Annotated in this window: 51 protein-coding genes and 1 other RNA gene (1 of these 52 running past the window's edge); 33 read left to right on the top strand and 19 right to left on the bottom strand. The window is 53.4% G+C overall.

All coding sequences use genetic code 11. The features are described 5' to 3' along the window. The first annotated feature begins 233 nt into the window (after positions 1-233). Entirely contained in the window at positions 234-1322 is a 1089-nt protein-coding gene (locus ABNV41_RS13690; protein ID WP_050818957.1) for a HigA family addiction module antitoxin, read from the top strand. Positions 1323-1850: 528 nt separating this feature from the next. Here the strand turns inward: ABNV41_RS13690 and ABNV41_RS13685 are convergent. From ABNV41_RS13685 to ABNV41_RS13665, 5 genes are all read right to left on the bottom strand, one after another. Continuing rightward, positions 1851-3242: an NAD-dependent succinate-semialdehyde dehydrogenase gene (locus ABNV41_RS13685; RefSeq protein WP_087651660.1), complete on the bottom strand. Its 1392-nt coding sequence runs from the start codon at positions 3240-3242 to the stop codon at positions 1851-1853. A 39-nt stretch (positions 3243-3281) separates the two neighbouring features. Beyond that, the gene (gene adhP / locus ABNV41_RS13680) at positions 3282-4310 is read right to left on the bottom strand and encodes an alcohol dehydrogenase AdhP (protein WP_050818959.1); all 1029 of its coding nucleotides are present in this window, start codon (positions 4308-4310) and stop codon (positions 3282-3284) included. A gap of 76 nt (positions 4311-4386) precedes the next feature. After that, the gene (locus tag ABNV41_RS13675; protein WP_050818960.1) at positions 4387-5802 is read right to left on the bottom strand and encodes an NAD(P)(+) transhydrogenase (Re/Si-specific) subunit beta; all 1416 of its coding nucleotides are present in this window, start codon (positions 5800-5802) and stop codon (positions 4387-4389) included. Continuing rightward, positions 5803-6129, bottom strand: coding sequence for an NAD(P) transhydrogenase subunit alpha (locus tag ABNV41_RS13670; protein WP_050818961.1), 327 nt, complete (start codon positions 6127-6129; stop codon positions 5803-5805). Continuing rightward, positions 6126-7277, bottom strand: coding sequence for an NAD(P) transhydrogenase subunit alpha (locus tag ABNV41_RS13665; RefSeq protein WP_050820297.1), 1152 nt, complete (start codon positions 7275-7277; stop codon positions 6126-6128). Before ABNV41_RS13665 ends, ABNV41_RS13670 begins: the two co-directional genes overlap by 4 nt. A gap of 403 nt (positions 7278-7680) precedes the next feature. Between ABNV41_RS13665 and ABNV41_RS13660 the strand changes: the two genes are divergently transcribed. The 7 genes from ABNV41_RS13660 (at position 7681) to ABNV41_RS13630 (ending at position 14254) form a co-directional block, all read left to right on the top strand. After that, on the top strand, positions 7681-8703 hold the full coding sequence (locus ABNV41_RS13660) for an aspartate-semialdehyde dehydrogenase (RefSeq protein WP_050818962.1): 1023 nt from the start codon (positions 7681-7683) through the stop codon (positions 8701-8703). Between the two features lie 136 nt (positions 8704-8839). Beyond that, on the top strand, positions 8840-9313 hold the full coding sequence (sdhC, locus tag ABNV41_RS13655; protein WP_050818963.1) for a succinate dehydrogenase, cytochrome b556 subunit: 474 nt from the start codon (positions 8840-8842) through the stop codon (positions 9311-9313). Between the two features lies 1 nt (position 9314). Then, positions 9315-9728: a succinate dehydrogenase, hydrophobic membrane anchor protein gene (sdhD, locus tag ABNV41_RS13650; protein ID WP_050818964.1), complete on the top strand. Its 414-nt coding sequence runs from the start codon at positions 9315-9317 to the stop codon at positions 9726-9728. Positions 9729-9845: 117 nt separating this feature from the next. Continuing rightward, the gene (gene sdhA / locus ABNV41_RS13645; RefSeq protein WP_050818965.1) at positions 9846-11657 is read left to right on the top strand and encodes a succinate dehydrogenase flavoprotein subunit; all 1812 of its coding nucleotides are present in this window, start codon (positions 9846-9848) and stop codon (positions 11655-11657) included. Between the two features lie 36 nt (positions 11658-11693). After that, positions 11694-12476, top strand: coding sequence for a succinate dehydrogenase iron-sulfur subunit (locus tag ABNV41_RS13640; protein WP_003624930.1), 783 nt, complete (start codon positions 11694-11696; stop codon positions 12474-12476). A gap of 176 nt (positions 12477-12652) precedes the next feature. Next, positions 12653-13315 (top strand): tyrosine-protein phosphatase, encoded by a 663-nt coding sequence (locus ABNV41_RS13635; RefSeq protein WP_003624925.1) that lies wholly within the window; start codon positions 12653-12655, stop codon positions 13313-13315. A 45-nt stretch (positions 13316-13360) separates the two neighbouring features. Continuing rightward, positions 13361-14254: a DMT family transporter gene (locus ABNV41_RS13630; protein WP_050818966.1), complete on the top strand. Its 894-nt coding sequence runs from the start codon at positions 13361-13363 to the stop codon at positions 14252-14254. 91 nt (positions 14255-14345) lie between these two features. Here ABNV41_RS13630 and ABNV41_RS13625 read toward each other — a convergent pair whose 3' ends face one another. The 3 genes from ABNV41_RS13625 to ABNV41_RS13615 form a co-directional block, all read right to left on the bottom strand. Further along, positions 14346-15569, bottom strand: coding sequence for a phosphoglycerate kinase (locus ABNV41_RS13625; protein WP_050818967.1), 1224 nt, complete (start codon positions 15567-15569; stop codon positions 14346-14348). Beyond that, positions 15569-16591: a type I glyceraldehyde-3-phosphate dehydrogenase gene (gene gap, locus ABNV41_RS13620; RefSeq protein ID WP_003624920.1), complete on the bottom strand. Its 1023-nt coding sequence runs from the start codon at positions 16589-16591 to the stop codon at positions 15569-15571. Before gap ends, ABNV41_RS13625 begins: the two co-directional genes overlap by 1 nt. Before the next feature lie 73 nt (positions 16592-16664). Next, positions 16665-18575 carry a transketolase-like TK C-terminal-containing protein gene (locus tag ABNV41_RS13615; RefSeq protein ID WP_050818968.1) on the bottom strand — a complete coding sequence of 637 codons (1911 nt, stop codon included), beginning with the start codon at positions 18573-18575 and terminating at the stop codon, positions 16665-16667. A gap of 157 nt (positions 18576-18732) precedes the next feature. Here ABNV41_RS13615 and ABNV41_RS13610 point away from each other — a divergent pair, with 157 nt between their 5' ends. Beyond that, on the top strand, positions 18733-19209 hold the full coding sequence (locus ABNV41_RS13610; protein ID WP_050818969.1) for a hypothetical protein: 477 nt from the start codon (positions 18733-18735) through the stop codon (positions 19207-19209). Between the two features lie 60 nt (positions 19210-19269). Next, positions 19270-20577 (top strand): 5-aminolevulinate synthase, encoded by a 1308-nt coding sequence (gene hemA, locus ABNV41_RS13605; RefSeq protein ID WP_050818970.1) that lies wholly within the window; start codon positions 19270-19272, stop codon positions 20575-20577. A 51-nt stretch (positions 20578-20628) separates the two neighbouring features. Here the strand turns inward: hemA and ABNV41_RS13600 are convergent, their stop codons facing one another. Beyond that, a complete protein-coding gene (locus ABNV41_RS13600) occupies positions 20629-21507 on the bottom strand; it encodes a DsbA family protein (protein WP_050818971.1) in 879 nt (292 codons plus the stop codon). 47 nt (positions 21508-21554) lie between these two features. Here ABNV41_RS13600 and ABNV41_RS13595 point away from each other — a divergent pair, with 47 nt between their 5' ends. Both ABNV41_RS13595 and recA read left to right on the top strand, forming a co-directional pair. Continuing rightward, positions 21555-23009, top strand: a complete 1455-nt coding sequence (locus tag ABNV41_RS13595) for a gamma-glutamyltransferase (RefSeq protein ID WP_050818972.1) — start codon at positions 21555-21557, stop codon at positions 23007-23009. A 259-nt stretch (positions 23010-23268) separates the two neighbouring features. After that, complete coding sequence (gene recA / locus ABNV41_RS13590) at positions 23269-24294, top strand: recombinase RecA (protein ID WP_280114343.1); 1026 nt, start codon at positions 23269-23271, stop codon at positions 24292-24294. An 8-nt stretch (positions 24295-24302) separates the two neighbouring features. On the opposite strand, the gene ABNV41_RS13585 is transcribed toward recA, so the two are convergent. After that, the gene (locus ABNV41_RS13585; protein WP_050818974.1) at positions 24303-24815 is read right to left on the bottom strand and encodes a GNAT family N-acetyltransferase; all 513 of its coding nucleotides are present in this window, start codon (positions 24813-24815) and stop codon (positions 24303-24305) included. A gap of 69 nt (positions 24816-24884) precedes the next feature. Here ABNV41_RS13585 and ABNV41_RS13580 point away from each other — a divergent pair, with 69 nt between their 5' ends. The 3 genes from ABNV41_RS13580 (at position 24885) to mdoH (ending at position 28996) form a co-directional block, all read left to right on the top strand. Next, on the top strand, positions 24885-25250 hold the full coding sequence (locus ABNV41_RS13580; RefSeq protein ID WP_349934796.1) for a winged helix-turn-helix domain-containing protein: 366 nt from the start codon (positions 24885-24887) through the stop codon (positions 25248-25250). Between the two features lie 66 nt (positions 25251-25316). Further along, positions 25317-26861, top strand: coding sequence for a glucan biosynthesis protein G (locus ABNV41_RS13575; RefSeq protein WP_349934795.1), 1545 nt, complete (start codon positions 25317-25319; stop codon positions 26859-26861). A gap of 2 nt (positions 26862-26863) precedes the next feature. Then, positions 26864-28996, top strand: a complete 2133-nt coding sequence (gene mdoH / locus ABNV41_RS13570) for a glucans biosynthesis glucosyltransferase MdoH (RefSeq protein ID WP_196332602.1) — start codon at positions 26864-26866, stop codon at positions 28994-28996. A gap of 47 nt (positions 28997-29043) precedes the next feature. Here the strand turns inward: mdoH and nagA are convergent, their stop codons facing one another. From nagA to ABNV41_RS13555, 3 genes are read right to left on the bottom strand one after another with little or no spacing between them, the layout of a single operon-like run. Continuing rightward, the gene (nagA, locus tag ABNV41_RS13565; RefSeq protein ID WP_087651666.1) at positions 29044-30147 is read right to left on the bottom strand and encodes an N-acetylglucosamine-6-phosphate deacetylase; all 1104 of its coding nucleotides are present in this window, start codon (positions 30145-30147) and stop codon (positions 29044-29046) included. Positions 30148-30159: 12 nt separating this feature from the next. After that, positions 30160-31425: a glucose/galactose MFS transporter gene (gene gluP / locus ABNV41_RS13560; RefSeq protein WP_087651667.1), complete on the bottom strand. Its 1266-nt coding sequence runs from the start codon at positions 31423-31425 to the stop codon at positions 30160-30162. 33 nt (positions 31426-31458) lie between these two features. After that, positions 31459-32001: a hypothetical protein gene (locus ABNV41_RS13555; RefSeq protein WP_050818980.1), complete on the bottom strand. Its 543-nt coding sequence runs from the start codon at positions 31999-32001 to the stop codon at positions 31459-31461. Positions 32002-32030: 29 nt separating this feature from the next. On the opposite strand from ABNV41_RS13555, the gene ffs reads away from it, so the two are divergent. The 6 genes from ffs (at position 32031) to folB (ending at position 36475) form a co-directional block, all read left to right on the top strand. Beyond that, positions 32031-32128, top strand: an RNA gene (ffs, locus tag ABNV41_RS13550) — signal recognition particle sRNA small type. 71 nt (positions 32129-32199) lie between these two features. Further along, complete coding sequence (locus tag ABNV41_RS13545; protein WP_050818981.1) at positions 32200-34197, top strand: DNA polymerase III subunit gamma/tau; 1998 nt, start codon at positions 32200-32202, stop codon at positions 34195-34197. A gap of 100 nt (positions 34198-34297) precedes the next feature. Beyond that, on the top strand, positions 34298-34621 hold the full coding sequence (locus ABNV41_RS13540; protein ID WP_003624890.1) for a YbaB/EbfC family nucleoid-associated protein: 324 nt from the start codon (positions 34298-34300) through the stop codon (positions 34619-34621). Between the two features lie 31 nt (positions 34622-34652). After that, complete coding sequence (gene recR / locus ABNV41_RS13535; RefSeq protein ID WP_003624888.1) at positions 34653-35249, top strand: recombination mediator RecR; 597 nt, start codon at positions 34653-34655, stop codon at positions 35247-35249. A 20-nt stretch (positions 35250-35269) separates the two neighbouring features. Further along, positions 35270-36070 (top strand): SDR family oxidoreductase, encoded by an 801-nt coding sequence (locus tag ABNV41_RS13530; protein WP_080986731.1) that lies wholly within the window; start codon positions 35270-35272, stop codon positions 36068-36070. A gap of 3 nt (positions 36071-36073) precedes the next feature. Beyond that, positions 36074-36475, top strand: a complete 402-nt coding sequence (gene folB, locus ABNV41_RS13525; RefSeq protein WP_003624885.1) for a dihydroneopterin aldolase — start codon at positions 36074-36076, stop codon at positions 36473-36475. Between the two features lie 75 nt (positions 36476-36550). Here the strand turns inward: folB and ABNV41_RS13520 are convergent, their stop codons facing one another. Then, positions 36551-36886 carry a TIGR02300 family protein gene (locus ABNV41_RS13520; protein ID WP_050818983.1) on the bottom strand — a complete coding sequence of 112 codons (336 nt, stop codon included), beginning with the start codon at positions 36884-36886 and terminating at the stop codon, positions 36551-36553. A 192-nt stretch (positions 36887-37078) separates the two neighbouring features. On the opposite strand from ABNV41_RS13520, the gene aroA reads away from it, so the two are divergent. The 4 genes from aroA (at position 37079) to ABNV41_RS13500 (ending at position 42598) form a co-directional block, all read left to right on the top strand. Beyond that, positions 37079-38479, top strand: a complete 1401-nt coding sequence (gene aroA, locus ABNV41_RS13515) for a 3-phosphoshikimate 1-carboxyvinyltransferase (protein ID WP_196332603.1) — start codon at positions 37079-37081, stop codon at positions 38477-38479. Next, positions 38476-39129, top strand: a complete 654-nt coding sequence (gene cmk / locus ABNV41_RS13510) for a (d)CMP kinase (protein ID WP_050818984.1) — start codon at positions 38476-38478, stop codon at positions 39127-39129. Before aroA ends, cmk begins: the two co-directional genes overlap by 4 nt. Before the next feature lie 284 nt (positions 39130-39413). Further along, positions 39414-41132, top strand: coding sequence for a 30S ribosomal protein S1 (rpsA, locus tag ABNV41_RS13505; protein WP_042786349.1), 1719 nt, complete (start codon positions 39414-39416; stop codon positions 41130-41132). A 113-nt stretch (positions 41133-41245) separates the two neighbouring features. Continuing rightward, positions 41246-42598, top strand: a complete 1353-nt coding sequence (locus tag ABNV41_RS13500; RefSeq protein ID WP_349935114.1) for an L-dopachrome tautomerase-related protein — start codon at positions 41246-41248, stop codon at positions 42596-42598. Between the two features lie 20 nt (positions 42599-42618). Here the strand turns inward: ABNV41_RS13500 and rdgB are convergent, their stop codons facing one another. Next, positions 42619-43218, bottom strand: coding sequence for an RdgB/HAM1 family non-canonical purine NTP pyrophosphatase (gene rdgB, locus ABNV41_RS13495; RefSeq protein ID WP_050818986.1), 600 nt, complete (start codon positions 43216-43218; stop codon positions 42619-42621). Next, the gene (rph, locus tag ABNV41_RS13490; protein ID WP_050818987.1) at positions 43215-43949 is read right to left on the bottom strand and encodes a ribonuclease PH; all 735 of its coding nucleotides are present in this window, start codon (positions 43947-43949) and stop codon (positions 43215-43217) included. The genes rdgB and rph overlap by 4 nt, the downstream gene beginning before the upstream one ends. 99 nt (positions 43950-44048) lie before the next feature. Here rph and hrcA point away from each other — a divergent pair, with 99 nt between their 5' ends. The 8 genes from hrcA to ABNV41_RS13450 all read left to right on the top strand — a co-directional run bounded on the left by hrcA (position 44049) and on the right by ABNV41_RS13450 (position 53582). Then, the gene (gene hrcA / locus ABNV41_RS13485; protein ID WP_012812285.1) at positions 44049-45149 is read left to right on the top strand and encodes a heat-inducible transcriptional repressor HrcA; all 1101 of its coding nucleotides are present in this window, start codon (positions 44049-44051) and stop codon (positions 45147-45149) included. A gap of 95 nt (positions 45150-45244) precedes the next feature. Continuing rightward, the gene (locus ABNV41_RS13480; protein ID WP_050818988.1) at positions 45245-48007 is read left to right on the top strand and encodes a penicillin-binding protein 1A; all 2763 of its coding nucleotides are present in this window, start codon (positions 45245-45247) and stop codon (positions 48005-48007) included. 57 nt (positions 48008-48064) lie between these two features. Beyond that, positions 48065-49196 (top strand): peptide chain release factor 2 gene (gene prfB, locus ABNV41_RS13475; protein ID WP_124296306.1). Its coding sequence is split into 2 segments (ribosomal slippage): positions 48065-48133 and positions 48135-49196, totalling 1131 coding nucleotides; the frame shifts between segments, so codons are not numbered across the junction. 341 nt (positions 49197-49537) lie between these two features. Beyond that, positions 49538-50287, top strand: coding sequence for an energy transducer TonB (locus ABNV41_RS13470; RefSeq protein WP_012812286.1), 750 nt, complete (start codon positions 49538-49540; stop codon positions 50285-50287). Between the two features lie 106 nt (positions 50288-50393). After that, on the top strand, positions 50394-51392 hold the full coding sequence (locus ABNV41_RS13465; RefSeq protein ID WP_087651670.1) for a MotA/TolQ/ExbB proton channel family protein: 999 nt from the start codon (positions 50394-50396) through the stop codon (positions 51390-51392). A gap of 33 nt (positions 51393-51425) precedes the next feature. Then, positions 51426-51845: a biopolymer transporter ExbD gene (locus ABNV41_RS13460; protein WP_003627566.1), complete on the top strand. Its 420-nt coding sequence runs from the start codon at positions 51426-51428 to the stop codon at positions 51843-51845. A gap of 54 nt (positions 51846-51899) precedes the next feature. After that, entirely contained in the window at positions 51900-52340 is a 441-nt protein-coding gene (locus ABNV41_RS13455; protein ID WP_012812288.1) for a biopolymer transporter ExbD, read from the top strand. A 12-nt stretch (positions 52341-52352) separates the two neighbouring features. Continuing rightward, positions 52353-53582 (top strand): tetratricopeptide repeat protein, encoded by a 1230-nt coding sequence (locus ABNV41_RS13450; protein ID WP_050818989.1) that lies wholly within the window; start codon positions 52353-52355, stop codon positions 53580-53582. Between the two features lie 87 nt (positions 53583-53669). Here the strand turns inward: ABNV41_RS13450 and rodA are convergent, their stop codons facing one another. The 3 genes in view from rodA to ABNV41_RS13435 are tightly spaced (at most 19 nt apart) and all read right to left on the bottom strand, a layout consistent with a single transcriptional unit that may run on beyond the window. Beyond that, positions 53670-54836 carry a rod shape-determining protein RodA gene (gene rodA, locus ABNV41_RS13445; RefSeq protein WP_050818990.1) on the bottom strand — a complete coding sequence of 389 codons (1167 nt, stop codon included), beginning with the start codon at positions 54834-54836 and terminating at the stop codon, positions 53670-53672. After that, a complete protein-coding gene (mrdA, locus tag ABNV41_RS13440) occupies positions 54833-56761 on the bottom strand; it encodes a penicillin-binding protein 2 (RefSeq protein ID WP_003629851.1) in 1929 nt (642 codons plus the stop codon). Before mrdA ends, rodA begins: the two co-directional genes overlap by 4 nt. A 19-nt stretch (positions 56762-56780) precedes the next feature. Further along, on the bottom strand, positions 56781-57208 hold the 3' portion of the coding sequence (locus ABNV41_RS13435) for a hypothetical protein (protein ID WP_003629849.1). The gene runs 136 nt beyond the window's last position; the window shows 428 of its 564 coding nt (coding positions 137-564); the start codon falls outside the window, past its right edge; the stop codon is at positions 56781-56783.

Here is a 57208-nt window from a genome sequence, read left to right as displayed (position 1 = left end):
GTATTAGCTAATGCTCCAACTTTGCAGCAGGTACCTGCGCAAAAGCCAGAACGATGTCACAAGCTTACGAATAACCGTAAACATCAATATGCGGTTGATGCTCTGCATCCCTTCCGCATTGTGTTTAAGGTAAATCACAACCCGATACCTCTTTTAGAAGATGGAGGCATAGATCTTTCACTAGTCACGAACATAACCATTTGTGAAGTTGTGAATTACCACGGAGGATAATCATGCTGCATACTAACACGAACAATACTTGGGCACCTGATTATTCTGTTCATCCGGGGGAAGTCCTAGAAGAACATTTGGAGGCTCGTGACTTAAGTCAAGCTGCATTTGCTCGGCTATGTGGAATTACACCTAAGCAGGTGAGTGAGATTATCAATGGGAAAAATCCCATTACCTCCGATACAGCATTAATCTTTGAAAAGGTATTAGGGGTTAGTGCGTCCATTTGGTCTGGAATTGATGCTGACTGGCAACTCTTTCAGGCAAAAGAAAAAGAGAAACATGCTGCACAACATTGCGCTGATTGGATAAAAATTTTCCCGTCAGATTTCCTTAAAACATTGAAGAGATCCGTGGGAAAGGACGCTATTGCGGTTCGCAATGCTATCCTGTCATTTTTTGGTGTTGGATCAGAAGCTGCTTACGAAAGCCGATGGACAGGTCGCTGTGCTGCTTATCGGCACTCTCCTACATTTACCAGCCAAGATGCTGCTCTTAGCGTCTGGTTGCGCTTAGGAGAAATCGAAGCAGAAAAGCTGGAAATGCCTCCTTTCTCAAAAGCAAAACTTAAGGCTGCCATTTCTGAAATCCGGCCTCTAACTCTTCTTTCTCAAGCTGAATATATGCCTCGTATAAAAAGCATTCTTCATGAATGTGGTGTGGCATTCATCGTTATTCCCGGCATCAAAGGTGCTCCGGTTAGTGGCGCTACGCATAAAGCTGCAAACGGTCGCTTCATAATCCAAGCGTCACTCCGTCACAAAACAAATGACCATTTTTGGTTCACATTGTTTCACGAAATTGGTCATTTAATGCTTCATGGAGACAAAATCTTTATTGAAGGGAATTCCGCTTCCCCCTCTGATGCCAATCAGCAATATGAGCGCCAAGCAGATGAATTTTCTACGAAAATTTTATTAAATGACAAGCCATTAGATGTATTCCCGCAAACAAGAGAAAACATTTTAGCCTTCTCTAGCCGTTTAGGAATACATCCGGGTATTATTGTCGGTATGTTACAGCATAGAAAATCACTGGCATGGCACAAATTTTCAGATCTTAGACTGAAAATGGCTGAAGATAGCCTTTAAATTTACTTGTCTATCAATCACCCCAAAACGCCTACTGCTGTCCGTAAGTAATCTGGGCAGTGGTGGGCGTATGTTTCTTCCACCATCATCTTTAGCTATTAGGTTAGCGGTTTTTGTAGTGCAATTAGATTCCTAGTGGAAGTAAGCGATGGTAGGAACTGCACTTAATACATTGTTAAAAGCGATTGTTCTTATTATTGCGGCACTTCGCGACATAACGCTACCTTATACGTGCAGTTTGGTTTGCTCTTTTTTGTTCTCCTTATAGCTTCAATACGGGCATCTTCCTCGCTCATGCCTGAAATTCGGTATGGCACGTCAGTAGATGGCTGCCCAGGCTTGGAGGCTTTAATGATAATGCTAAAAGTTGGCATCAATAAACTCTTGTAGTTTCGGTGAGCGGTAAAAACCTGCCCAGCCTATGCCCAATTCCAACAGAATGTTCTTAACTTGTTCTGTCCAAATTTGGCCTAAGTGGGCAGGTTTATTTTTCTAAAAACCTAAGAAAACTGTCGTTTTCTCCGATTCTTAGAACGGTGCGTCAATGTCCACGATGTCGATCAACTTGGTGTTGACGAATTCTTTCAGACCAAGGTCAATCAGTTCACGGCCAAAGCCAGAACGCTTTACACCACCAAACGGCAGGTCAGCTTTCACCATTGTTGGGTGGTTGATGTACACCATGCCGGTGTCCATCTTGCGGGCCAGTTCAGCTGCTTTTTCTTCGTTCTGAGAGAAGATAGAACCGCCCAGGCCATATGGGGAATCATTGGCGATTTCCACAGCATGGCCTGCGTCTTTTGCGCGGAACAGCATGGTAACCGGGCCAAAGAATTCCCAACGGCGTGCCGGGTTGCTTTCATCCAGATCTGTCAGAATAACAGGGCGGAAGAAACAGCCTTTGTTGGGCATTTCCAGCGGAACTTCTTCTGCTTTTGCACCGTGTGCCACAGCTTCAGAAACCTGCTTTTTCAGGTCTTCCACAGCACCGCGGGAAGAAAGCGGCGGCATGGTGGTGTTGGGGTCCATCGGATCACCCATACGCAGGGCGCTCACGCCTTTGCGGTACAGTTCTACAAACTTGTCGTAAACACCGTCTTCCACAATCATGCGCTTGGCGTTAACGCACACCTGCCCGCCGTTCCAGTGGCGGCCAAAAACAGCCCATTTGGCGGCTTTTTCAATGTCTGCATCGTTCAGCACGATCAGCGCATCAGAGCCACCCAGTTCCATGATGCACTTTTTAAGTGCGCCACCGGCTGTAGCAGCAATTTTGGCACCTGCACCTTCAGAACCTGTAAGGGCAACGCCGCGTACGCGTGGGTCCTGAATAACCGTGGCAAGCTGTGCGTGGGACGGATACAGGTTGATAAAGCCACCTTCTGGCAGCCCGGCATCCAGCATCAGTTTTTCCATGGCAGCAGCACACTGCGGCACGTTGGAAGCGTGCTTCAGGATAACGGTGTTACCGGCGGAAAGCTGAGGGGAGATAATGCGGGCAACCTGATAGAACGGGAAGTTCCAAGGTTCGATTGCAACAATGATTCCCTGCGGTTCGTACACCAGTTTGGCACGGCCTTCCTGCGGGTCTGCTACGGGCAGGTCCTGCGGCTGCAGCAGCTTTTCAGCGTTCTTGGCGTAGTATTCGAAAATGGCAGCGGACAGTTCTGTTTCTGCCTGAGCTTCAGCAAAGCGCTTGCCCATTTCAAGGGTCAGCAGCTTGGAATACTCATCCAGATTTTCGCGCAGCAGGTCAGCTGCTTTCTGCAGAATGCGTGCACGATCTGCGTGGGAGAAGTTTTTCCATTTCTGGAAAGCGGCATCAGCCTTGCCAACCGCTGTTTCAATTTCCGCATCTGTGGCGGAGGGGAATGTCTTCACCTGCTCTTCGGTGAAGGGATTGATTGTTGCATAAGCCATCAGAATAACCCTTCTTTTGTTTCTGAGATTAGGAGTTGCTCAGTTGCGGAAGTCCAGAACCACGCGGCCTTCCACCCGACCGTTCTTGAGCGCATCAAAAATTGCGTTGATGTTATCAATCCGATCCGTTGTGGTGACAGATGTTACCTTCCCTTCCGCAAAGAAGGAAAGAGCTTCAATCATGTCCAGCCGTGTGCCTACTATGGAACCGCGAATGGTAATGGCATTCATGACCATGTCAAAGATAGAAATTGGGAAATCACCCGGCGGCAGGCCATTTAGCACCAAAGTGCCCCCTGCCCGCACATAACCCATAGCCTGAGAAAATGCTTTGGTGGAAACAGCGGTGATCAATCCACCGTGTACGCCCCCAACTTTTTCCTGCATAAATGCTGCCGGGTCTGTATTTCTGGCATTAACGGTGTACGTTGCACCAAGCTTTTTGGCGGTTGCCAGTTTTTCATCATCAATATCTACCGCCACAACATTCAGCCCCATTGCTACGGCGTACTGCACGGCCATTTGGCCTAACCCCCCAACGCCAGAAATGGCAACCCAGTTCCCTGCGCGCGTATCTGTCATTTTCAGGCCTTTATAAACGGTCAGGCCGGCGCACAGTACGGGGGCAACTTTTACGGGATCTACGCCTTTTGGGAGATGAGCAATGTAGTTAGGGTCTGCCACCACATATTCGGCAAAGCAGCCGTTTACGGAATAGCCAGTTTCTTCCTGCTTCGGGCAAAGGGTTTCCCACCCTGCCAGGCAATGTTCGCAATGGCCGCAGGCAGAATACAGCCAGGGCACACCCACAACATCACCTTCCTTTACCCAATCTACCTCGCTGCCAACCTGCACAACCGTGCCAACACCTTCATGGCCAGGAATGAAAGGCAGATGTGGTTTTTTGGGCCAGTCTCCACTGGCGGCATGCAAATCTGTATGACACACGCCGCAGGCAATCATTTTAACCAAAATCTGGGTAGGTTTAATGGTGGGAATGTCCAGTTCTTCAATGGTCAGTGGTTTGCCAAATTCATGAACCACAGCGGCTTTCATTTTTCCGGACATGATATGCTTCCTTTATTTTACAAACAGATATGAGAAATAAAAAAGGGCGAGGAATTAAGCCTCGCCCTTGTCATGCTCAGGAGCCGCCAAGACTTTTGACAGCTTCAACCATTTTGGAAAGCACGGCCTGTGCATCTCCAAATACCATTGTGCAGTTCTTCTGGAAGAAGAGAGGGTTCTGCACGCCGGAATACCCCACGCCCGTACCACGTTTAATGACAAATACCTGATGTGCTTTGTAAGCATTTAAAATAGGCATGCCATAGATGGGGGAGGATTTATCGGTCAGGGCTTCCGGGTTCACCACATCGTTGGCGCCAATAACCAGCGCAACATCCGTTGTGGCGAAACTATCATTTATGTCATCCATGTCATAAATCATGTCATATGGTACACCAGCCTCGGCCAGTAGAACGTTCATATGCCCCGGCATACGGCCAGCAACGGGGTGGATGGCAAACTTAACATCCACACCATCGGCAACAAGAATTTTGACAAACTCGTAAAGTTTCTGCTGTGCCTGTGCCACGGCCAGCCCGTAACCGGGAATAATGATCACGCTGGATGCATAACGCATGGTAGTGGCCGCATCTGCTGGATCAACAGATTTCATTTCACCCTGCGGGCCTTTGGCGCTGCTGGTGCTATCACCAAAGTTGCTGAACAACACGTTGGTGAGTGAGCGGTTCATGGCCTTGGCCATCAGCACAGTCAGCAATGTGCCGGCAGAGCCTACAACCATACCTGCAATCATCAGGGCGGGGTTGTTCATCACATACCCTTCAAGCCCAACAGCCAACCCGGTAAATGCGTTGTAGAGCGAAATAACAACCGGCATATCGGCACCACCGATAGGCAGTGTCATGCACACACCAAACAGCAGGGCCGTCAGGAAGAACAGATCCCGTGGGAGTTCTCCCATTGGGGTGGCATACTGCATGACCGTAAGTGCGCCCAACACCAGAGCAACAAGAAACACCCCAGCATTGAAAATACGCTGACCACCAAAGCGCACCGGCTTTTTCATTCGGCCGTCCAGCTTGGCCCATGCGATAATGGAACCAGTAAGCGAAATACACCCGATAAGCGCACCCAAAACGGTAATGGTAAGGTGCAGCGGAGATGTTGGGTCATCGCTTAAAAGTTCTACAGCTGCCAAGCATGCTGCAGAACCACCGCCCATACCGTTAAAAATTGCAACCATCTGTGGCATGGCTGTCATTTGCACGGTACGGCCACGCCAGCCAGCCCATGCGCAACCCAAAACCAGAGCCAATACAGCCAGTACCACATTTACCAGAAGATGCGGTTTGGCGGCCTCAGTTACGTTAAATAAATTTAGAAAAGTTGCTGCAATAACAAAGATCATACCGTAACCGGCTGTTACAATGCCAGATACAGCCGTAACAGGGGATGACATGGCTTTCAGCCCGTAAATAAACAGGCCGGCAGCAATAAGGCCGCTTAGGCCCACAATGTATTCAATAAACATTTATTGCTGTTCCTTTTTGGCAGGTGCCGGTTTTTGGCTGGGCCGGAACATGGCAAGCATGCGGTCTGTTACCACGTAGCCCCCCATCACGTTGCCTGATCCTAGAAAAACCCCAATAAAACCAATAATCTGTCCGTAAATGCTGGTTGCGTTAAACAACGCATCCAGCGCACCAACAACCACAATACCGTGGATGAAGTTGGAGCCAGACATCAGGGGTGTATGCAGGATGGATGGTACGCGGCTGATCACCACATAGCCGGTAAAGGCTGCCAGCATGAAAATGTATAAAGCGATAATAAAGGTCATGGATGTTGCGGTAATCATGATACTTTCTCCGCAGGAGCGCTTTCGATAAATTGTTTGATGGCATCATTGGTTATTGCACCATCATGCGTCAGGGTGGTGCCTTTGATGACATCATCCGTAAAATCAGGTTTCAGTACGCCGTCATGCACGACCTGTTCTAAAAGGTTATAGATATTCTTGGCATAAAGCTCACTTGCCTGAGCTGCCAGGCAGGATGGCAGGTTAGTGGGACCTACCAATGTGACTGGCCCAACTTTAATAATTTCTCCGGCTTTTGTGCCTTCGCAGTTTCCGCCATTGGGTGCACCCATATCCACCACAACAGCCCCTTCTTTCATGGCAGCCAACTGGTCTGCATCAATCAGGCGTGGTGCGTGTTTGCCGGGGACAGCTGCCGTGGTGATAATCAGATCAGCCTGCGCAATATGTTGGCTGAGTGCAGCACGCACTTTTGTTTTTTCTTCTGGTGTCAGTTCACGTGCGTACCCGCCTGCGCCCCGAGCATCTACACCCGTATCTACAAAGCGCGCACCAACGGATTCTGCTTCTTCCTTGGTTTCGGGGCGCACATCATAACCTTCGCAAACAGCGCCAAGCCGATGCGCTGTTGCCAAAGCCTGCAACCCGGCAACACCCAAACCCATTACCAACACACGCGCGGCCCGAAGTGAGCCAACGGCTGTTGTCATCATGGGCAGGATTTTCTGCATGTGCACGCAGCCCAGCAGAGGTGCGTAATACCCGGCCAAAGCCGCTTGGCTGGAAAGTGCATCCATAGCCTGTGCCCGGCTGATGCGCGGAATAAGCTCCATGGCAAATGTAGTGATCTTGCCATCCCGCAAAGCCTTTACCAGATCAGGCTCCGTTTTGGCGTAAATGAAAGACACCAGCAGGCTGCCGGGCTTCATTTTTTTTACCGTTTCCACACTGGGCGGCTGCACAGCCAGCACAATATCAGCATCCCCCAGAAGTTTCTGCTGATCTGCTTCTGTGGTGACACCAGCCTGTGTGTATGCTGCATCCGTATAAGTGGCAGCAGCTCCCCCACCCTGTTCCAGAACCAAGGAGGCTCCAAGTTTGGCAATGCGCTGGGCCACTGATGGAATCATGGCAACCCGTCTTTCATCGGCTGCCGTTTCCTTCAGAATTGCAATTTTAAGTGTCACGGTCTGTTCCAAACTCTGTTGTAAAAGTTGGGCAAAGGTCAGAACAGGGTTTTGCATCCTGCCTGAGGCACAAAAGTTATGACACTACGGTGCGTAGGGGTGCTGCAATGATGTGCATCAAAAAATATAGTCATAGTGTTCAAGTAATTTATTGTAATTTTGTTTAAGTGGGCACACCCCTTGCTCTGCGTGTCATGGGTATGAACGGTTGATCATGGCAGCGGGTTTCGATTTTGGGTGGATAGCAAGGCTTGAGGAAAGCAGGAAAAGTGGCGGGGCGTGTGCCCACCGGGGCAGCTGCCCGTGGCGGGCAATTCCATTTGGTTGCGTAATGGTCTAGGGTCTGCCGCCATCAGGCCATATATATGGCCTACATATATATACGATCAAAAGCAGGTGGATTATGGGATATCGGGTTGCTGTTGTAGGCGCGACTGGAGCCGTGGGGCGTGAAATCCTCAAAACACTGGCGGAGCGTGAATTTCCGGTTGATGAAATTGTGGCTCTGGCCTCGCCGCGTTCTGCCGGGCGGGAAGTTTCGTTCGGAGATCAGGTTCTGAAAGTAAAGAACCTTGAAACATTTGATTTCACGGGATGGGACGTTGGGCTGTTTTCCCCCGGTGGCTCCGTATCTGCAAAATATGCACCCATTGCTGCTAAAGCAGATTGTGTGGTGATTGACAACACCTCGCACTTCCGTATGGACCCGGATGTGCCGTTGGTGGTGCCAGAAGTAAACCCGAACGCCCTTAAGCAGATCAAGCGCAACATTATTGCCAACCCCAACTGCTCTACCATTCAGATGGTGGTGGCACTTAAGCCACTGCATGATCTGTTCACCCTCAAGCGGGTTGTAGTGTCCACCTATCAGGCTGTTTCTGGTGCAGGTAAGGATGGGATGGATGAACTGTTCGCCCAGACACGCGGCACCTTTGTGAATGACCCACCGAAGATTGAGCAGTTCCAGAAGCAGATCGCCTTTAACTGCATTCCGCAGATTGATGTGTTTATGGATGACGGCGCGACCAAAGAAGAATGGAAGATGCGAGTCGAGACAAAGAAAATTCTCGACCCGGATGTAGACGTGATTGCCACCTGCGTGCGTGTGCCCGTGTTTATTGGTCACTCTGAATCTGTTGTGGCTGAGTTTGAGGAACCTGTTGACATCAAGCGTGCCTACGAAGCCCTGCGTGAAGCAGAAGGCGTTGTGGTGCTGGATAAGCGTGAAGATGGCGGCTACGTGACTCCGATTGACTCGGTGGGGGAAGACGCAACCTACGTTTCACGCCTTCGTGTCGATCCAACAGTTCCCAATGGTCTCGCGTTTTGGTGTGTGTCCGATAATCTGCGGAAAGGTGCGGCTTTGAACGCGGTGCAGATTGCCGAAACCATGATTGCTCTCGATCTCCTGCCCAGACACGGTTGAGTGAGAATCCCGCCCCTCTCGGCCTCGTGTTGGTCTGTTGAATTGACCGGCCAGAGGGGTGGGGCGTAGGACAAAAACGATGCAAACGCCGGATCCAGCCGGCGCTACGGGATAGAGACGGGGTACGAGGCAGACAATGCAGGATATCCGCAAGGCCCTCTATGTAGGGAGCCGAAGTGACGGCAGACTTATTCAGCGGCCCATGTCGCCGCATTTACAGGTCTACCGTTATCGCCTTTCCATGGTTCTTTCCATCATGAACCGTATTACGGGCGTTATCGCAACAGCAGGTGCAGCACTGGGTGTGTTCTGGCTTGGGGCTGCGGCCAAGGGGCCAAAGGCCTTTGCCACGGCGCGCAAGGTAACAGGCAACCCGCTTGGGCAGCTTGTGCTGCTGGGGTGGCTGGCATCCGTTGTGTACCACACGGTTGGCGGCATCCGCCATCTGATCTGGGATAGCGGTTACCGGTACGACAAAAAGGAAGTTAACAAGGATGGCCCGGTAGCCGTGGGTGTTACCGCTGGTGTCAGCACTGTTCTGGCAGCTGGCCTTCTGGCTGTTTCCATTTGTCGCAAACGCAGCCGCGCCAAAGCAGGAAAGGTATCCTGACATGAATGCTTCTGCTCCTCATATTGAAGTCATGCGCTCCCAGCTTGGGCGGGCACGCGGGCTTGGGGCCGGGCATTCCGGTGTAGGCCACTGGTGGGCCGAACGTGTAACGGCAGCTTCCCTGCTTCCACTTTCAACGTGGTTTGTGGTGCAGATGTTCCGCCTCGGCGGTGCAGATCATGCAGAAGTGGTGAAGTGGGGCAGCAAGCCCGTAAACGCAACCATGCTGATCGCCCTGATCATTTCCACTTTCTACCATGCTCAGCTTGGGCTGCAGGTCATTGTGGATGATTACGTGCACGGCAAGGCACATCTGCCTACCCGCCTGCTTGTTAAAATCGGCACCTCCCTGTTGGGGCTGCTGGGCGTAATTGCCGTTATCAAGCTGTTTGTGCGCGGCAGCACCGCCAAATAAGCCGGGCCACCGCCTTATAGAATCAAGAGCCTGTGCCGCCAGCGCCCCAAAGCCTGAAGCGCTGTGGCACGAACCTGAAAAGACTGACAGGCCGAACGCAATGGGAGCGCCGTCACGATGAACGCCAATACCTCTCCGTCACGGGGAGCTTACCGAATTGTTGATCACGCTTATGATGTTGTGGTTGTGGGAGCAGGTGGTTCGGGCCTGCGTGCAACGTTGGGAATGGGCGCCGCAGGGCTAAGCACCGCATGCGTTACCAAGGTTTTTCCAACACGTAGCCACACCGTGGCCGCACAGGGGGGCATCGGGGCTTCTCTGGGTAATATGGCCGAAGATAACTGGCGCTGGCATATGTATGACACCGTAAAGGGGTCTGACTGGCTGGGCGATCAGGACGCCATTGAATTTATGTGCCGTGAGGCCGTGCCTGCTGTGCGCGAATTGGAACACTTTGGTGTGCCGTTCTCCCGCACGGAAGATGGCAAGATCTATCAGCGCCCCTTCGGTGGGCATATGAGCGATTACGGCAAGGCACCTGTGCCACGTGCCTGCGCTGCGGCTGACCGTACCGGGCATGCCATTCTGCACACGCTGTATCAGCAGTGCCTGAAGCACAATGTTGAATTTTTTGTCGAATATTTTGCCATTGACCTCATCATGGATGAGGAAGGTGAATGCCGTGGCGTGATGGCTTGGTGCCAGGATGATGGCACAATCCATCGTTTCAACGCCAAGATGGTTGTGCTGGCTACCGGCGGTTATGGCCGTGCGTATCAGTCTTGCACCTCTGCCCATACCTGTACGGGTGATGGTAACGGTATGGCCATGCGTGCGGGTATTCCTACGCAGGATATGGAGTTTGTGCAGTTCCACCCCACTGGCATCTATCCGGCAGGCTGCCTGCTGACAGAAGGCTGCCGTGGTGAAGGTGGTTATCTGACCAACTCCGAAGGCGAACGCTTTATGGAGCGTTATGCGCCAACAGCCAAAGATCTGGCCTCGCGTGACGTGGTTTCCCGTGCCATGACAATCGAGATCAAGGAAGGCCGTGGCTGTGGTCCGAAAAAAGATCATATCATGATGCACCTTGAGCATCTTGGGTCTGATCTTCTGCACCAGCGCCTGCCGGGTATTATTGAAACGGCACGTATCTTTGCCGGTGTGGACGTGACCAAGGAACCCGTTCCGGTTCTGCCAACCGTGCATTATAATATGGGTGGTATTCCCACCAATATTCATGGCGAAGTGGTGCGCCCAACCCCGGATAATCCGGATGCAGTTGTGCCGGGTCTGATGGCTGTGGGTGAAGCGGCTTGTGTGTCTGTGCATGGTGCTAACCGTCTGGGCACAAACTCTCTGCTGGATCTGATTGTGTTTGGTCGTGCTGCGGCCCGCCGTGCTGCGGAAGTGGTGAAGCCAACGGACTTTACCCGTCCGTTGCCTGCTGGTGCGGGTGAAGCTGCTCTGGATCGGCTGGACCGGCTGCGTTACGCCAAAGGTGGCACCAAGGTTTCTGCCCTGCGTGAGCGTTTGCAGCGCGATATGCAAACACATGCTGCTGTGTTCCGTACGCAGGAAAGCCTGCAGGAAGGCGTGGACAAAATTCGCGATATCTGGACCGGCGTGAGCGATATCTCTGTGGCAGATTCCTCCCTGATCTGGAACAGCGATCTGATGGAAGCGCTGGAGTTTGAAAACCTGCTGGCAAACGCCACTGTCACGCTGGAAAGCGGCCTTGCGCGGCATGAAAGTCGTGGGGCACACGCGCGGGATGATTATCCTAACCGTGATGACAAGGAATGGCTCAAGCATTCCGTATCGTGGCTGGATGACAAAGGCGGCGTGAAGCTGACCTACCGTCCGGTGCATATGAAGACCCTGACCGATGATGTGCAGGTCTTCCCACCCAAGAAGCGCGTTTACTGAGTTATCGGAACGAACGGGCGATAAAGGGAGGCGAACATGGTTGAACTCAGACTGCCGCGCAACAGCACGATCGGGAAAGGTAAAACCTTTCCCGCTCCAGCCGGGGCAAAAAATGTTAGAACATTCCGGATTTATCGTTGGACCCCGGATGATGACAAAAACCCGGTTATTGATAGCTACGAACTTGATCTGGATACCATCGGGCCAATGGTGCTGGATGCCATCATCCATATCAAGAACGAAATAGACCCTACACTGACATTCCGGCGCTCTTGCCGTGAAGGGATTTGTGGGTCCTGCGCCATGAACATTGATGGGGAAAACACGCTTGCGTGCCTGAAACCCATCAAGGACATCAAGGGCGATGTGCGCATCTATCCGCTGCCGCATATGCCAATTGTAAAAGATCTGGTGTCTAATCTGGATGGTGCTTATGCGCAGTTGCGTTCCATCCAGCCTTGGATGCAGGCAGATAGTGCACCTCCGCCAGATTCTGAACGGAAGCAGAGCATTGAAGAACGTGCCAAGCTGGACGGGATGTGGGAATGCATTCTGTGCTTCTGCTGCACAACGTCCTGCCCATCCTATTGGTGGAATGGTGACAAGTATCTAGGCCCAGCCGTTCTTCTGGCTGCTTATCGCTGGATTGCCGATAGCCGCGATGAACATACGGGTGACCGTCTGGATGGGTTGGAAGATACCTTTAAGCTGTATGCGTGCCGTACGATCATGAACTGCACCCAGACATGCCCGAAGGGTCTGAACCCGGCCAAGGCCATTGGGCGTATCAAGGAACTGCAACTGGAACGGAAAGTCTGATTTTTCGTTTTTCTAGTCAGTGGATTTACAAAAACCCGGTATGGCTTTGCCCTGCCGGGTTTTTTGTTGCCTGAGCGAAGATACTTCATCTTCCCTTCCTCCTGCATTGACTGCAACTGAGGAAGGTGGAACATGAAACCTGCTAGAAGACGATCTGTTTGGTAGTGAGGTTTTTCGTGTTTGACGGCCATCTTTCTTCATCATCTGGCCGTGCGCGGGCCTGGACTGACAGCCTGTTTGTAGATCATGCCATTTTCCGCCTGATGTGGACCAACTTCCATGCGGTTATTCCGGGCAAAGTATATCGGTGTAACCACCCCACCCCAGCGCGCTTGAAAAGAGCCATGGAACGGTTGGGTTTGCGTACGCTGGTGAACTTACGCGGGCATAGAAAATGTGGGTCTGATGCGCTTTCTCGCAATGCGGCGCGCGGCCTTGGTTTGCACCATGTAGATATGGCGTTTGAAAGCCGTGGTGCGCCCCATAAGGACAGAATTCTGCGTTTTGCGGATATGTACCAAAAGCTGGATTTTCCAATGTTGATGCATTGTAAATCTGGCGCAGACCGTGCTGGTTTGGCATCTGGCTTAGTTGTGCTGTTTGAAGGTGGATCTGCCCAACAGGCGCTTAAGGAACTGTCTTGGAAATACGGGCATTTCCGGAGCTCTCGCACAGGTATTCTGGATGCGTTTTTTCTGCATTATCAGGCGGAGGGAGAAGGCCGCATGCCTTTTCTTGAATGGGTGCGGAATGAATATGATGAGCACGCTTTAAAAGAAGAGTTTGTGGCCAATAAGCTGTCTTCTTTTCTGACAGATCAGGTTTTGCGGCGCGAATAAATCATGGTTCCCATGATCCTTTTTAATTGCAAGGCCTGATGCCGCATGGTGCCTCATAAACCTGTGCCTGTTCTGGCCGTTGTGGCTGCACTGCTTTCTTGGGCATGTGCGTATCCTGTTGTGCGGTTGGCACTTCCTTTTTTTGCGCCTGTTCCGTTAGCTGCTGCTCGTTATATGGTGGCTGCATGCCTTGTTGTGTGCTGGTTGTGTGTAAAGCGCCCAACATTACCGCGGTTAAAAGATATCCCGCGTTTTTTGGCATGTGGCGGCATTGGCATTGCGCTTTACAATATTCTTTTCAATACGGGTGAACAGACAGTTTCTGCTGGTGCAGCCAGCCTGTTGTTGAATACAGCCCCTTTTTTAGCTGCCATTGCCGCCGTTCTGTTTTTGAACGAACGACTGACTGTGTGGGGATGGCTAGGTTCTCTCATCAGCTTTACCGGTGTGGTGATTATTGGGAGCGGCCAACCCGGCGGCCTTGGTTTCGGCTCTGGCACCACGGTTATGCTGGCAGCCGCTTTATGCTCGGCAACGTACTATCTGCTTCAACGGCCTTTGGTAACGCGCTACGGAGCGTTGGTGACCACCGCCTATATTTTGCTAATTGGCGCGGGTTTGCTTTTGCCGTGGCTTCCCAGTGCCATACATACGCATAATGGTTGGCAAGCTTGGGCATTGGTTGGGGTGCTGGGGGTGTTCCCGTCCATTTTAGGGTATGGCGCTTGGGCGCATGTGGTCGGGCAGGTGGGTGTCGCCCGTTCTTCTGGCTTGCTGTATTTGCTTTCTCCCACAACACTTCTGCTGGCATTTGTGTTGGTGAGAGAAGTGCCAAATGTGCGCACCCTTATTGGTGGGTGTATTGTTATGGCTGGTGTTGGGTTGATGCAAATGTATGGGCATCCACGCCCACAGTTGAAAGCTGAAGGCGCAGCATAAAAAAAAACCACTTCAGACACAAAATCTGAAGTGGTTTTGCAAGGCTTGATTTTAGAACAAATGGGTATTCTAAAATCCTATAAACTCTCGCTTAGATCGGCAGAGTTTTTTCCAGTGTCGTGCTGATAGCTGTCAAGCCGGGAAGTACCTTCCCTTCCAGCCATTCCAGAAAAGCCCCACCTGCGGTGGATACATAAGACATCTTATGCAGCACACCGGCATGACGGAGGGCGGAAACAGTATCCCCGCCGCCTGCTACGGTTTTCAGTTTGCCTTCCTGCGTGAGCTGGGCAGCAGCCTGAGCAACGGCATTGGTGCCTTCATCAAACGGTGGCAGTTCAAACACGCCCAAAGGCCCGTTCCAGACCAGCGTTTTCAAACCAGCAAGTTTGCTTTGCAGCAGCTTTACGGTTTCTGGGCCAACGTCCAGCGCCATCCAGCCATCAGGAATAGCCGTTACAGGCACAACCTGCGTGGGTGCTCCTGCAATAAAATCTTCCGAAATTACAACATCTACCGGAAGGATCAGATCGCAGTTTTTGGCTTTGGCCTGTTCCATAATCGTGCGTGCTGTATCCAGCATGTCTTTTTCGATCAGGGATTTGCCAACCTGCAGGCCCTTGGCTGCCAGAAACGTGTTGGCCATGGCGCCACCAATAGCCAGCATGTCCACCTTTGCCAGCATGTTTTCAAGCAGCTGAAGTTTGGTGGAAATTTTTGCGCCGCCCACAATAGCCCCAACAGGCCGCTCCGGATTTTCCAGCGCAGCATAAAGGGCTTCCAGCTCTGCCTGCATCAATCGGCCACCATAAGATGGCAGATGGGCTGCAACGCCAGCGGTAGAAGCATGGGCACGATGCGCGGCAGAAAAGGCATCATTCACATACACATCGCCAAGGCTGGCGAGGGCTGCGGACAAGCCTGCATCGTTCTTTTCTTCACCCGGCTGAAAGCGTGTGTTTTCCAGCAGCAGGATGTCCCCATCCTGCATGGAACGCGCAGCGGCTTCGGCATCTGGGCCAATGCAATCATGCGCAAAGCTGACAGGCCGCCCCAAAGCTGAGGCCAAAGCCGTAGCAATGGGCTGGAGCGACATATCCGGCACCACTTTGCCTTTTGGCCGGTCAAAATGGCTGAGCAGGATAACCCGGCCACCTTTTTCCGCCAGTTCGCGAATGGTGGGCACAACACGTTCAATACGTGTTTCGTCTGTAACCTTCCCGTCCTTCATGGGTACGTTCAGGTCTACACGCAGCAGAATACGTTTGCCCTTGGGGTCAAGCGTATCCAGCGTGCTGAAAGGAAGTTCTGCCATTACAGGCTTCCGAACAGAGCTGCTGTATCAGACATGCGGTTGGAGAAGCCCCATTCGTTATCGTACCAAGAGCAGACACGAACAAGTTTGCCGCCATCTACCAATGCTGTCTGTGTGGCATCGAATGTTGAAGATGCCAGTGCATGGTTGAAATCAGAACTGACGAGCGGTGCATCAGAATACGCCAGAGCGTTTTTCATCTTGCCGGAGTCGACAACGGCTTTGATGGCGTTGTTAACGTCTTCAACTGAGGCCGGTGCGTTTTTGGGCACAAAGTCCAGAGAAACAATGGAAACATTGGCGGTAGGAACACGAATGGCTGTGCCATCCAGCTTACCTTTAAGCTGCGGCAGAACCAGACCAACAGCGCGGGCTGCGCCAGTGGAGGTCGGGATCATGTTCAGGCCAGCAGCGCGGGCGCGGCGCAGATCCTTGTGCAGTGTGTCTACCGTGCGCTGATCACCTGTGTAGGAATGAATGGTGACCATGTAGCCACGTTCAATCCCAAACGCATCTTCCAGCACCTTGGCCATTGGGGCCAAGCAGTTGGTGGTGCAGGATGCGTTGGAAATCACGGTCATGTCCGGTGTCAGCACATCCTGGTTCACACCGTAAACAATGGTGGCATCCACATCTGTAGCTGGTGCGGAAATAATCACCTTACGTGCGCCGGCTGTAAGCAGCGGCTGCGCTTTTTCCTTGGAGGTAAACAGGCCTGTGCATTCCATGGCCACATCAACGCCCTGAAAGGGAACCTTGGAGGGATCACGTTCCGCAGAAACGGTAATCGGGTCCCATGTGCGGCCATTGGCAGTGACAATAATTTTGTTGCCATCTACTCGGATATCGGCAGGCAGGCGACCATGTACGCTGTCATAGCTTAACAGATGGGCATTGGCTTCTACGCTGCCCAGATCATTGATAGCTACCGGCACAACATCGGTGCGGCCGCTTTCAATAATGCCGCGCAGCACAAGGCGGCCGATGCGTCCGAAGCCATTGATAGCGATTTTGACTGCCATGGTTTTCTTTCTCCGTTCTGTCGTTCTGTGATCTTGTACGATCTTCTTATTGTTACAACGGCTCCCGCTCTAGCTAACGGGAGGTAGGTGATGGCGCCTGAAGAAACCTTTCTTCTATGGCGCCGGATGCACGCAAGTGTTTTAGAACCCGCGCACAAATCGCTCCGGCAGTAATGCCAAAACGTTCATACACCGCGTTGGCAGGTGCGGATACGCCAAAATCATCCATACCAACGAAAAATCCTTGGCTACCCAGCCAGCGTTCCCACCCAAAGCCCGAAGCTGCCTCAATACCCACACGCAGTGTGCCTGTGCCCAGAATGGCAGTTTTGTAAGCTTCCGGCTGGTTAGAAAACACTTCCCAACAGGGAATGGAAACAACAGCGGCCTGTATGCCGTGTTGCCGCAAAAGCTGTTCTGTTTCCAAAGCAATACTCACCTCTGGGCCAGATGCCATAAGGGTAACCTGCCGTGTGACGCTGCCATGCAGCATATAGCCCCCACGGGCAGCAGAACCTTGCATGGGCACAGCATGGGAATGTTCGGGCGGGTTGGGGCAGAGCATGATAACTGCCGGGCCAGATTGCCAGCGGATGGCGGCTTTCCAACAGGCAAAAGCTTCCTGTGCATTTGCTGGGCGGAAAACAGCCAGATGGGGCATGGCGCGCAGGCTGGCAAGTTGTTCTACAGGTTGCCAGCTTGCACCATCGTGGCTGAGGGCCAGTCCATCATCTGTTAAAAGATAGATAATTTTCTGGCGCATCAGGGCGGCCATACGTAGCGCTGCGCGCATACGGTCCACTGTAATCATGCTGGCAATACCACAGGGCAGGATGCCACCATGCAAGGCCATACCATTTAACATTCCGGCCATGCCATGTTCCTGAATATTGCACGGCCAGTCTGGTTGGATATGCGCTGCAGCAGTGGTTCGTGGCAATGCAGATGTTGCGGTTAGAACCGTCAGTTCAGGCAAAAGGGCAGAAAGCGTATGCAGGCTGGTAATGGCGGCTTGCTGGGTAGAAGCCTGATGTGTGGGCTGCATGGCGCGGCGGTACAGTCGGCTCCAGTCCTCCATGAGCAAGCTGGGCAAGGTATTGGTTGTTTCACGCTCAAAAGCCGTACGTTGGCGATGTCTGGCCAGCCGCTTTAGCCATGAGCGGTATGCAGTGGCGCCGCGTCGGGCCGTTGGGCTCCACGGGCCTGTCAGTTCCTCTTCTGGGGAGAGGTATGGTTGAGGGCGAAAAGTTTGTGGGCTTTCAGGCGGCATGCAGGCAATAAGCGTTGGTTTTTTAGCCCGTAAGGTGGCCGCCAGAGCGCCGTTAATGGCGCTTAATTGTGATGCATCTACTTTGCGGATGCTCCACCCGGATGCGCTGAAGCGTGCCAGAGAGTTTGAGAACTCGGTTCTATCTGCTCCGGGCGTGGGGCTGACGAGAACAGCAAGTTGAGTCAGACCAAAACGCCCGGCAAGCTGTGCGGCTTCCATGGCAACACCAGTGGCCAAATCTCCATCACGCGCCAGCACCCATGTGCGATGGTTTACTAATGAACGCCCATAGCGCTTTGCCAGCAGGTGTTCTGCAAGTGCCATACCAGCTGCAGCCGCAATGCCTTGGCCAGCAGGGCCGGGGGCAGTTTCTACGCCCGGATGCATGCCATATTCTAAAGGGGACTCGGAAAACCCATAAGTGCCGCTGAGGTGCAGCATGGCCTGTAATAAGGGGTGCAGGGTGGCGGAAGGGACAACAAACCTGTCCCGATCAGGCCAATCTGGGTGTGCAGGATCAAAGCGCAATACGCGGCACCATAGCGCTGTAACAGGCAGGCAAAGTGTTTGCAGCAACGCCAGATGCGCAGAATTTCTGGCTTTACCAAGCATTAAACGGGCTGCAGCATATAGGCGCAGCACAACGCTATCCTGCGCAGGTAAGGTTGCAGCAGAAGGGGCGAATGGATGCTCTGTGAGTGTGGCCTGTGCCATTGAAAAGAGAGTGTGGAACGAATTTTTGCTGCTGAAAAGGGTACGAAAAGGCCCAAAGGGCTTGCACCGGGTGCAGGAGAGCGCGAAAGAAACAGAAATGGCTTTGTGAAGCCATGTTGAATTGCCATTACACGTTCTGGTGGAGAACTGTCCTGTTATGCTGCCCGTTTCCCGAGTGATAGAAAAAGGGTCTTTTCTCCGTGTTGTTGTTGCGGGGTGCGTGCTGGTTGGCATGACAGGCTGCAAGCTGGTTGATCAAAAAACCTTCAACCCGAACGCAGGTGTGGCACCCAAGCCGTATATTCCGCCGCCGCCGCCGGGCCCGCCGCCTGTGCCGCCGTTGATTGAACTGGCAGCAGGCACCCCTGCATCACAGTGGGAAGGACCGGTTGATCAGATCACGCGCCTTGCCCTTAGCCGCAAACCCGATGTTCTGTTTGTTGTCAGATGTCTGGTGCCGCCACAGGCCAATGCAGATGCGGAACAATCTTCCCTGATGAACTTGGTGCAGGGTGATGGCCGGGCTGTGCTGCAGGAAATCATTAACGCCGGAGCATCGGAAGCGCAGGTGGAAATGTCCGCTATGCCGGATTCTTCCGTGACGAAACCGGTTGTGCGGGTGTATGTGCGGTAAAGCAGCACTATATACACAAACGTGTGAACACACAGGCCAGACGGCCGATGGGTACGCGCCATGCCCCGACCGTTTCTGACGAGAAGCGAGGAGAAAGTTAGCGTGGGAGCGATAAAAAACGCCCGCCATCCTTTTTATGATCACTGCCATCAGGCGCTGGATCAGATCAAACATCAGGGGCGTTACAGAACCTTTACGCCATTGGCCCGTCAGGCAGAGCGTTTTCCTTTGTATGAAGAGGCTGTGCGTGATCTGCCGCAAGGGCGTGAAGTTATTGTATGGTCAACCAATGACTATCTGGGTATGGGCGTTGTGCCGGAGGTGCAGGACGCTGCTATCGCCGCCATTCGGGAACATGGCGCAGGTGCAGGCGGTACGCGTAATATTGCAGGCACAAGCCCGCTGCATACGCAGTTGGAGGCAGAACTGGCTTCCTTGCACGGTAAGGAAGCTGGGCTACTGTTTATTTCTGGCTACGTTTCCAACCAGGCTAGCTTGCAAACTATTCTAACATCCATGCCAGGATGGATCTGTTTTTCAGACCGGCTGAATCATGCATCCATGATTGCAGGCATCAAGGGTGCACGTGGGTCTCAGACAGTCATTTACGAACATAATGACCTGAAAGATCTGGAAGAAAAACTGGCAGCAGCGCCAAAAGATGCTCCCAAGCTGATTGCGTTTGAGAGCGTTTATTCCATGGACGGTGATATTTCCGATATTGCCGGAACCTGCGCGCTTGCCCGTAAATACAATGCCCTGACCTATCTGGATGAAGTGCATGCCGTGGGCCTCTACGGTCAGGAAGGCGGCGGTGTTTCCCAGCGCGATGGTGTGGCCGATCAGGTTGACATTATCGAAGGTACACTGGCCAAAGGCTTTGGCGTGCATGGCGGTTACATTACGGCTTCTGCTGAAATTGTAGATTTCCTGCGCTCTACAGCTTCTGGCTTTATCTTCACCACAGCTCTGCCGCCACCGGTTGTGGCCGGAGCGCTTGCCAGTGTGCGCAAGGTGCGTGCGGAAAACTGGCGGCGCGAATCCATTTTTGAGCGCGTGAACACGTTCCGCCACCGTCTGCGGGCAGCCGGTGTGCCATTTACCATGACGCCCAGCCATATTGTGCCCATTCCCATTGGGGATGCAGAGTGTTGCAAACGTATCTGCCGCCGCTTGCTGACCGAATATGGGCACTATGCAACACCCATCAATTATCCGACCGTGCCGCAGGGCACGGAACGCCTGCGCCTTACGCCAGGGCCGTTCCACACAGATGAGATGATGGATGATCTGATTAACGCGCTGGGTGTGCTGCTGCGTGAAGAAGGCATTATGCCAGCACGTCAGGCAGCCTGTTCGGCCGCGTAAAAAACCATTACGGCGGGGAGGGCGAAAGCCTACACCCGCCGTAATAGGGGGTTAGTGGTTGCTTTTCAGCTTATCCACGGCAGCTTTAAGTTCAGATAAAGAAACCGCACCGGGGATAATAGCCTGATCCCCAATAATGAAGGTGGGTGTTCCTTCCAGATTGATGGAGCGGGCCAAGGCAACATTTTTTGCCAGTGCTGTGGTGACGGCTGAGCTTTTCATATCCTTCACCAACTTGTCTGTATCCAGCCCTGCCTGACGTGCTGCATTCCGGATTCGATCCATCCCCGGGGCAGAAGAATCTGCCATCAGGATTTTCTGGAACGGAATGTATTTGCCCTGCATGCCAGCGGCCATAATGGCTTGTGCATCCAATGTACTGTTTGGCCCCAGAACAGGAATAACCTTTTCCACCAGTCTCAGGTCTGGTTCTGCGGCAACAAGTGCATCCAGATCATCCAGCACCTTACGGCAGTAAGGGCAGCGCGGGTCATAAAACTCCACTACATTCAGGGTGCCTTGTGGGTTCCCCAACACTACATCAGTAGAGCTGCCACCAAAAAGCGGTTTGTTGCGGCGAACCAGATCGAGCGCAGAGGCATTTTTCTGCGCCGCGGCTTGGTTTTGCAGGGAGGCAATCGCATCCGACAGAATGGAGGGGTCGGTTTTCAGGGCGTTGCGCATGATGTTTACAATTTCGGCACGCTGGGCAGGTGTAAAGCTGCTATCTGCTGCACGTACTGGCGCGGAGTCCGCACAAAACAGGGCGGCGGCCAGTGCGCCAGCACCCGCTGTAAGGCGGAAGAAAGATTTCAGATTCTGCATGGTGTCCTTGTCCATAAACTGGAATGGTATGGCACGTGCGGTCATTACGGCAAGGTTGGGCTGTTGCTGCCCGCCGTAAAGCAGGTTAATCCAGGTACATACCATCCAGACGACTGCCCGCCGGACGGGCCCAGTAGTGGAGAAAGCAAGGCGTGGCCGCCCGTTCTATTATCCCCCGTTTTACGCGGTTTAAAACCGTGCTTTCTGGTTCTCGCAAGCGTGCGGGGGCTTTGGCTCTTGCTCTTACCTCTGTTCTGCCGGCCTGTAGTTCTGGCAGCCATATCGCACAGCCTGTAGAAACCGGGTTTGTGGGAGAGGTTGTGGCGGATGAACCGCAGGCCGTTTTGGTGGGGCGCGATGTTCTGGCCAAAGGGGGCAATGCGGCAGATGCTGCGGCTGCCCTTGGGCTGGCTCTTTCTGTCACGCTGCCTTCCCGCGCATCTTTGGGCGGCGGTGGTGCCTGTCTGGCATGGAAGCCGGGTGATAGTGCGGGGCAAGCTTTTGTGTTTTTGCCCAGAGCTGGGTTGAATGATGCCGGGGCAGATCGCCCTGCCTCTGTGCCCATGCTGGCTCGTGGCCTGTATTTGATGCAGCTGCGCTACGGCAGTGTAGACTTTGCTGATCTGCTGTTGCCTGCCCGTAATCTGGCATCCCGCGGGGTGCCGGTAGGCGGGTTGTTGGCATCTGACCTTGCTGCTGTTCAGGCTCCCTTGCTGGCAGATGAAAGAACCCGCGCTATTTTTGGTAATGCCAACGGTAATGTGCTGGTGGCGGATGACGTAATGGTGCAAACGCGTCTGGCTGGTGCACTGGAGCGGATGCGCATTGCTGGTGTGGGCGATCTTTATGCTGGTGCACTGGGCCAGACATTTGCAGATGCTGCGCGCGCTGCCGGCGCCGGGCTGACAACGTTGGATTTGCGCGCGGCTGTTCCCGTGGCAGCCCAGCCGCTTACAGCACGTGTTGATGGTGTTGATATCAGCTTTCTGCCACCGCCTGCAGATGGCGGGTTTGGCATGGCTGCCGCGTACCTTTCCAATGTGGGGCAAAATGGTGGCCGTGTAAGGGCTGAAACGGCTGTATCTGGTTGGCGTGCCCGGCAGGGCGCAAAAGGGGCGGCCACCAGTATTGCTGATGCACAGGCTCTTCTGAACTCTGGCCATATTCCTGCAGGGTCTGTTTTGCCAGCCTTGCCTGCTTCTACATCTTTTGTGGTGACGGATAGGCAGGGAGAATCCGTTGGCTGCGCATTCACCATGAACAATCTGTTTGGTACGGGGCGTATTGCTGGTTCTACAGGCATTATGCTGGGGGCTTCTCCGGTGCGGAAACCTCTGCCGCTTCTGCCTGTTGCTATTGCGCATCGTGGTAACCAGTTTCAGGCTGCGGCCACGGCATCTGGGCAAAATGTCGCGGCAGATACGGCAGCGGTTGCGTTGCAGGCTGCAATAGCGGGTAGTCGGCCACAGGTTACCAACGGTGTAGGCCGTGCCAATTTTGTATCCTGCCCTGCCGGTTTGCCGGGTGATGGCAGCAAATGCTTTGGTTGGACTGACCCCAGAGGATTTGGGCTGGCTCTTTCTTCCGATCATGGAAAAAAGAGCTGATAATTTTCAGAATCTTAAAAGATGGCAGCTTAATCTCATGCTGTCATCTTGAAAAGTTGCCAATTTGTTCTTAATAGAACAGTTAGAGATCGCAACATTAACAAAAAGTTTCCATAAAGCGGTTCCCGGTACATTCGTTGCTGCCGCAGGGGCTTTATGGCAGGAATTAAACGCATAATCTTTCGTGCATGGTGCGTTATGCACATTCAGGGGCCTTACAACATCTGGCAGTCCGGCCCACAGGAAGGGAATGGTAAAAATGGATAAGGCAAAGGCTCTCGAAGGCGCGCTAGGACAGATTGAACGTGCTTTTGGCAAAGGTTCTGTCATGCGTTTGGGGCAGCGGCCCAAAGTAGAGGCAGATGTTATTCCTACGGGTTCCCTTGGGTTGGATATTGCGCTCGGAATTGGTGGGTTGCCCCGGGGGCGCGTAGTAGAAATTTACGGGCCAGAAAGCTCTGGTAAAACCACGCTTGCACTGCATGCCATTGCAGAAGCGCAAAAACGTGGCGGAACATGTGCCTTTATTGATGCCGAGCATGCATTAGACCCCGGTTATGCAAAAAAACTGGGCGTGGACGTAGATAACCTGCTGATCAGCCAGCCAGATGCCGGTGAACAGGCGCTGGAAATTGCAGATACACTTGTAAGATCCGGCGCTATTGATGTTCTGGTTGTGGATAGTGTTGCCGCATTGGTGCCGCGTGCAGAACTGGAAGGGGATATGGGCGATAGCCATGTTGGCCTTCATGCACGTTTGATGAGCCAGGCGCTGCGTAAGCTTACGGGCACGGTGGCGCGTTCCAATACCCTGATGATCTTCCTGAACCAGATTCGCCTAAAAATTGGGGTGATGTTTGGGAACCCGGAAACAACCACGGGTGGTAACGCCCTGAAGTTCTATTCCTCTGTGCGTATGGATATTCGCCGCATCGGGTCAATCAAGGACAAGGATGAGGTTACGGGTAACCAGACGCGCGTAAAGGTTGTCAAAAACAAAATGGCGCCGCCTTTCCGTCAGGTGGAATTCGATATCATGTACGGTGAAGGTATCAGCAAGGTGGGTGAACTGATCGACCTTGGTGTAAAAGCCGGTGTTGTTGAAAAATCTGGGGCTTGGTTCTCATACGATAGTCAGCGCATTGGGCAGGGGCGTGAAAACGCCAAGCAGTTCCTGCGTGATCATCCAGAAATGGCCGCTGATATTGAACGCCGTGTGCGTGAACATGCCGGTGTTGTTGCCGAGGCCATGATGGTGGCGCCAGAACACCATGAAGGCGACTGAACTTTCTTCTAGTCTATAGGGCGTTGAAGCAGGCGGGCTTGTGCATCATAAGATGCCAGCACCGCCTGTTCTGCTTTATTGGTTGGGGCATCTGTAAAGCCTGCTTTTTGCCAAAAGCTAATGGCGTGGCAGGTGGATGTAAGTAAAAGAATATGCAGATTATGCCTGCGCGCAGCATCCTCCGCCAGTAATAAGGCTTGTTGTGCAAATCCTTGCCCTCTGACTGCGGGGGAAAGAGCAAGATCATGAATATACCAACTGTCTGCTTTATCAGGCAGGGTATGCAGTAATGTATTTAATGGCGGGGAAATAAGGCCTTGCCATGGGTGGCTTATAAGATAGCCAAGCACTTCTTTATCTCGCACAAGAGAAAAGCAGCCATCGGGTGCAAGTTTCAGGCGTTCTTCAAAAACGGCCCAATCTTCCATGTAATCAGGGTGAATGCAGGCAGTTAATGTCATAACACCGGTAAGATCATCTGGTGTCATGGAACGCCAAGTGGTATCTGCGCTGTGAGTCATATAGAATTTCCGTTTTTTCCTTATACAGTTATTCAACTCAAAGGCTGATAACTGGAAAAGTGGGTAGGCATGACGGCACGAGTAAAACTGACATTGCGGCTGGATGCAGATGGCAAACCTGCGCTGGGGCACGGCAAGATACATCTTCTGGAAAAGTTGGAAGAAACAGGTTCCATTTCAGCGGCAGGGCGTGCCATGGGTATGTCTTACCGCCGGACATGGTTGTTGGTAGATAATCTGAACCAGCTTTTTAAGGAACCTTTGGTTATTACGCGGCCCGGTGGTGGTGGTGGGGCTTTTCTTACCCCTACAGGTAAAACTGTTGTCACATTGTACCGTCAGATTGAAGAGAAGGCTGCACAGGCAGCGCGTTCCGATATAACGGAACTGGAAAATTTATTGTCTGCGTGCCCACAAAAAAACTCACCAGAATGAGATGGGTCTATTCAGAACAATGAAAAAACCATCCCATAAAATTTAGCAAAAGAGCGGGAGACAGACGTGTCAGCAAATGTGCAGCGACGTGATGTAATCAAGGCAGGGGCAGGTGCCACCCTGGCTTCGCTGGTAGGGGGTGCCATTGGGCGGGCTCATGCCGAAGGGCTGGCAAATGCCACGGGTGCATTTGATGATAACACAGTTGCGCAGATTGCTCGCAGGTTGGCCAACGGGGCTTACAAGGCACCAGATCAGACCCTGCCAAAGGCTCTTTCAAATCTGAATTTTGATCAGTTCCGCAGTATTGCCTACCGTGCAGACCGCGCTTTATGGGCTGGCGATAATTTGGGCTTTGATGTGGAGTTTTATCCGCGTGGTTTTTTATACAAACCGCGGATTGAAATTTACGAAGTGCAAAATGGGCAGGCAGCGGCGGTTCCTTACTCGCCAGATTTGTTTACGTATGCAGATTCTTCTTTGCGGGTGGATGATAATCTGGGCTTTGCAGGCTTGCGCTTACGTGCCCCTATTAACACCCCAGGTGTGATGGAAGAGTTCTGTGTTTTCCTTGGTGCGTCATATTTCCGTGCGGTAGGGAAAGACCAGATTTACGGGCTTTCTGCACGTGGTTTTGCTGATGGCACGGGGGACCCTAAAGGGGAAGAGTTTGCTCTTTTCCGTGCGTTCTGGTTGGAAAAACCTGAGCCTGGCGTGCAATCTGTTGTCATTCATGCACTGTTGGATAGTCCGTCTCTTACGGGGGCTTTTCGTTTCACCATCCGTCCGGGTGAAAGTACGGTGTTTGATGTGCAGTCCACATTATTTCCACGTACCAAAATAGAACAATCTGGCATCGCGCCACTTACGGGCATGTTCTATTTTGATGGGAACGATCGCAACCACATTGATGATTGGCGCCCCGCTGCACATGATAGCGAAGCCCTGCAAATGTGGACAGGTGCAGACCAACAGCTGTATCGCCCATTGCGTAATCCGCTTGATCTCCAGTTTTCAACATTTTCCGATACTTCTCCGCGCGGTTTCGGGTTGATGCAGCGCCGGCGTTCTTTTCATGATTATGAAGATCTGGCCTTGCATTATGAAAAGCGCCCTTCCTTATGGATTGAGCCTATTGGAGATTGGGGTTCCGGTTGGGTAGATCTGGTTGAAATTCCTACCCCCAATGAAGTGAACGATAATATTGTTGCCTTCTGGCGGCCAAAGGAACCTTTGCAGGCTGGCAAGGAATACAGCTTTACCTACCGTATGTACTGGGGGTGGGATGCACCTTTCCCTACGCCACTGGCGCGTATTGGTGCCACACGTGTTGGCGCTGTAGTGGATGATAAAACTGCCCGCTTTTTTGCCATAGATTTTGTGGGTGCACCTTTTGAGCACCTGCCAAAGGACACGCATTTTCATGTTTCACCTCAGACATCTGCGGGTACAATTCGCAATGTTGTTGTAGAGCCAAACCCGGAAATCAACGGGTGGCGCACGACATTTGAGTTTGTGCCGGGTGATGCCAAGGTGGCGGATCTAAGCTGCGCGCTGGAAACAGATGCCGGGCCAGTATCTGAACAGTGGCTGTACCGATGGACGCCGTAAACATGCCGGATTCTACACAAATGTTTCGTGCTCTTCCTTCAGAATCTCCGCTGGATATGCCGGTGCAGAATTTTCATGCTGCACCTAATATGGCTGGGCGTGGCCGCACGCCTGTAACCTCTCCACGGAATATTGTGCTGCGTCGGCTGGCTGTTATTGGATCAGCTTTGCTGCTGACGGCTTATGGCGCATGGCGCACACATAAAGTGATGGATGAGGCAGGTGTTTCCACCTTGGGTGTGATCATGCTGCTGTTGTTTATTGCTCTGTTTATGTGGATTGCGCTGGCATTTACATCTTCGGTTGCCGGGTTCTGTTCTCTGGTTGCACATGGTGGGCTTGGACTGGGGATTAGCAAATCTGGTCCTCTGCCTCAGCTCACACGGCGGAACGCTGTTTTGCTGCCTACGTATAATGAGCCTCCTCGCCGCGTTATGGCGGGGTTGAAAGCCATTTACGCCAGTTTGCAGGAAACAGGAGAACTGGCTGCGTTCGATTTCTTTATTTTGTCGGACACAACAAACCCGGATGTATGGGTAGAAGAAGAAGCTGCATTTCTGGCACTGCGTGAAGAAACTGGCGGATATGATCATATCTTTTATCGCCGTCGCCATAACAATGTGGAACGTAAGGCAGGTAACCTAGGGGAATGGGTGCGCCGCTTTGGCGGAGCGTATGACCATATGGTTACGCTGGATGCAGACTCCGTTATGTCTGGCGCTACGCTTGTGCGTATGGCCGCCGCCATGGAGCGTAACCCCGGCGTAGGGCTAATACAGACACTTCCAGTTATTACTGGTGGCACAACGCTTTTTGCGCGTTTGCAGCAGTTTGCGGGCCGCGTGTATGGGCCAGTTATTGCTTACGGTATTGCATGGTGGCATGGCTCCGAAGGAAATTACTGGGGCCATAATGCCATTATCCGCACACGCGCGTTTGCTGAACAGGCGGGTATGCCGCATGTGCCGGGCAAACCACCTTTTGGTGGGCATATTCTGAGCCATGACTTTGTAGAAGCTGCTCTGATGCGCCGTGGGGGCTGGGCCATACATATGGTGCCAGCGCTTGATGGTTCTTATGAGGAAAGCCCGCCTTCTCTTACCGATGTTGCTATTCGTGATAGGCGTTGGTGCCAAGGCAACCTTCAGCACGTCAAGGTTCTGCCAACAAAGGGGCTGCATTGGGTTAGCCGGATGCACATGATTGTGGGCATTGGGGCTTATGTAACATCCCCTTTGTGGCTTGTATTTTTGCTAACTGGTATTCTCATTTCCCTTCAGGCGCATTTTGAACGGCCTGAATATTTTGGTGAAACAAAACTTCTTTACCCGCACTGGCCACATGTTGACCCCGTGCAGGCGAAGTACGTGTTTATTGGCACCATGATTGTGCTGCTGGCACCAAAACTTCTCGCTTATATCGCGCTCTTGCTGGATAGAGAAAATTGCAAAGGGTGTGGTGGTGCCATACGTGCGGCAGGTTCCATATTGGTGGAAACGCTGATTGGTGGCTTGATTGCTCCAATAGCCATGTTGATTCAAACGCTTGGCGTATTCTCCATTCTCACAGGCCATGATTCTGGTTGGAATGCGCAGCGGCGAGATGATGGCGGTGTGCCGTTTATGGATATTGTGCGCCAATATGGGCGTTTTACCATTTTCGGCTTATTGTTAGGCGCTGGGGCATGGGTTGTTTCTCCGTCACTGTTTTTCTGGATGACACCTGTTTTGTTGGGCCTGGTTTTTTCCATTCCTCTGGTGGCTTTTACCAGCAGCCGTAACGTGGGCTTGGATTTTCGTAAAGCAGGCCTCCTTCTGGTGCCAGAAGAAACCAATATGCCGGATGTTCTAAAAAAGGTTGAACAGGACCGCGAAAGTGATGAGGCTCCAGACCTTCCAGAAGATGCTTTGCGCGCTTTGCGTGCAGATGTAGGGCTGGCGCAGGCACATATGGCCATGCTGCCACCAGAACGTAAAGCTGGTGATCCTATTAATGCAGATCAGTTGGTTGGCTTGGTAAAACTTTCCGAATCTCACACGGTTTCTGAAGTTGAGCATAAGCTGACAGTAAAAGAAAAAGCTGCAGTGCTTGGTACCCGCAAAGGTGTAGAAAGCGTTCTGCAACTTTCAGAGTAAATCGGGCATGTTAAGACGGGAAGAAAAACAAAAACTCTTCCCGTTTTTTAATGAATGCGCTGGCCACCTACCCATACTTCCTGCACATGCAGGTTAGAATCCATTACAACAAAATCAGCACGTTTTCCGGTTTCCAGTGTGCCGCGGTCATGCAGGTCCAGATAGTTTGCCGGATTGCGTGTTAATAATGCTACAGCTTCGTGCAATGGTGTTCCGGTATGCACGGCATTACGCAGTGCGACATCAAGTGTCAGCACACTTCCTGCAAGGCTACCATTTGGCAAGCGTGCTGTACCGTTTTCTACAATCACGGCCTGCCCGCCAAGTTGGCTTGGGCCATCTGGTAAACCAGCAGCACGCATGGCATCCGTTACAAAAACAAGCCGATCCGGCATAACGCGTTGCGCCAACTGGAATGTTGCTGGGTGAATATGGTGTGTATCAAAAATCATTTCAGCATAGGCATCGCTGCACATAAGGGCAGTGACGGGCCCGGGCCGTCGGCTTTCAATGGGAGGCATGGCGTTAAAGAGATGCGTACCACCAGCTACGCCACCAGCTTTGCAAATATGGCAAATAGCCTGATGGGCTTGTTCATAACTGGCAACTGTATGGCCAAGGCTTACGCGTATGCCTGCTTTGGCAAAACTTTCCATGGCGGTTTGTGCATGTGGCAACTCTGGTGCCAATGTCACCACGCGCACACAGTTTAAGGAAAGAACTTCTGAAACTTTATCTGGTGTTGGTGGAATATTAAAAGGCGGTTGGGCGCCAAGTTTATGTGGGCTTACAAAAGGCCCCTCCAGATGTGCGCCATGTATCATGGGGCCATCGGGAATCTGCTGTCCGGTAACTTCAGCAATAGCCTGCAACGCGCTGATAACGTCAGGCCACGGGCTGGTGATTGTTGTAGGCAACAATGTTGTTGTGCCATGTCGGGCATGAAACTGGCTGAGTGTGTGAATGGCTTTTACACCATCCATTGTATCTGCACCGTCACCCCCATGGATGTGACCGTCAATAAAGCCCGGGAGGATGTAGCGGTCTGTTTCATGCTTGGTCGGGGTAATATTCTGAATTGTGGTTTCAAAATTTATGCTTCCGCTTACAATCGTATTGGGGAGCACAAGATTTCCAGAAAGTTCGGTCATGTTAGCAAGCCATTAGAGGGTTGTGGTGTGAGATTTTTTTGAAAAAAATAGGATAAATAAAGAAATTACAAAATAGCATGTGCAAGATAATACTGAAAATGCTGCCTGAAATCCTATAATGGATTTTAGCCACACAAAGCATTGCGGCACAATACCACCCCCACAATATGCCATAACCAGCAACGCAGATACAAAAGAGGTTTTGTTTTGAGTGGAGTTTAAAACATTTGGAAAAAGAGATGGAAATATCATGGCATTTGAAAATCCAAGAAACGCAATGCATGCAACAGAAACATATCCGTGCGCCATATATGCCAAAACGCTTAGGGTGGAGCCCGCAAAACAGGAGAGCAAAAGAGCGCGCTCTTGGGATAGAAAGCGCGGCACACATATCAACCCTGCCAGATACCCACAAAGCATACAAACAAGAGTGGCTGATGTGAAAAGGCTGGAGATATTTAATGGAATATGGAACCCAGATGCATAGGTGCCAATAGCATCGCCTGCCAGAACTTCTACACCCACGTAAAGAAACATGGCAATAACACCGAACCACAAGGTGGGATTGAATTTTGTTGGAATGTTACATTCTTTATCGTTTGAAAGGGGCGTTTTTATATCCGGTAAACGTGAAAACTTTATATATAAAGTGGTCAATGCCAAAAGTGCAGCCATGCCTATATAAGGCCAGTAAAGTGCGGAAATGAATTGTTGCTGTAAAGCCGGATTTCTATAAGAGGACTGTAAGCTTTCGATATGCGGCATAGCGAAGGCCGCCAAAGCAACAGGCGCTAAAATGCCGCCAACTTTGTTGCAAATACCCATAATTGCAATGCGTTGTGCAGCGCGATCAATTGGCCCTAAAAAGCTTATATAAGGGTTTACCGCAACCTGCAGTAGCGCCAATCCGCTACCCAGAATTAAAAATCCGCATAATGTGCCGGGGTAGGATGCCGCTTTCATAAACTGGCCTGTCACAATCATGCCTGCTGTCATAATGCTTAGGGCATATATCAGGCTTTGCCGCAGGCCTTGTTTTGTTACAATTTTACCGGCTGGAATAGCGAATAAAAAGTAGGAAATATAAAAAACAAAAGGAACTAAAAATGCACTTATGTCATCAAGAGAAAATGCAATTTTTACAAAGGATATCAGCGGGCCGTTTAACCAAGTTACAAAGCCGATTATAAAAAATAATATTGCAACCAGAATAAGGGGTAGCCAACCATAAGGCCCGGCCGGGCAAGAAACAGCGCGCCAGAAGGTGCGATTGTGCATGTAGGGCCAAGCCTTTCTGGGTTTAAAGAAAAATCAGTTTGCGGAATCAGGCAGGCTGTCAATTTTCTCGCAGGTATGTGCCAGTTCAGCGGAAGGGTTGGGTGCTTCGCACAGGCGCTGCACATCTGGGGCGCACATTTCTATGGAGTTTTCAAAATCGGATTCCAGCACATCCTCCGCAATAGCCAGATCCTGATCATGGGACCGGGCTTCTTCAGCTTTGAGCATATCCTGTGTTTTGTGCAATTCCTTCAGGGCATCAATACAAGCCGGGCTGGCTGCTTCGGGTTTAAAGTGTAGAACAGCCAGCTCTTTTTGCAGTTGCACATTGGGCACGTTTGTACGGGGCGGCGGATCATCATCTGCGCGCGCAACTGCTGATGCAGCAAAAGAGCCCATAAAAAAGAGGGATGCCAAAGCAAGTGGCCGAAAAAGCGGAGTGGAAGGGCGGAATAAAAACACGCGCAAAACTCTCTTAATACACAGGTCTGTGCTTCTGGGGTGCTCTGTTTTTAGCCTGTTCATGGCCAGAAGGTAAAGCAACGGGCTTTGGTGGCTATTACACAGGGTTGGCATGTGCACCCGTTTAGTGTTATGTAAAAAGCGGAAAGTCGGCAGTGGACGGATACCTTGCCAACCCGGTCAGATCCGGAAGGAAGCAGCCATGGTAAGTTTCGTCCGGGTCATTGTTCGGCTTTCCACCCGTTATTTTCCGCCAATGCGGCACGTGTTTCGCATATAAAACAAGGCGTGAACTTTTTCTTCGGGCAAGGCATGAGCGACAAAACAGACGCGCAGCTTCCTCAGGATGAGGGACTTCCCAATCCTGAAATGGAAGGCCCCGGTCTGTTTGGTGATGAGCCCGCCCAACAGGCGCCAGAACAGCTCCCCGCAACGCAGCAGGATCAGGCAGCATCACCTTACCGGGTGTTGGCCCGTAAATATCGTCCGACCACATTTGATGATCTGATTGGCCAGGAAGCCATGGTGCGCACGCTGCGTAATGCATTTGCGCTTGGGCGGGTGGCACATGCGTTTATGCTTACTGGTGTGCGAGGGGTGGGGAAAACCACGACGGCCCGTATTATCGCGCGCGCTCTTAATTGTATTGGGCCGGATGGCAAGGGTGGCCCAACGGCAGATCCATGTGGTGTGTGCGCCAACTGTGTGGCTATTCTAAATGACCGGCACCCCGATGTGCTGGAAATGGATGCCGCCTCCCGCACGGGCGTGGATGATGTGCGCGAGATAATAGAGGCCACGCGCTTCCGCCCCATGCAGGGGCGCATGAAGGTCTTTATTATTGACGAAGTGCATATGCTTTCTCGCAATGCCTTCAATGCGCTGCTCAAAACGCTGGAAGAGCCGCCAGCACAAGTTACGTTTATCTTTGCCACTACAGAACTGCGGAAGGTGCCGGTAACGGTGCTCTCACGCTGCCAGCGGTTTGATTTGCGTCGTGTTCCGCAATCTGAACTGGTGGGGCTGTTTTCCCGCATTGCAGAAAAAGAACATGTGCGCCTGTCGCCAGATGCACTGGCATTGGTGGCGCGGGCGGCTGATGGCTCGGTGCGTGATGGGCTTTCCTTGCTGGATCAGGCCATAGCGCAGGGTACAGGACAGACTGATGCAGATGGCGTTATTGGCGCCACGGTTATCAGTGACATGTTGGGTCTGGCGGATCGGGAAATGGTGTTCGATCTGCTGGAAGCTGTGCTGACAGGTAAGCCAGAGCAGGCTTTGGCGTTGCTGGATGCCGCATACGCACGCGGCGCAGACCCCGGCCTTGTGTTAGGGGATATGCTTGAGCTGGTGCACACGGTTTCCCGCTTGCGCGCTGTGCCCAGTCTGCGCGATTCGGCAGATATGCCAGAAGCCGAGCGTGTGCGCGGCACGCATATGGCGGATACTTTTACAGTGCCGGTGCTTATGCGGGCATGGCAGATGCTGGTAAAAGGGATGCAGGAAGTAGAAGCTGCATCTGATAGGCGAGCTGCCGCAGATATGGTGCTCATTCGCCTCTGTTATGTGGCGGACCTGCCATCTCCAGAAGATTTAATAAAACGACTTTCTGGAGCGGGAAGTTCGGCAGGGCAGGGGGGAACTGCGCCAAGTATGGGTGCAAGTTCTGGAATGCCAACTGCTGGGGTCACTTCTGCTGTGCCAGCACCATCTGTTTCTGCAGGGCATCAGCCGCCGCCGTTGCGTATGGTGAGTGGTGGGCAAAGCATTTCTGCTGCCGTGCCAGTGGCTGCTCCGGCGCCTACGCCATCTGTTGAGGCGCAAACTCTCCCTCATCCACGCACATGGCGGGAAGCCGTGGCTTTGGTGAAGGACCAGAAAGAAGCCATTCTGCACGGGCAGCTTCGGCATGCAGCACATCTGGTGTCCTTTACGCCGGGGCATATTCTGTTGCGGTTTGAGCAGCATGTGCCTGCAGGCGCTGCGCAAGAACTGCGCAAAGTATTGGACCGTGCCACGGGTATGTCTTGGCGGGTCGGCCTTTCGGAAGAAGAAGGCGAACCCACGCTAGATGCGCAAGGTGCTGAGATCATCCAGTTTCGGCGTAAGGAAGCTGAAGCGCATCCACTGGTAAAAGCCATTCTCAAGTTTTTCCCGGATGCGGAATTGGGCGAAGTGCGCGATCACGGTTTGGATGATTACGGCCTACCGCCAGAAGAACCTGTGCCCGAGCTGCTTTTTGCACCGCTGGATGCAGAGTTTCTGGATGATGATGAACGGCCCTATGATCCGGGCATGTCTCCAGACTGACTCCGGTGAGCAGGTAATGCACGCCCCTCAGGCTGTGTGGTGTGACATATAGCAACAGGCTGCCAAAGACAGGGCAGTTTTGAGAATAAAGGGATAGTTGATGAAAAATCTTGCCTCATTGATGAAGCAGGCTACGCAGATGCAGTCCAAAATGGAAGCAATGCAAAGCACGCTGGAAGCCATGAACATTGAAGGTTCAGCCGGCGCAGGCATGGTGCAGGTTGTGCTGAGTGGCAAAGGGGACATGCGCTCCATTAAAATTGATCCCAAACTGGCTGATCCGGAAGAAATGGAAATGCTGCAGGATCTGATTGTGGCCGCCTGCGCAGATGCGCGCAAAAAGCTGGATGAAAAAGCAGCAGAAGAAATGCAGAAAGTGACTGGTGGTCTGAACCTGCCACCCGGCATGAAACTGCCGTTCTGATACAGCGGAACGAGTAACAGAATTGTCCGGTATGGGTGGGCAGGAAATAGAGCAGCTTATCCGGCTTTTGGGCCGGTTGCCGGGGTTTGGCCCGCGTTCTGCGCGCAGGGTTGCGTTGTATTTGCTCAAGGAGCCGCAAACCCGGCTTGCGCCTTTGGCGCACGCAATGGAGCGGGCAGGCAATGCCATAAAAACCTGCTCATCCTGCGGTAATCTGGATACGATAGATCCATGCCATATCTGCTCTGATCCTTTGCGAGATCAGGGTTTGATCTGTGTTGTGGAAACAGTGGGTGATTTGTGGGCGCTGGAGCGGGCAGGTGTGCACCGTGGTGTGTATCAGGTTCTAGGTGGCACACTCTCTCCATTGGCGGGGATTGGGCCAGAAGATCTGGACGTAGCCCCGCTGTTTGAAAAGCTGAACAAAGGCACGGTGCGCGAAATTATTCTGGCACTAGGTGCAACGGTGGAAGGTGCCACCACCATGCATTGGCTGATGGATCAGCTTGCGCCTTATGGTGGTGTAACTGTCAGCCGTGTTGCGCAAGGCGTGCCCATGGGCGGGGCGCTGGATGTGCTGGATGATGGTACTCTGGCCGCAGCACTGGGTGCCCGGCGCCCAGCATGACGATAAAGGAGGCTGATACGATGCCACTGGATGGTTTTCCCATTTCGGCGGCCATTCCCCGTCGTGCGTTAGTGACGGGTGGAGGGGCTCGGCTTGGACGTGCCATAGCTTTGGGGTTGGCTCAGACTGGCTTTGATGTGGCAATTCACTATCGCTCAGGCCAGGAAGATGCGCAGGAAACTGCAGCCGCCATTAACGCATGTGGGCAGAAAAGCTGCCTGTTGCAAGCAGATCTGGCGCGCGAAGAAGGGGTGGAACCTCTGGTCGAACAGGCGTCGGCTGCCTTGGGTGGGCCGCTGGGTGTGCTGGTCAACAATGCCTCTACGTTTGAGCGGGATGAATGGCATAATGCCACGCGAGAAAGCTGGATGGCGCACCTAAAACCCAACCTGCGTGCCCCATTTGTGCTGATGCAGCATTTTGCCAAGGCGCTACCAGAAACGGCGCAAGGTATGGTGTTGAATATGCTGGATGAGCGCGTGTGGTCTCTTACACCGCATTTTGTCAGCTATACGGTGTCTAAAAGCGCTTTGTGGACGTTAACACAGACAATGGCGCTGGCTCTGGCTCCTAAAGGTATACGTGTGAACGCCATAGGGCCCGGGCCGGCATTGCCAAGTACGCGGCAGACAGAAGAGCAGTTTGCCCGGCAATGTGCCTCTGTGCCTTTAGGGCATGGCACATCGCCTCAGGAAGTTGCGCGCGCCGCACTGGCGCTGTTGGCTTTACCCTCTGTAACAGGGCAGATGCTGGCGCTGGATGGTGGGCAGCATTTACAATGGTCTCCGGCTTTGCCTGCCGGTGCTGTATTGGAAGAATAGAAAATGGCTGTTTTTGCTCCGTGGGCGGATCAGCCGCCTTTGCGCCGTCTGTTTATCCGCAACATGATTTTGGATGCCAATATTGGCGTTTTTCCGCACGAACAGGGGGTATCGCAGCGTATTCGCGTATCCGTTTCATTCGGGGTGGATGATCGCACAGATCTGGAAATTGGTGCGGATGATCTGAGCCGCACCGTTTCCTACGAGCAGGTGGTCGTGCTGGTGCGTCAGATTGTGGCGGAGGGGCATGTCAGGCTGGTGGAAACGCTGGCAGAACGTATTGCTGCCGGTGTGCTGGCGGATAACCGCGTGAAGGTCGTGCGGGTACGAATTGAAAAGCTGGATGTTTTTGAAGAAATCGAAGCCGTTGGTGTGGAAATAGAAAGACGTTCAACACCTGCGTAAAAATTTGATGAGATCTTCATAAAAAAAAGCCCGCCAGAAGGCGGGCTTTTTCTTTGCCGTGTTTATGGCAGCAGATCAGGAATCGTGTTCGTCCGAATCGGTGCTGACATCAATATCAGAGCTGATGTCATCATCATCATCGTCATCCAGATCGGCGGTATCTTCCAGCACGTCATCGGCATCTGTATCTGCATCAGTATCCAGATCAATGTCGTCTTCGCTGGGTTTCTTGGCGGGTGCCGCTGTTGCCGGGGTGTTGGACAGGGTGTCAGAACTCCGGCGCAAACGGGGCACCAGTGGGGGCTGTTCCGTGCCACATTTGGGGCATACGGCTGGAGTGCGGTTGAGATCATAAAAATGGGCACCGCAGGAGACGCAGACGCGTTTGGTGCCGAGATCGGGCTGAGACATCTTGCTACCTGTCGATCCTGAGCAGTCAGATTGGGGGGCACAGATGCCCCGGAAAGAAGGCTGATACCTTCCCGCAACGCGAGATGGAATCGAACCAGACTATAAGGCGACGCCAAATGCCATTGTGTTTTGTGTCCTGTCAAACCCGACTTGCAGAACAAATGCATTTTCTGGCAGCAGAAAGCAGTTTTTATGGTTTCTGGCGGATTGACTTGTCGCCCCACACGCCGGAATGAACAAGGTATGACACAGCAGACCACATCTTCCACCCGCCCGTTACGGGTTTCTCGCGCTCAAGCTCCTCTTTCTGGCTCCATCCGCGTGCCGGGAGATAAGTCTATCAGCCATCGTGCCCTTATGTTTGCATCTCTTGCCAAGGGCACCACGCATATTTCTGGCCTGTTGGAAGGCGAGGATGTGCTGTGCACAGCCGCAGCCATGCGTGCTTTGGGGGCAGATGCAGTGCAGGAAGGGCTGGGCCAGTGGCGCGTAAGCGGGCCGGGTGTTGGGCAGCTTAAAGAGCCAGATAACGTGCTGGATATGGGCAATTCAGGCACAGCCGCCCGTCTGTTGTCTGGCATTTTGGCCAGCCATGGCATGACATCTGTGATGACGGGGGATGCAAGCCTTCGCCGCAGGCCCATGAAGCGCGTTATGGACCCGCTGGCCGGAACAGGTGCCACATTTCTTGCGCGTGAGGGTGGCCGTCTACCCATGGCCATTCGTGGTTTGGCAGACCCCAAGCCGCTGGATTATCGCCTTCCCGTTGCCTCTGCGCAGGTTAAATCCGCCGTATTGCTGGCCGGGTTGAATGCAGTTGGAGAAACGCGCGTAGAAGAGCCGGTTGCTACGCGTGATCATACAGAAAACATGTTGCGCCATTTTGGGGCAGAAGTTTCTGTAGAAAAAACACCAGATGGTGGCCGAATCATTCGTTTGCAGGGGCGGCCCAACCTTGTGGCGCGTGATGTTGCCGTGCCGGGTGATCCCTCATCCGCAGCTTTCCCACTTGTTGCGGCGCTGCTGGTGGCTGGGTCTGACATCACCATTTTTGGGGTGGGGCTCAACCCATTGCGCACCGGGTTGTTTACCACATTGCAGGAAATGGGTGCGCAGCTTGAAATCCTGAATGCACGCACAGAAGGCGGAGAACCTGTAGGGGATTTGCGTGTGCGTGCGTCTGCTCTCCAGGGCGTGGAAGTGCCACCAGAACGTGCACCTTCCATGATTGATGAATATCCGGTGCTGGCAGTTGCCGCAGCTTACGCATCTGGCGTTTCACGCTTTTGCGGGGTTGAAGAACTGCGGGTGAAGGAGAGCGACCGTTTAGCTGCAACTGTAGCGCTGCTGGAAAACAACGGCGTTCGCACCGCTGTGGAAGGGAATGATATGATTGTGTACGGCACGGCAGGTCATATTCCCGGCGGCGGCAAGGTGGAAACTCATATGGATCATCGTCTGGCTATGAGCGCTTCTGTTATGGGCCTTGTGGCTGAAAAACCTGTGGAAATTGATGATACCTCTTTTATCGAAACCAGCTTTCCACAGTATCTGGATCTGATGAACAGCATTGGCGCGGGGTTTGTAGCATGACACGAGGCGGCCCAGTTATCGCAGTGGATGGCCCAGCCGCAGCAGGTAAAGGCACGTTGGCGCGCAGGTTGGCAGAAGCTTTGCATCTGCCGTATCTGGATACAGGTTTGCTCTACCGTGCTGTTGGGCGCTTGGCGTTGGATGCTGGGCAGGATCCGGCTTCTCCTGCGCAGGAATTTGCCTCCCGTTTGCTGCCAGCCGATTTGGAAAGACCAGATTTACGCACACCCGTAGTGGCACAGGCTGCCAGCAAGGTGGCGGCACAGCCAGAAGTGCGCGCTGCTTTGGTGGAAACGCAGCGCCGGTTCGCGCAGGGAAAAGGGGCCGTGCTGGATGGGCGCGATATTGGCACCGCCATTTTTCCGGATGCAGACGTAAAGCTGTTTATTACAGCATCCCCCAGCACACGGGCTTTGCGCCGCTTCTTACAGCTTGGTGGAGACCGCAATGCCCCTGATGCACCAACGTGTATAGCAGAACTGGAAGAGTCCCTACGTGCGCGAGATGATGCAGATGCCGGGCGTGCATCTGCCCCCATGCTTGTGGCGGATGACGCATATGTGATTGAAACAGATGAACTGGAAGCAGATGCTGTTTTGGCAAAAGCATTGCAGATTGTAAGAGAACGACTCGCTGGAATCTCAGAATAAAAATTCAGCGGAATTGTGTTAGAGTGGTAACGCAATGCCGTTTTTCTGGCGGTTTTCAGGCTGTGCACGGGTGGTTTGTATTGACAAGCGGCCTGTACACAGTGTCTGTGCATGATCAAACACTGCGTACCATGCAGGTTTGTTTTTATTTTGATTTGAGGCTTGGCAAAAAGGCTACAGGGGATGGCCCCTATAGACATGCCAAGTAAGCCGTGCCGCATAATGCGGGGCGCAGGAATAGCTTGCTTGCCCACTGCAGGCGGGCCCAAGGTTAACAGTTACACATGGCTTCAGCCACAACCCAGACTGCGGACCATTTCCGCGGTGAAGATTTTGCAACCCTTCTGGACGAAACCCTTGGCCGGGACACGGGCTTTGATGGCTCCGTTGTTCGTGGCCGCGTTGTTCGTCTGACCGATGATTACGCTATCGTTGATGTCGGCCTGAAAAGCGAAGGCCGCGTTGCTCTGCGTGAATTTGCACCACAGGGTGTAAAGCCGGAAGTTAAGCCCGGCGATATCGTTGAACTGTATGTTGAACGGTATGAAGACCGCGATGGCAGCATTGTGCTTTCCCGTGAAAAGGCACGTCGTGAAGAAGCTTGGACAAGCCTGGAGAAGGCTTTCGAAGCCAATCACCGCGTCAACGGCACCATTTATGGCCGTGTGAAGGGTGGCTTCACGGTTGATCTGGGTGGCGCCATGGCGTTCCTGCCCGGCAGCCAAGTAGATATCCGCCCTGTGCGTGATGTTAGCCCGCTGATGGGTGTGCCCCAGCCTTTCCAGATTCTGAAAATGGATCGCGCTCGTGGCAACATCGTTGTGTCCCGTCGTGCCGTTCTGGAAGAAACGCGTGCTGAACAGCGCAGCGAACTGATCCAGGGCCTGACGGAAGGCATGATTCTGGATGGTGTGGTCAAGAACATCACCGATTACGGTGCGTTCGTTGATCTGGGCGGCGTTGACGGCCTGCTGCATGTGACCGACATTGCTTGGAAGCGCATCAACCATCCGTCCGAAGCTCTGCAGATCGGCCAGCCGGTGCGCGTGCAGGTTATCCGCTTCAACCCGGAAACGCAGCGTATCTCCCTTGGCATGAAGCAGCTTGAAGCTGATCCGTGGGAAAATGTTGCCCTGAAGTACCCGCCGGGTGCACGCTTCACGGGCCGCGTGACCAACATCACCGATTACGGCGCATTTGTTGAGCTGGAACCGGGCGTTGAAGGTCTGGTGCACGTGTCCGAAATGTCCTGGACGAAAAAGAACGTCCATCCGGGCAAGATCGTCGCAACTTCTCAGGAAGTGGACGTGATGGTTCTGGATGTGGACAGCGCCAAGCGCCGCATTTCTCTGGGCCTCAAGCAGGTTCAGCGCAACCCGTGGGAGCAGTTCGCGGAAGAGCACAAAGTTGGCTCCACCGTAGAAGGCGAAATCCGCAACATCACCGAGTTCGGTCTGTTCATCGGTCTGTCTGCAGATATCGACGGCATGGTTCACATGTCCGACCTGTCTTGGGACGAACCGGGCGAAGAAGCCATGAAGCACTACGAAAAGGGCCAGGTTGTCAAAGCCAAGGTTCTGGACGTGGATGTGGAAAAAGAACGTATCTCTCTGGGCATCAAGCAGCTTCAGGAAGATCCGGCAGCCGATGCGCTTGCCAGCGTTCAGAAGGGCTCCATCGTAACCTGCACCGTGACCGCTGTTCAGACGAACGGTATCGAAGTGAAGGTTGATGACGTTCTGACTGGCTTCATCCGTCGCGCTGAACTGGCCCGTGATAAGGCAGAACAGCGTCCGGAACGCTTTGCAGTTGGCGAACGCGTGGATGCGAAGATCATCTCTGTTGATCGTGCAGCCCGCAAGCTGGCCCTGACCATCAAGGGTCGTGAAGTGGAAGAAGACAAGCAGGCCATCAACGAATACGGCTCTGCTGATAGCGGCGCTTCCCTGGGTGATATCCTGGGTGCAGCTATCCGTCGTCGTAACACAGACGGCGAAGACTAATTGTTCAGCCATAAAGGGGCGGTCTGACTGCTCCTTTATGTTTTTTGAGCATTACGTTTTAAGAAAATGGCGTCGGTTTCCGGCGCCATTTTTTTGTGTTGCGCTGTGTTGTGATGAAAGGGCTGGGTAGAAAACACCCGGATATCTGCCAATCTGTGCCACACTGTGTTTCAGATTCATCAAAGAACTGGAGACACAACGGAATGGTGCGCCGGAACATAACGCTGAATCAGAAGCCATTTAGCCCCACACGTAGCTCCAAACTGGCGCGGCGGCATCTGCTTGTGGCTGGTGGTGCGGGGGTAGGTCTGGCGCTCGCCAAATCTGTGCGTGCTACTCCAATCGCTATTGTGCAAACCGGGGTGCATGGAGATCAGGGTTACGAATCTGCCGGATCATTCGAGATTGTGGCAGAGTTTTATGGGCCGGGGCCATCGGGCATTGTGGTGACGGATAATGGCCGTGTTTTTGTAGGCTTTCCACGGCATGCCATTAATCATAAAGGGGCTACGCTGGCGGAATTGGTGAATGGCCATCTTGTTCCGTGGCCAAGTGCTGTACTGAGCATGCCATCAGATGCCCCTCCGGCAGAACGTTTGCTTTCCATCCATGGCATGACACAGGACACGCGCGGTTTTATCTGGGCGATTGATGATGGCAAATTGGCCGGATTACCTTTGCAACCGGGTGCCGCAAAAATTGTCTGCTTTGATCCGGCTGCCAATAAGTTGGTGCGTTCTATCGTTCTAAAAGCTCCAGCTTTGTTGCCTGACAGCCATATGAATGATTTGCGGGTGGACCTTACGCATGGGGCGGAAGGAACTGTTTACGTAACCGATAGTTCCTTCGGCCACAGTCCGGCTTTGGTGGTGGTAGATATTGCTACAGGTCAGCAACGGCGCGTGTTGGGGAAACATCCCTCCATACAGGCAGAGGCTGGTTTTATGGCTGTGGTGGAAGGATTGCCGCTTAAATACGATCCTGCGCAAAAACCCAAATTTGTGACTGGCGGGGTAGATGGCATTACCTTGAGCCCGGATTCCAGCCGCGTATTTTATTCTCCTCTTACCAGTCGCCGCTTGTACAGCCTGCCTACGGCCGTATTGTCAGATATGTCAGCCTCAGAAAGTGCGTTGGCTGCCGCCATAAAGGATGAAGGAGAAAAAGGTGTGGCGGATGGTCTGGCAACAGATGCTCAAGGGCGCATTTACACCACCAATTTTGAGCATGATGCCATTTTTCGCCGCAATACGGATGGTTCCATGGACCTCATGGTACATGACCCGCGGATTCTTTCACCAGACGGTATTTTTTGCACACCCACTCATGTGTATTGCACACTGGGGCAGTGGAACCGTCTTGCGGGCTTTCATGATGGTAAGGATGAGCGCCAATCACCTTATTTGCTCATTCGCTTCCCCATTCAGGGGCCACCTGTCAGTTCCGCAGAACCGGCAGGTGGTTAGTGTGGTAGGCAGTTAGGCTTTTAGCTCAGGCACGCGTTTTTAAAGGCTTCAAAGGCGCGGGCGCGGTGGCTGATGGCGTTTTTTTCTGCATCAGCCATTTCAGCAAATGTGCGGGCTTCGCCTTCGGGGGCAAAAATCGGATCATATCCGTGGCCCTGTGTGCCTCGTGGCGGCCAAACAATCTGGCCATCTATGCGGCCTTCAAAGCTTTCCGTGCGGCCATCAGGCAAAGCCAGACACAGCACGCAAATAAACCATGCGTTGCGTTTGCCTTGCCCAATTTCTTTTTCAATACGCGCCATGGCCCCAGCAAAATCTTTGTTCGGGCCAGCCCAGCGCGCAGAATAAATGCCGGGTGCGCCATCCAGTGCGGCCACACATAGCCCAGAATCATCGGCTAGTGCGGGCAGGTTGGCGGCTTTGGCGGCGGCTAAGGCCTTAATGGCGGCATTGCCCGCAAAGGTGGTTGCTGTTTCTTCTGGCTCTGGCAAGTTTAACTCACCAGCAGAAACAACCTTGATGCCAAAATCAGCCAGCAGAGTGGCAAATTCTGCCAGCTTGCCAGCATTGTGCGTGGCAAGCACAAGGGTGCTGCCACGTTCCAGTTTTATGGCGTTCATGCGCGCTTTTTTTCTGCAGCTTCCACGGCAGCCATCTGGGCTTCAAACAGCTCGGTTACACCCTTGCGTGCAAGTGCAAACAGGTTGTCAAACGCATCTTCCGTAAATGGTGCGCTTTCTGCTGTGCCCTGAATTTCCACAATGCGACGGTCTGCTGTCAGCACAAAGTTGGTATCAGCAGAAGCCGAGCTATCTTCCACGTAATCCAGATCCAGCACAGCGCCTTCTGTTGTCAGCCCGCAGGAAACGGCAGCAACCTGCCCGCGCAGTGGCAGGCGTGGCAGTACATTGGTGGCGACCAGTTTGCCAAGAGCCAGACGCAACGCCACCCATGCGCCTGTAATGGAAGCGCAGCGCGTACCGCCATCAGCGTTCAGCACATCACAATCCAGCGTAATGCTCATTTCACCCAGAGCGTCCAGATCTGTGACGGCGCGGAGGGAGCGGCCAATAAGGCGCTGGATTTCCTGCGTGCGGCCAGATTGTTTGCCCTTGGCAGCTTCGCGGTTGCCGCGTGTGTGGGTGGCGCGGGGCAGCATGCCGTATTCAGCCGTAACCCAGCCTGTACCTTTGCCACGCAAAAAAGGCGGCACGCGGTTTTCTACGCTGGCAGTGCACAGTACTTCCGTGCCACCAACGCGAATAAGGGCAGAGCCTTCAGCGTGGTGGGCAAAGCCTGTTTCAATGGTAATGGGGCGCATCTGGTCTGGCTGGCGGCCTGAAGGGCGCATGGAAAGCTCCTTGGTAAAATAAGATGTCTGGCGCGTATGGTGCGCTTTTGTCGGCAGTAAAACTGCACGAATAAGGTATATAAAGGCTATCCGGGATTTATGGATATGCGAAGGAGCCCTTGTGTCATGAAGCGTGGTTTGCTGCCAGTAAAAGCTGCTCTGCCTCCGGGGCTGAATGCGCGGTCTGCGGCTATTCTGCGTGAAGTGGTGGAAGAATATGTAGCGAGCGGGGAACCCGTTGGCTCCCGCACGGTGTCTCACAGGCTTGGGCTGCCGCTTTCTCCGGCCACAATACGCAATATCATGGCATCCCTTACAGAAGCCGGGCTGCTGTTTTCCCCCCATACATCTGCCGGGCGGTTGCCTACAGAAAAAGGGTTGCGGCTGTTTGTAGATGGCCTGTTGCAGTTTGGCGCGCTCTCGGAAGAAGACCAGCGGGTCATCGGTCAATCGCTGGAGGCCAAAGGGCGCTCACTGCAAGATACGCTTACAGAGGCTTCATCTCTTTTGGCGGGCATGTCCGATGCAGCCGGGTTGGTGGTAGCGCCCAAAGGGGATGGTGGCATCAAGCACATTGAGTTTGTGGCGTTAGGCAGCAATCGCGCACTGGTTATTCTGGTGGGTGCAGATGGGCATGTTGAAAACCGTGTTATCGAAACACCGCCCGGTATGCCGCCTTCTGCCTTGGTGGAGGCTGCAAATTACCTGAATGCACGGGCCATGGGGGCATCTCTGCCAGATTTACGCACGCGCGTAAGCTCTGAAATGACGGAAGACCGAAGTATTCTGAATGGTCTTACAGCAGAGGTGGTGGAAAGCGGCCTTGCCATTTGGGATGGTGGCGGAGACGGGCTGGGGGGCACCCTGATTGTGCGCGGGCAATCTCGTTTATTGGCCGATGTAGATGGGCAGGACAGGCTGCTGGCCATTCAAACACTGTTTGACCGGCTGGAAGCGCAGGAAACCATGTTGCGCCTGTTGGAGTTGGTAGAGAACTCTGAAGGGGTGCGCATTTTTATTGGTGCAGAAAGCGGGTTGTTTGGGGCTACAGGTATGTCTGTTGTCATGGCGCCTGCCCGTAATGAGGCGAACCGGATAGTAGGGGCTATCGGGGTTATTGGCCCCACCCGTATCAATTATGGGCGTATTGTGCCGGTGGTGGATTATACAGCCCGCCTGCTAGGTGACATGTTGGGTTAGCACTGTTTGTAGATGTGGTCGGAATTCGGCCATGATTTTTATTACAATGCGCAAACAGGGCAGACGATTATGTGTGAGAATGGTAAAGGGCCTGTATGACAAGCGCTCCGTCTTCTGGTGATCAGGGTTCATCTTCCAGCCATTCTCAGGGCAGGTCTCCGCAAAATCGCAGGCCCGATCTACGCCGCCCGCGCTTTCGCCAATGGCGGAAGGTGCTTGGGGCAACGGCTGCGTTGGCGTTGGTTGGCACCACGGGTGCTGTGGTTCTGCTGTGGTCCCAATACGAAGGGATTGTGGCGGATCTGCCTACGGTAGAGGGCTTGCGCTCCTACCAGCCGCCAGTCATGAGCCGCCTTTATGCCGGAGATGATCAGCTTATTGCCGAACTGGCGAATGAGCGGCGTATCTTTGTGCCTATTAGTGCCGTGCCCGATAAGGTCAAAAATGCATTTGTGGCGGCAGAAGACCAGAAATTCTGGACACACAAAGGGGTGGACCCAGTTGCTATTGCGCGTGCTGGCCTTACGGATTTAACGCGCGGCAAAGGCAAGCGGCCTATTGGGGCATCCACCATCACGCAGCAGGTGGCGCGTATCATGCTGCTGGGCAGCAACGCGGTATCTTTCCGGCGTAAGGCTAAGGAAGCCTTTTTGGCCATGCGGGTGGAGCAGGTTCTGCCCAAAGACAAGATTCTGGAAATCTACCTGAACGAAATTTATCTGGGCAGCGGCGCATATGGTATTGCCGCAGCATCCCAGACCTATTTCAACAAGCCGCTTGATCAACTGGATGATGCAGAGGCCGCATTTTTGGCGGCGCTGCCTAAATCTCCCACTAATTATAACCCTGTACGCTTCCCCGATGCAGCTCGAGGGCGCAGAAACTGGGTGCTGGAACGTATGGCCGATATTGGGGCCATTACGCATGATGCCGCGCGCGTAGCAGAAGCCCAGCCGTTGACCACCCGCAGCTTTACGCGCCCCGGCCCGGCACCGGGCGCAGAATGGTTTGCGGAAGAAGTGCGCCGCGAACTGATGGAGCGTTACGGCCAAGACGTGACTATGCAGGGCGGGTTGGATGTTCACACCAGTTTGGATCTGCCGCTCCAGCGCAATGCTCAGGATATTTTGCGCCAAGGGCTGATGGCGTATGATCGGGCACATCGTGGCTGGCGTGGGCCAGTGCATCATCTTTCCGATATCGGGTCATCCTCTTCTACAGCAGAATGGGTACAGGCCTTACAGGGTGTTCCGGTGCCTGCGGGTATGCTTGACCAGTGGCGTTTGGCTGTTGTGCTGGATGCAAAAGGGCCGGTGGGCTGGCTTGAAGGCAGCGTCGTGCGGCGGAACAATGCGTCCCAAAGTGGAGGCGAGCCTCGTACAGGTATCGTACAGGCCAAAGATATGGCATGGGCACGACGCTTTAAGCCATTGCGTGCCGGTGATGTGGTGATGGTGCAACCGCAGGCCGAAGGTGGGCACGTTGCCCTCATGCAGGTGCCTGTAGTGGAAGGCGCCATTGTAACCATGAATGCACGTACAGGCCGGGTTCTGGCTCTTGTGGGTGGGTGGTCTTTTCAGGCTTCGCAGTTTGATCGTGCAACACAGGCGCTGCGTCAGCCGGGGTCTTCTTTCAAGCCATTTGTTTATCTGGATGCTATGGAGCAGGGGATTTCCCCTTCCCAGAAGTTTGACGATTCCCCTGTTTCTTACGGAGCATGGCACCCCAATAACTATGAAAAAGATTTTTGGGGCCCCACCACTCTGCATGATGCCCTGCGTGAATCGCGCAATCTGGTTACCATTCGCTTGGCGGCCCATCTGGGCATGAAAACCGTGGCGGATATGGCAACCAACCTTGGGTTGGTGGATTCCATGCCGCATGTGCTCCCCGCAGCATTGGGGGCCGTAGAAACCACAGTGCTGAAGGAAGCCGGAGCCTATGCCTCGCTTGCGGCAGGTGGGCGTAAGGTGACGCCAACACTGGTGGACGATGTGCAGGACCGTGAAGGCCACGTTATCTGGCGGCCGGAGGGGCTGGCGTTGACCACAGCTTCCGCACAACCTGATACGAACACCAATGGTGGGCAAGCGGCAGACCAACCAGCGGCTGATGCCGTGTTCCCCGATGCACCATCGGATCAGAAACCCGCGGATGCAGGAAAACCGGCACCAGCACCGGCTTCTGTAGAGCAGCCCATTGTCATGCCGGGGCAGAATGATGTGCCTGCCTTGCATGATAGCCGGCAGCAAGTGGCATCCGCCCAAAGTGCGTTCCAGATTACCACCATGTTGCAGGATGTTATCCGGCGCGGCACAGGTGTGCGAGCTGGAACGGGTATAGATGTGCCGATTGCGGGCAAAACTGGCACCAGCCAGAATTTTAATGATGCATGGTTTGCTGGATACACCCCAGATATCGTAACTGTTGTGTGGATCGGGTTTGATACGCCTCAGTCCCTCGGTAAAAACGAAACCGGGGGCGCTATTGCTGGCCCCTTGTGGAACAAGGTGATGAAAACCGCCTTGGATGGTTATCCACGGCAGGATTTTGTGCCACCCGCGGGCATTACACTTGTGCAGTATGATACGGGCAGGGGCGTGGCCATAGATGCCTTTAAGGAAGGGCAGGTGCCGGGGCTGAGTGCAAACCTTTCAAGCAACGTAAACCCACAGGAACTGACAGCCGCAGATACAGGTGCTGAAAACATGCCTGATTCTGAAAGTGATATGGCTGCTGAAGGTTCTGGAGGCGGCCAATCTGGAGAGCATGCTCCTTCCGGTAATGGTGGTTCGTCTGGTTCTGCAGCACCTTCTGCACCAGCCGGGGGTGACATTGGTATGGGTGGCCTTTATTGAGGGCCAACACCACATTGTCTTTTTTGACATGATAGAAAAATATGGAGAATCGGCCTGATGTCTGCCGAGACTGAAGCCCTTAACGACCAGATCAAGCAGTCAGTGGCACTGCTGAGGAGGCATCTTTAACTGGGATGTCGCCCAGGAAAGACTCGCTGAACTGAATAATCGGGCAGAAGATCCCGATCTGTGGAATGATTCAGACGCTGCGCAAAAAATGATGCGTGAGCGCACCCTTCTGGCCAACCAGATTGAAGGTGTGGAAGCGCTTGAAACCAATGTGCGCGACACCAGCGAACTGATTGAACTGGCAGAAGCTGAAGGAGATGCAGATTTAGTGGCCGAAGGTATGGCCACGCTGCGTGATCTGGCGGAAGAAGCCAAACGGCGTGAAACAGAAAGCCTGCTTTCTGGGGAAGCAGACAGCAATGACTGCTACCTGGAAGTGAACGCAGGTGCCGGGGGTACGGAAGCGCAAGATTGGACAGAAATGCTGCTGCGTATGTACACCCGCTGGGCAGAGGCGCATGGCTACAAGGTCACGCTGATGGAAAGCTCGGAAGGGGAACAGGCGGGCCTGAAATCTGCTACCATTCTTGTTTCCGGCCCCAATGCCTATGGCTGGCTGAAAACAGAAGCGGGTGTGCATCGCCTAGTGCGTATTTCACCGTTTGATGCCGCAGCGCGCCGCCAGACATCCTTTGCATCTGTTTGGGTGTATCCCGTTATTGATGATTCCATTGAAATCGAAATCAATGACGCAGACCTGAAGGTAGATACCTTTAGGGCATCTGGTGCTGGTGGGCAGCACGTTAACAAAACGGATTCCGCTATCCGTATTACGCATATGCCCACAGGCATTGTTGTGGCCTGTCAGACAGATCGTTCTCAGCACCGTAACCGTGCAACGGCCATGCAGATGCTGCGTGCACGTTTGTACGAGGCAGAGTTGCAGAAGCGCGAAGCCGAGGCCGCAGCGGCAGAAGCTGCCAAAACGGATATCGGCTGGGGGCATCAGATCCGCTCTTACGTGCTTGCGCCTTACCAGATGGTCAAGGATTTGCGCACAGGGGTAGAAACCGGCAACCCGGATGCGGTGTTGGATGGTGATCTGGATGCCTTTATGGCAGCCGCGCTCGCCATGCGGGTAGGGGCGACGCGATCTGAGGCGAGTGCTTCAGCCCAGTAAGAGTTTATTCCTAAATCGAAACAAAAATACAAAAAAGCAGGTTCCATTTCGGGCCTGCTTTTTTGTTGTGAGAACGGGCATCATGAAACAGAAAAACGCTGATAAAGCTTAGAAAATTCAGTGTTAGAGTGATTTTGTTCCTACGCCAGAACAGATTGTCTTTGTGAAAGAAAATGTGAAATTAACAGAACATTCTTGACAGAAAGCCTCTCAGATTGCCCAATCGAAAGTCGGGAAAGGTTACCTGTATGGCAGAACAGCAATCTGCTATTGTCATACCAAGGTAAACAGGCTCCGGTAACGCCCTGTGTATCAAGGGTAAGACGATAGCATCCGTTGCGATGCAGGGTGACAAAGGAGGACGTGCAAATATGAATGACTACGAGCAACAGCCGGGCTCGGTGAAATATACGTTCCGGGTAGGGGCTGTTGTCAGTGTTGTTGCCCTGTTGGTGGTTGTCGCGCTGCATCTTATGGGCGTGCTGGGGCTGATGTACGGTATGGGAACCACGGCAAGTGTTCCTGTTACACATCCGCCTATCAAAACAGTTATGTTGCCACCCCCGCCGCCACCTCCTCCACCGCCGCCACCCCCGCCCCCACCACCGGTTATGGCTGTGCCGCCGCCGCCATACATTCCGCCGCCCAAGATCAAGGTGCCGCCGCCGCCCAAGCCGCCCATCAAGCACGTGGCCAAGGCGCCGCCTAAGCATCCAACACCGCCGCAGACCAAAACGGCAGCAGCGCCGCCAGCAACATCTGCGCCAAGCAGTGCGGCAGCAGCCGGAGATGGCACAACAGATGCACCAGATACGTCTGCTGGTTCTGCACCGCTAAATAACGTGCAGCCGGTCTATCCCCCAGAAATGGAGGAAGACAACATTGAAGGCCGCGTGACTTTGATTTGCGATGTGGAAGCTTCCGGCATGACCAGTAACTGCCATGTGCAGTCGGTCTCTGGTGGTCAGGCCTTTGCCCAGTCTGCGTTGGATTACGTGCACAAGGCCCGTTATCGTCCGGCCACGCGCAATGGCGCACCGGTGAAGGAACTGCACAAGGTCTATGTCATCCGATTTAGGTTGGATGACTAAAACGGGGTCAGTTTTCATACTGGCCAGTAGTACAAATATGGATTGCCCGATCTGTTTGCGTAACAGGGTAGCGGATCGGGCCCTGATGATGAGGATTATGAGGAAGATGACCAGACTGCCCCGTTCTTTTGTGTCAGGTCTTGCGGCTCCGGCTCTGGCGCTGCTGATGAGCACTGCAGCCCCAGTAGCGGCTTTTGCGCAGGATGCCGCGCCCGCAGCCACGGCCCCGGCTCCTGATGCGGCGCCATCTTCCGCACCGGCACCTGCCGCCACACCGGATGCAGCCCCAGCCCCTGCGGCGCCAGAAGCGCCTGCACCTGCTGCCAGCGCCCCGGCCGAACAGGCGCCACCTGCGGCAGACACCAAGGAAGAAGCCAACCCCTACGGTCTGGGTGCTCTGTGGTCCAATGGCGATATCATTGCCCGCGGCGTGCTGCTGATCATGCTCACCATGTCCCTGGGCACATGGTATATCATGATCATCAAGTTCATCGAGCAGGCCCGCCTGTTCGCCGCTGCCAAGGAAGCCACCAAAAGCTTCTGGACCAAGCACAGCATCCAGGAAGGTGCTTCCGCACTCACCTCCACCTCTCCGTTCCGCTACATCGCCGATACCGGTATCGTGGCTGCCGAACACCATGAAGGCACGATGCAGGAAAGCATTGACCTGCATAGCTGGACGGGCATGTCCATCCAGCGCGCGGTCAACAACATCCAGAACAGCCTGCAAAAGGGTCTGGCCTTTCTGGGCACCGTGGGCTCCACCTCTCCGTTCATCGGTCTGTTCGGCACGGTGTGGGGGATCTACCACGCGCTGACAGCCATCGGCATTGCCGGTCAGGCTTCCATCGACAAGGTGGCAGGTCCTGTGGGTGAATCCCTGATCATGACGGCCATTGGTCTGGCCACCGCTGTGCCGGCCGTTCTGGGCTACAACCTGCTGGTGCGCCGCAACAAGACGGCCATGGACCTGGTGCGTGACTTTGCCGCTGACCTGCAGTCCATCCTCATCGGTGGCGTGCGTCATGGGGCTGCGGTGGATCAGATTGTGGTGCGCCCCGATAACTCCCCCACCACGGCCACGGTTTCCAACCGCGTCGGCTAATCAACGGGTCAGGTCAAGGCAAGGAGAACGCTTATGGGCATGCAGGTTGGCGATAGCGGCGGGGAAGACGACGTCGTCTCCGCCATCAACACCACACCGCTTGTGGATGTGATGCTGGTGCTGCTGATCATCTTTCTGATCACCATTCCGGTGGCGACACATACCGTGAAGGTGCAGCTGCCCAAGGACATGAACCAGCCAACCCAGACCAAGCTGAGCAATGTGGTTCTGGCAGTCACGGCGGATGGTCAGACCTTCTGGGATGAAACGCCGATCAAAGACCGGGCCGATCTTCTGGCCCGGCTGGAGAAGGCGGCGGTGCAAAAGCCCCAGCCGCAGATCCAGATCCGCGGAGATGTGACCACACGCTATGAGAGTGTGGGCCGTCTGGTGGCGACGTGTCAGGAAGCGGGCATCAGCCATATCGATTTCATTACGGAAAAGCCGAAATAGGCAGGGGCGGGTGGCGCAGCACGCCACCCCATCCTGTGGGGGAGAGCACAGGCCATGGGCATGAATGTTGGCTCCGAGAGCACAACGGAAGATGAAGGCATTGTTGATATCAACACCACGCCGCTGATTGACGTGATGCTGGTGTTGCTGATCATGCTGATCATCACCATCCCGTTGCAGACGCAGGCGGTCTCGATTGATCTGCCGCAGGGCAACCCGCCGCCCAGCACGGAGGAAACACCTGTGGTGACACTGGTTGTGGACTTTGACAACTCGCTGACCTGGAATGGCCAGCCCATCAATGGCGAGGCCGATCTGCAGGCGCATCTGCGTGAGATCGCCAGCGGGCCAGAGGCTTCCCGCCCGGAGTTCCACCTCCAGCCCAACCGTCTGGCTGACTACAAGACCGTCATCCACGTCATGGCCGACGCACAGCGCCTCGGCGTCACAAAACTCGGAATCGTCGGACAGGAACAGTTCGCTGACGGTAAGTGAGGATTTTTGAGAATGGCTTCTCGTTTTTTACGTACCCTTTTTTGTGCAACAACAGCATGGGTTGTGATGCAACCCGTTGCACATGCGGCAGATGAACTCGGCCAACAGGTTGGGACAGAACTGGAAGCCGCGCAGTCTGCTCTGGCAGCACATAATTATGCCAAGGCAATGGATGCAGTAAACGCTGCGGATGCCGTAAAAAGCAAAACAGATTACGAAGATTATACCATTGCGCAGATGCGCGCAGCGGTGGCCACGCAGGCTGGTAATCTTTCTGCCGCAACAGCGGCTTATGATAAGCTGATTGCTTCCTCGCGCACGCCGCAGGCCATGAAAAATCAGATGCTGAAGTCTGAGGCAACCATGGCTTATACAGCCAAGGATTACCCCAAAGCTATTGCCAATATTCAGCGTTACCTAAAAGCTGCCGGGTCTGACCCCCAGATGGAAACGTTGCTGGCACAATCCTACTATCTGCAGAAGGATTACCCCAACACCATCAAGGTGGTGAAGCAGCAGGCTGATGCCACCATAAAGGCTGGTAAAACACCAACAGAATCTGAACTGCAAATGCTTGCGGCCAGTGCGACGGCTCTAAAAGATTCTGCGGCCACAACCCACGCGTATGTTTTGCTGGCAACCTATTACCCCAAAAAGGAATACTGGGCGCTTTTGCTGCATGAACTGGTTGTAAACACCAAAATTCCGGCATCCTTGCAACTGGATGTTTATCGTATCCGCTTGGCCGTTGGGGATGTTTCCCAAGCGCGTGACTTTATGGATATGACGGAAATTGCCGTGCAGCAGAACACGCCGCAACTGGCGCTAGACTTGATGAATCAGGGCTATCAATCGGGCGTGCTGGGGCAGGGGGCAGAAGCGCCACGTCAGGCCCGTTTGAAGGCTATGGTTGAAAAGGCTGTCGCTTCCAAAAAGGCTTCTATTGCAGCAGATGAACAGGCAGCTACTTCCGCCAGCAATGGGGATGATTTGCTGACGGTTGGGTACAATTACGTTACTTTCGGGCAGACTGATAAAGGTCTGCAACTTATGCAGCAGGCTATCAGCAAGGGCGTAAGTGACGTGAATATCGCACGCCTGCATTTGGGGCTGGCAGAGCTTTATGCTGGCCATAAGGATCAGGCTCTGGCTGCTCTGCGTAGCGTTGAAGGAGACAACGGTGCGCATGATATTGCACAGCTTTGGATCTTGCGTGTAACGCAGCCTGCTAGTGCTAAATAATCACGACCGTAAAATAATTTAAAAAAGGCCGCTCTCAATATCAGAGCGGCCTTTTTTATAAGGAAGGAACTTACGGGAACAGAAGTATCAGATACGCTCTTTGTTGGCGTCTTCTTCGTCTTCATCATCGACAGAATCACGATGAACCCAGGTAGAAAGTAGCAGCCCAAACCCCAGCATAACATTCAGCATGGCAGAGCCACCGTAAGAGACCAATGGCAAAGGCACACCGCCCACAGGGATAGCCCCCATCACCATGGAAAGATTTACCAAGCAGTAAAAAAAGAAGTTCATGCTGATGCCAAGGGCAATAAGGCGGCCAAAGCGATTACGGCACCGGATAGCCATGATCATGCCGCCCAGAATGATCATGAGCAGCAGCCCGATAACAGCAGCAGCGCCTACAAAGCCCCATTCTTCGGCAATCATTGTAAAAATGAAGTCTGTCTGTTTTTCGGGCAGGAAGTTTAATTGCCCCTGTGATCCATGCAGGTAGCCCTGCCCCCACATACCGCCAGAACCAAGTGCAATTTTGGACTGGATAATATTGTAGCCCGCTCCCAGTGGATCATTTTCAGGGTGCAAAAAGGTGGTTATGCGCGCACGCTGGTAATCATGCAGATGGTTATATGCAAACTTGATAAGCGAAGGCACGGGAAGCAAAAGCAGCACAATTTGCCAAAGGCGCATTCCGGCAGCAAAAAATAGCGATGCCCCAATACCCCCAATAATGACAGCCGTGCCAAGGTTAGGTTCTTTGAGAACAAGGCCAACAGGCACAAGCACGATAAGAGCTGGTGGTATTAACCACAAAGGGTTGCCCATTCGGGCATAGCTTATGCGGGAAAACCATGCAGAAAGAGCCAAAACCAACGCAATTTTGGCGAATTCTGAGGGTTGAACCTGTAATCCACCTATAATCAACCAACGTTCTGCGCCTTTACCCACATGGCCCATGCGCAACACCGCTACCAGCAGTATGAGTGAGAGCACATACATGGGTGCTGCTGCATGTATAAGCATGCGTGGCGGCAACATGGCGATGGTAATCATCATCACCAAACCCACAGCAAAGCGTGCAGCTTGCGGGGCGGCAAACGGATAGGGTGTGCCACCCCCGGCAGAATAGAGCGTAACGTAACCAACGCCAGCCAATGTGCAGATCAGCAGAATGTAAAGCCAACTGATACGCCATAGCTTGGACATAAGGCGGAAGCTGGGTTCTGCTCTGAGCAGCCGTTTATGAAACTTCATGGATCACTTACCAGGCTGCTTGCATCAGCTACACTTTCTGGCGGCGGCGTGGTGTGTGTTACCGGGTCACGCAGCAAAGTATCGCGCATGATGGTACGAGCCAGCGGGGCAGCAGCATCTGCACCGGCGTTACCGTGTTCGATCACAACAGAAACGGCATAACGTGGGGAATCGTACGGGGCGAAGCAGATAAACAATGCATGTGGCCGATATTCCCACGGCAGATTGGCGGAGTTAAAATGCCCGCTTTCACGCAATGCGCGGGAAACACGCCGCACCTGTGCCGAACCCGTTTTGCCAGCCATGGTAATGCCGGGTAGGTCTAACCGTGCCTTGGGGGCTGTTCCATGGGGTTCATTAATAACGGCAAACATGCCAGAGCGCAGGGCTGCCAAATATCTGTCTGGCATATCAAGGGTGGGCCAGTGGTCTGGTTGTACTTGCTTGCCAATTTCTCCGTTAATGGCACGCACAAGATGGGGCTGTACGGCCCGGCCAGAGGCAATACGGGCTGTATAGGTAGCCAGTTGTAGTGGCGTAACCTGTACAAACCCCTGCCCAATGCCGCTTACAATTGTATCCCCACCATTCCAGTGATGGTGGTGAGCCTGCCGCCATGCCGGAGTAGGAATCAGGCCTGTGCGGGTGTGGGGCAGCTCAATATCCAACTGCGTGCCAAGGCCGAATTTATGTGCCGTGGCTGCAATGCGTTCCATGCCGATACGGCGTGCGACCTCATAAAAATAAACGTCGCAGGAATATTTAAGGGCCAGATGCAGATCAACAGACCCATGGCCCCATCGAGACCAGCAGTGAAAACGTGTGCCACCTACATCTAGGTGACCGGGACAGAAAAAACGATCTGTGGGGGAAACAAGGCCAGATTCCAAAGCCGCCATTGCCACGGCAGGCTTGAAAGTAGAACCCGGTGGATACACCCCCGCCACGGCTTTGTTGATAAGGGGCGTGCGCTGGTTGTTTGTCCACTCAATCCACTGCGCGTGGCTTACACCGCTATCAAATAGTGAGGGATCAAACGAAGGCGTGCTGACCATGGCAAGTACTTCGCCATTCTGGCAGTCCATCACCACGGCAGAGGCTGTTTGATCTCCTATGGCGTTCAGCACTTTTTGCTGGAGCGCGCGATCTATGGTCAGGCTGATTTCTTCACCTGGCACGCCTTCTTCGCGGTTTAGTTCAGACATCACACGCCCAACGGCGTTGACCTCCATTTCCACAGATCCAGCTGTGCCGCGTAGATTGTCATCCTGACTTTGCTCAATACCTGCGCGGCCTACGCGCATACCTGGCAGAGCCAGCAAGGCAGAGCGAGCCACATCTTTCTCATTAGGCGGGGCGACATAGCCGATAATGTGGGCAAGCAATTCGCCTTCCGGGTAAACGCGGCGTGTGCCCACATCAATCAACACACCGGGGAGAGAGGGCGCGTTGAGTTCAATGCGCGCCATTTCATCCCACGAGAGAAAATCGCGCAGCATGACGGGCACGAAGCGTCGTTGATGCCGCATTTCACGCGCGATTCGTGTGCGGTCACGTTCATCTAGCGGAATAATGCTGGAAAACCGTTCAATCGTGCCCGTCACATCTGTGGTTTCTTCGGGCATTAAAAGGGCGCGCCAGTTTTCCTTGTTATTGGCAAGGGCAACGCCGTAGCGATCTACAATACGCCCACGCGGCGGGGCCAGAAGGCGCTTGCTGATACGGTTTTTGGCAGCCATGCGAGCATAATGGTCGCCATCTTCTATCTGGATTTTATACAGGCGGCGACCTAACTCCCCCAAAGCCACAGTCTGGACAGCCATAAACAGCAGCGCCCGGCGTGTAAAAACGCCACGGGCGGGGTCTTTCTGTTCACGAACAGGTAGAAAACGCCGGTTTTCTTTCTTGCGCCGCTTCAGCCACATAAGAAGCTTTCATGCCTGTTCATGCGGATTCCTTTTCATCCAGAATATGCAGGAACCATGAGAAGGTGGCGGAAAGCAACGGATAAACCCCTATGCACAGCAGTGCTTCAAAAAAGGCAGGCGCCGGATCAAGGCCGTGTAGCCGGAACAAACATGCCAACGCCCATTGCAGAAAAGAAGCGGCTCCACCTATCAGACCATAAAGGAACCATACTACTAAAAAATTCATGCGCATGAGCCCAAACCGGGCATAGGTGCTGATTCCGTACACCAGAAGCAGAATAAATGAGCTGACGCCCAAAGGTGTAAAGCCAACCAGATCCATAAACAGGCCAAGCAAGAACGGTGCCAGAGCAGGCATGCCCGTAGGCCGCCAAACAGACCAGAAAAATACCGAGCCAATAACAATGGCGGAAAGCAGTTCGGCAGAACCGGGAATGGCAAGGG

Origin of the sequence: Acetobacter sp. A11-2 (assembly GCF_040208445.1) — a bacterium.
GTDB lineage: Bacteria > Pseudomonadota > Alphaproteobacteria > Acetobacterales > Acetobacteraceae > Acetobacter > Acetobacter oryzoeni.
The sequence above is the reverse complement of the archived record's forward strand: the minus strand, read 5'-3'. Positions and strand labels throughout refer to the sequence as shown.

Excerpts from the sequence above, each read along its gene's own strand:
- hemA (WP_050818970.1), top strand. The coding sequence starts at position 19,270 with ATGCCCCGACCGTTTCTGACGAGAAGCGAGGAGAAAGTTAGCGTGGGA.
- ABNV41_RS13555 (WP_050818980.1), bottom strand. The coding sequence starts at position 32,001 with ATGCCAACCCTGTGTAATAGCCACCAAAGCCCGTTGCTTTACCTTCTG.
- sdhC (WP_050818963.1), top strand. The coding sequence starts at position 8,840 with ATGCAGGATATCCGCAAGGCCCTCTATGTAGGGAGCCGAAGTGACGGC.
- ABNV41_RS13600 (WP_050818971.1), bottom strand. The coding sequence starts at position 21,507 with ATGGTATGTACCTGGATTAACCTGCTTTACGGCGGGCAGCAACAGCCC.
- ABNV41_RS13670 (WP_050818961.1), bottom strand. The coding sequence starts at position 6,129 with ATGATTACCGCAACATCCATGACCTTTATTATCGCTTTATACATTTTC.
- ABNV41_RS13690 (WP_050818957.1), top strand. The coding sequence starts at position 234 with ATGCTGCATACTAACACGAACAATACTTGGGCACCTGATTATTCTGTT.
- ABNV41_RS13610 (WP_050818969.1), top strand. The coding sequence starts at position 18,733 with ATGCTGCCCGTTTCCCGAGTGATAGAAAAAGGGTCTTTTCTCCGTGTT.
- ABNV41_RS13465 (WP_087651670.1), top strand. The coding sequence starts at position 50,394 with ATGACCAGACTGCCCCGTTCTTTTGTGTCAGGTCTTGCGGCTCCGGCT.
- ABNV41_RS13685 (WP_087651660.1), bottom strand. The coding sequence starts at position 3,242 with ATGGCTTATGCAACAATCAATCCCTTCACCGAAGAGCAGGTGAAGACA.
- sdhD (WP_050818964.1), top strand. The coding sequence starts at position 9,315 with ATGAATGCTTCTGCTCCTCATATTGAAGTCATGCGCTCCCAGCTTGGG.
- ABNV41_RS13500 (WP_349935114.1), top strand. The coding sequence starts at position 41,246 with ATGAAAGGGCTGGGTAGAAAACACCCGGATATCTGCCAATCTGTGCCA.
- folB (WP_003624885.1), top strand. The coding sequence starts at position 36,074 with ATGGCTGTTTTTGCTCCGTGGGCGGATCAGCCGCCTTTGCGCCGTCTG.
- gap (WP_003624920.1), bottom strand. The coding sequence starts at position 16,591 with ATGGCAGTCAAAATCGCTATCAATGGCTTCGGACGCATCGGCCGCCTT.
- gluP (WP_087651667.1), bottom strand. The coding sequence starts at position 31,425 with ATGCACAATCGCACCTTCTGGCGCGCTGTTTCTTGCCCGGCCGGGCCT.
- ABNV41_RS13640 (WP_003624930.1), top strand. The coding sequence starts at position 11,694 with ATGGTTGAACTCAGACTGCCGCGCAACAGCACGATCGGGAAAGGTAAA.
- nagA (WP_087651666.1), bottom strand. The coding sequence starts at position 30,147 with ATGACCGAACTTTCTGGAAATCTTGTGCTCCCCAATACGATTGTAAGC.
- aroA (WP_196332603.1), top strand. The coding sequence starts at position 37,079 with ATGGTTTCTGGCGGATTGACTTGTCGCCCCACACGCCGGAATGAACAA.
- recR (WP_003624888.1), top strand. The coding sequence starts at position 34,653 with ATGGGTGGGCAGGAAATAGAGCAGCTTATCCGGCTTTTGGGCCGGTTG.
- ABNV41_RS13585 (WP_050818974.1), bottom strand. The coding sequence starts at position 24,815 with ATGACTCACAGCGCAGATACCACTTGGCGTTCCATGACACCAGATGAT.
- ABNV41_RS13460 (WP_003627566.1), top strand. The coding sequence starts at position 51,426 with ATGGGCATGCAGGTTGGCGATAGCGGCGGGGAAGACGACGTCGTCTCC.
- ABNV41_RS13470 (WP_012812286.1), top strand. The coding sequence starts at position 49,538 with ATGCAGGGTGACAAAGGAGGACGTGCAAATATGAATGACTACGAGCAA.
- rdgB (WP_050818986.1), bottom strand. The coding sequence starts at position 43,218 with ATGAACGCCATAAAACTGGAACGTGGCAGCACCCTTGTGCTTGCCACG.
- ABNV41_RS13530 (WP_080986731.1), top strand. The coding sequence starts at position 35,270 with ATGCCACTGGATGGTTTTCCCATTTCGGCGGCCATTCCCCGTCGTGCG.
- ABNV41_RS13630 (WP_050818966.1), top strand. The coding sequence starts at position 13,361 with ATGGTGCCTCATAAACCTGTGCCTGTTCTGGCCGTTGTGGCTGCACTG.
- rodA (WP_050818990.1), bottom strand. The coding sequence starts at position 54,836 with ATGAAGTTTCATAAACGGCTGCTCAGAGCAGAACCCAGCTTCCGCCTT.
- adhP (WP_050818959.1), bottom strand. The coding sequence starts at position 4,310 with ATGTCCGGAAAAATGAAAGCCGCTGTGGTTCATGAATTTGGCAAACCA.
- ABNV41_RS13480 (WP_050818988.1), top strand. The coding sequence starts at position 45,245 with ATGACAAGCGCTCCGTCTTCTGGTGATCAGGGTTCATCTTCCAGCCAT.
- recA (WP_280114343.1), top strand. The coding sequence starts at position 23,269 with ATGGATAAGGCAAAGGCTCTCGAAGGCGCGCTAGGACAGATTGAACGT.
- ABNV41_RS13545 (WP_050818981.1), top strand. The coding sequence starts at position 32,200 with ATGAGCGACAAAACAGACGCGCAGCTTCCTCAGGATGAGGGACTTCCC.
- ABNV41_RS13455 (WP_012812288.1), top strand. The coding sequence starts at position 51,900 with ATGGGCATGAATGTTGGCTCCGAGAGCACAACGGAAGATGAAGGCATT.
- ABNV41_RS13450 (WP_050818989.1), top strand. The coding sequence starts at position 52,353 with ATGGCTTCTCGTTTTTTACGTACCCTTTTTTGTGCAACAACAGCATGG.
- ABNV41_RS13615 (WP_050818968.1), bottom strand. The coding sequence starts at position 18,575 with ATGGCACAGGCCACACTCACAGAGCATCCATTCGCCCCTTCTGCTGCA.
- ABNV41_RS13660 (WP_050818962.1), top strand. The coding sequence starts at position 7,681 with ATGGGATATCGGGTTGCTGTTGTAGGCGCGACTGGAGCCGTGGGGCGT.
- ABNV41_RS13580 (WP_349934796.1), top strand. The coding sequence starts at position 24,885 with ATGACGGCACGAGTAAAACTGACATTGCGGCTGGATGCAGATGGCAAA.
- ABNV41_RS13625 (WP_050818967.1), bottom strand. The coding sequence starts at position 15,569 with ATGGCAGAACTTCCTTTCAGCACGCTGGATACGCTTGACCCCAAGGGC.
- ABNV41_RS13675 (WP_050818960.1), bottom strand. The coding sequence starts at position 5,802 with ATGTTTATTGAATACATTGTGGGCCTAAGCGGCCTTATTGCTGCCGGC.
- ABNV41_RS13520 (WP_050818983.1), bottom strand. The coding sequence starts at position 36,886 with ATGTCTCAGCCCGATCTCGGCACCAAACGCGTCTGCGTCTCCTGCGGT.
- cmk (WP_050818984.1), top strand. The coding sequence starts at position 38,476 with ATGACACGAGGCGGCCCAGTTATCGCAGTGGATGGCCCAGCCGCAGCA.
- mdoH (WP_196332602.1), top strand. The coding sequence starts at position 26,864 with ATGCCGGATTCTACACAAATGTTTCGTGCTCTTCCTTCAGAATCTCCG.
- rpsA (WP_042786349.1), top strand. The coding sequence starts at position 39,414 with ATGGCTTCAGCCACAACCCAGACTGCGGACCATTTCCGCGGTGAAGAT.
- ABNV41_RS13540 (WP_003624890.1), top strand. The coding sequence starts at position 34,298 with ATGAAAAATCTTGCCTCATTGATGAAGCAGGCTACGCAGATGCAGTCC.
- sdhA (WP_050818965.1), top strand. The coding sequence starts at position 9,846 with ATGAACGCCAATACCTCTCCGTCACGGGGAGCTTACCGAATTGTTGAT.
- hrcA (WP_012812285.1), top strand. The coding sequence starts at position 44,049 with ATGGATATGCGAAGGAGCCCTTGTGTCATGAAGCGTGGTTTGCTGCCA.
- mrdA (WP_003629851.1), bottom strand. The coding sequence starts at position 56,761 with ATGTGGCTGAAGCGGCGCAAGAAAGAAAACCGGCGTTTTCTACCTGTT.
- rph (WP_050818987.1), bottom strand. The coding sequence starts at position 43,949 with ATGCGCCCTTCAGGCCGCCAGCCAGACCAGATGCGCCCCATTACCATT.